This window comes from Streptomyces sp. IBSBF 3136 (genome assembly GCF_036815105.1).
Lineage (GTDB): Bacteria > Actinomycetota > Actinomycetes > Streptomycetales > Streptomycetaceae > Streptomyces.
This window is the reverse complement of sequence record NZ_JAJSZC010000022.1, coordinates 1-54,963: the sequence shown is the minus strand read 5'-3', so window position 1 is coordinate 54,963 and position 54,963 is coordinate 1. Positions and strand designations below refer to the sequence as shown.

At 72.0% G+C, this 54,963-nt stretch carries 49 protein-coding genes and 2 pseudogenes; 22 read left to right on the top strand and 29 right to left on the bottom strand.

What is annotated here, in order from left to right:
• Positions 1–37 precede the first annotated feature (37 nt).
• From V7E45_RS07625 to sbnA, 9 genes are all read right to left on the bottom strand, one after another.
• A complete protein-coding gene (locus tag V7E45_RS07625; RefSeq protein WP_333773317.1) occupies positions 38–262 on the bottom strand; it encodes an MbtH family protein in 225 nt (74 codons plus the stop codon).
• A 247-nt stretch (positions 263–509) separates the two neighbouring features.
• Positions 510–1,679, bottom strand: a complete 1,170-nt coding sequence (locus tag V7E45_RS07620) for an FAD-dependent monooxygenase (RefSeq protein WP_333773316.1) — start codon at positions 1,677–1,679, stop codon at positions 510–512.
• The gene (locus tag V7E45_RS07615) at positions 1,676–3,124 is read right to left on the bottom strand and encodes a condensation domain-containing protein (protein WP_333773315.1); all 1,449 of its coding nucleotides are present in this window, start codon (positions 3,122–3,124) and stop codon (positions 1,676–1,678) included. The genes V7E45_RS07620 and V7E45_RS07615 overlap by 4 nt, the downstream gene beginning before the upstream one ends.
• Entirely contained in the window at positions 3,121–3,825 is a 705-nt protein-coding gene (locus V7E45_RS07610) for a 2-hydroxychromene-2-carboxylate isomerase (RefSeq protein ID WP_333773314.1), read from the bottom strand. The genes V7E45_RS07615 and V7E45_RS07610 overlap by 4 nt, the downstream gene beginning before the upstream one ends.
• A 26-nt stretch (positions 3,826–3,851) precedes the next feature.
• Entirely contained in the window at positions 3,852–4,598 is a 747-nt protein-coding gene (gene fabG / locus V7E45_RS07605; protein ID WP_333773313.1) for a 3-oxoacyl-ACP reductase FabG, read from the bottom strand.
• A 41-nt stretch (positions 4,599–4,639) separates the two neighbouring features.
• Positions 4,640–5,734: a beta-ketoacyl synthase N-terminal-like domain-containing protein gene (locus V7E45_RS07600; protein ID WP_333773312.1), complete on the bottom strand. Its 1,095-nt coding sequence runs from the start codon at positions 5,732–5,734 to the stop codon at positions 4,640–4,642.
• Between the two features lie 57 nt (positions 5,735–5,791).
• Positions 5,792–7,018: a beta-ketoacyl-[acyl-carrier-protein] synthase family protein gene (locus V7E45_RS07595; RefSeq protein WP_333773311.1), complete on the bottom strand. Its 1,227-nt coding sequence runs from the start codon at positions 7,016–7,018 to the stop codon at positions 5,792–5,794.
• Positions 7,015–7,278 (bottom strand): acyl carrier protein, encoded by a 264-nt coding sequence (locus V7E45_RS07590; RefSeq protein WP_133920091.1) that lies wholly within the window; start codon positions 7,276–7,278, stop codon positions 7,015–7,017. Before V7E45_RS07590 ends, V7E45_RS07595 begins: the two co-directional genes overlap by 4 nt.
• Before the next feature lie 66 nt (positions 7,279–7,344).
• Entirely contained in the window at positions 7,345–8,361 is a 1,017-nt protein-coding gene (gene sbnA, locus V7E45_RS07585) for a 2,3-diaminopropionate biosynthesis protein SbnA (RefSeq protein ID WP_333773310.1), read from the bottom strand.
• Positions 8,362–8,672: 311 nt separating this feature from the next.
• Between sbnA and V7E45_RS07580 the strand changes: the two genes are divergently transcribed.
• The 3 genes from V7E45_RS07580 (at position 8,673) to V7E45_RS07570 (ending at position 12,244) form a co-directional block, all read left to right on the top strand.
• Positions 8,673–10,274, top strand: a complete 1,602-nt coding sequence (locus V7E45_RS07580; RefSeq protein ID WP_333773309.1) for a tryptophan halogenase family protein — start codon at positions 8,673–8,675, stop codon at positions 10,272–10,274.
• Between the two features lie 85 nt (positions 10,275–10,359).
• Positions 10,360–10,947, top strand: a complete 588-nt coding sequence (locus V7E45_RS07575; protein WP_333773308.1) for a flavin reductase family protein — start codon at positions 10,360–10,362, stop codon at positions 10,945–10,947.
• Positions 10,928–12,244 (top strand): cation:proton antiporter domain-containing protein, encoded by a 1,317-nt coding sequence (locus V7E45_RS07570; RefSeq protein WP_333773307.1) that lies wholly within the window; start codon positions 10,928–10,930, stop codon positions 12,242–12,244. The genes V7E45_RS07575 and V7E45_RS07570 overlap by 20 nt, the downstream gene beginning before the upstream one ends.
• Before the next feature lie 80 nt (positions 12,245–12,324).
• Here the strand turns inward: V7E45_RS07570 and trpD are convergent, their stop codons facing one another.
• The 6 genes and pseudogenes from trpD to V7E45_RS07540 all read right to left on the bottom strand — a co-directional run bounded on the left by trpD (position 12,325) and on the right by V7E45_RS07540 (position 20,301).
• Positions 12,325–13,401 carry an anthranilate phosphoribosyltransferase gene (gene trpD, locus V7E45_RS07565; RefSeq protein WP_333773306.1) on the bottom strand — a complete coding sequence of 359 codons (1,077 nt, stop codon included), beginning with the start codon at positions 13,399–13,401 and terminating at the stop codon, positions 12,325–12,327.
• A gap of 39 nt (positions 13,402–13,440) precedes the next feature.
• Complete coding sequence (locus V7E45_RS07560; RefSeq protein ID WP_333773305.1) at positions 13,441–13,662, bottom strand: hypothetical protein; 222 nt, start codon at positions 13,660–13,662, stop codon at positions 13,441–13,443.
• 239 nt (positions 13,663–13,901) lie between these two features.
• Positions 13,902–14,490: pseudogene (locus V7E45_RS07555) on the bottom strand (anthranilate synthase component II).
• Positions 14,487–16,001, bottom strand: coding sequence for an anthranilate synthase component I family protein (locus V7E45_RS07550; RefSeq protein WP_333773304.1), 1,515 nt, complete (start codon positions 15,999–16,001; stop codon positions 14,487–14,489). Before V7E45_RS07550 ends, V7E45_RS07555 begins: the two are co-directional and overlap by 4 nt.
• 42 nt (positions 16,002–16,043) lie before the next feature.
• Positions 16,044–17,081 (bottom strand): 2,3-diaminopropionate biosynthesis protein SbnB, encoded by a 1,038-nt coding sequence (gene sbnB / locus V7E45_RS07545; protein ID WP_333773303.1) that lies wholly within the window; start codon positions 17,079–17,081, stop codon positions 16,044–16,046.
• A 265-nt stretch (positions 17,082–17,346) separates the two neighbouring features.
• Entirely contained in the window at positions 17,347–20,301 is a 2,955-nt protein-coding gene (locus V7E45_RS07540) for a BTAD domain-containing putative transcriptional regulator (RefSeq protein ID WP_443055972.1), read from the bottom strand.
• A gap of 407 nt (positions 20,302–20,708) precedes the next feature.
• On the opposite strand from V7E45_RS07540, the pseudogene V7E45_RS07535 reads away from it, so the two are divergent.
• Positions 20,709–20,864, top strand: a pseudogene (locus tag V7E45_RS07535) (type II toxin-antitoxin system RelE family toxin); the annotation flags it as partial.
• A 76-nt stretch (positions 20,865–20,940) separates the two neighbouring features.
• On the opposite strand, the gene ychF reads toward V7E45_RS07535, so the two are convergent.
• Positions 20,941–22,029 carry a redox-regulated ATPase YchF gene (gene ychF, locus V7E45_RS07530; RefSeq protein WP_333773301.1) on the bottom strand — a complete coding sequence of 363 codons (1,089 nt, stop codon included), beginning with the start codon at positions 22,027–22,029 and terminating at the stop codon, positions 20,941–20,943.
• Positions 22,030–22,211: 182 nt separating this feature from the next.
• Here ychF and V7E45_RS07525 point away from each other — a divergent pair, with 182 nt between their 5' ends.
• A complete protein-coding gene (locus V7E45_RS07525) occupies positions 22,212–22,766 on the top strand; it encodes a DUF6542 domain-containing protein (RefSeq protein WP_333773300.1) in 555 nt (184 codons plus the stop codon).
• 11 nt (positions 22,767–22,777) lie between these two features.
• On the opposite strand, the gene ppgK is transcribed toward V7E45_RS07525, so the two are convergent.
• Together ppgK and V7E45_RS07515 are read right to left on the bottom strand one after the other, a co-directional pair.
• A complete protein-coding gene (ppgK, locus tag V7E45_RS07520; protein WP_333773299.1) occupies positions 22,778–23,530 on the bottom strand; it encodes a polyphosphate--glucose phosphotransferase in 753 nt (250 codons plus the stop codon).
• A 64-nt stretch (positions 23,531–23,594) separates the two neighbouring features.
• Positions 23,595–24,620 carry a 4-hydroxy-3-methylbut-2-enyl diphosphate reductase gene (locus V7E45_RS07515; RefSeq protein WP_333773298.1) on the bottom strand — a complete coding sequence of 342 codons (1,026 nt, stop codon included), beginning with the start codon at positions 24,618–24,620 and terminating at the stop codon, positions 23,595–23,597.
• A gap of 285 nt (positions 24,621–24,905) precedes the next feature.
• On the opposite strand from V7E45_RS07515, the gene xseA reads away from it, so the two are divergent.
• The 3 genes from xseA (at position 24,906) to V7E45_RS07500 (ending at position 27,056) form a co-directional block, all read left to right on the top strand.
• On the top strand, positions 24,906–26,123 hold the full coding sequence (gene xseA / locus V7E45_RS07510) for an exodeoxyribonuclease VII large subunit (RefSeq protein ID WP_333773297.1): 1,218 nt from the start codon (positions 24,906–24,908) through the stop codon (positions 26,121–26,123).
• Positions 26,124–26,132: 9 nt separating this feature from the next.
• Entirely contained in the window at positions 26,133–26,357 is a 225-nt protein-coding gene (locus tag V7E45_RS07505) for an exodeoxyribonuclease VII small subunit (RefSeq protein WP_333773296.1), read from the top strand.
• Between the two features lie 108 nt (positions 26,358–26,465).
• Positions 26,466–27,056, top strand: coding sequence for a malonic semialdehyde reductase (locus tag V7E45_RS07500; RefSeq protein ID WP_333773295.1), 591 nt, complete (start codon positions 26,466–26,468; stop codon positions 27,054–27,056).
• 129 nt (positions 27,057–27,185) lie between these two features.
• Here the strand turns inward: V7E45_RS07500 and V7E45_RS07495 are convergent, their stop codons facing one another.
• Positions 27,186–27,710 carry a DUF4245 domain-containing protein gene (locus V7E45_RS07495; RefSeq protein ID WP_333773294.1) on the bottom strand — a complete coding sequence of 175 codons (525 nt, stop codon included), beginning with the start codon at positions 27,708–27,710 and terminating at the stop codon, positions 27,186–27,188.
• Positions 27,711–27,837: 127 nt separating this feature from the next.
• Between V7E45_RS07495 and glpX the strand changes: the two genes are divergently transcribed.
• Positions 27,838–28,872 carry a class II fructose-bisphosphatase gene (gene glpX, locus V7E45_RS07490; RefSeq protein ID WP_317445151.1) on the top strand — a complete coding sequence of 345 codons (1,035 nt, stop codon included), beginning with the start codon at positions 27,838–27,840 and terminating at the stop codon, positions 28,870–28,872.
• A 98-nt stretch (positions 28,873–28,970) separates the two neighbouring features.
• Here glpX and V7E45_RS07485 read toward each other — a convergent pair whose 3' ends face one another.
• Complete coding sequence (locus tag V7E45_RS07485; protein ID WP_319147745.1) at positions 28,971–29,345, bottom strand: WhiB family transcriptional regulator; 375 nt, start codon at positions 29,343–29,345, stop codon at positions 28,971–28,973.
• 175 nt (positions 29,346–29,520) lie between these two features.
• Positions 29,521–30,222 (bottom strand): DUF1707 SHOCT-like domain-containing protein, encoded by a 702-nt coding sequence (locus V7E45_RS07480; RefSeq protein WP_333773293.1) that lies wholly within the window; start codon positions 30,220–30,222, stop codon positions 29,521–29,523.
• A 237-nt stretch (positions 30,223–30,459) separates the two neighbouring features.
• Here V7E45_RS07480 and V7E45_RS07475 point away from each other — a divergent pair, with 237 nt between their 5' ends.
• From V7E45_RS07475 to V7E45_RS07460, 4 genes are all read left to right on the top strand, one after another.
• Positions 30,460–32,130, top strand: coding sequence for a fumarate hydratase (locus V7E45_RS07475; RefSeq protein ID WP_333773292.1), 1,671 nt, complete (start codon positions 30,460–30,462; stop codon positions 32,128–32,130).
• 228 nt (positions 32,131–32,358) lie between these two features.
• On the top strand, positions 32,359–33,762 hold the full coding sequence (locus tag V7E45_RS07470; RefSeq protein WP_333773291.1) for a class II fumarate hydratase: 1,404 nt from the start codon (positions 32,359–32,361) through the stop codon (positions 33,760–33,762).
• Positions 33,763–33,830: 68 nt separating this feature from the next.
• On the top strand, positions 33,831–34,538 hold the full coding sequence (gene fomD / locus V7E45_RS07465) for a cytidylyl-2-hydroxypropylphosphonate hydrolase (protein WP_333773290.1): 708 nt from the start codon (positions 33,831–33,833) through the stop codon (positions 34,536–34,538).
• Between the two features lie 295 nt (positions 34,539–34,833).
• Complete coding sequence (locus tag V7E45_RS07460; protein ID WP_333773289.1) at positions 34,834–36,963, top strand: SpoIIE family protein phosphatase; 2,130 nt, start codon at positions 34,834–34,836, stop codon at positions 36,961–36,963.
• Positions 36,964–37,253: 290 nt separating this feature from the next.
• Here V7E45_RS07460 and V7E45_RS07455 read toward each other — a convergent pair whose 3' ends face one another.
• Positions 37,254–39,569 carry a transglycosylase domain-containing protein gene (locus V7E45_RS07455; RefSeq protein ID WP_333773288.1) on the bottom strand — a complete coding sequence of 772 codons (2,316 nt, stop codon included), beginning with the start codon at positions 39,567–39,569 and terminating at the stop codon, positions 37,254–37,256.
• A 217-nt stretch (positions 39,570–39,786) separates the two neighbouring features.
• On the opposite strand from V7E45_RS07455, the gene V7E45_RS07450 reads away from it, so the two are divergent.
• From V7E45_RS07450 to V7E45_RS07430, 5 genes are all read left to right on the top strand, one after another.
• The gene (locus V7E45_RS07450; protein ID WP_333773287.1) at positions 39,787–40,722 is read left to right on the top strand and encodes an SPFH domain-containing protein; all 936 of its coding nucleotides are present in this window, start codon (positions 39,787–39,789) and stop codon (positions 40,720–40,722) included.
• Positions 40,719–40,982 (top strand): hypothetical protein, encoded by a 264-nt coding sequence (locus V7E45_RS07445; RefSeq protein WP_333773286.1) that lies wholly within the window; start codon positions 40,719–40,721, stop codon positions 40,980–40,982. The genes V7E45_RS07450 and V7E45_RS07445 overlap by 4 nt, the downstream gene beginning before the upstream one ends.
• A 115-nt stretch (positions 40,983–41,097) precedes the next feature.
• The gene (locus V7E45_RS07440; protein ID WP_333773285.1) at positions 41,098–41,622 is read left to right on the top strand and encodes a PadR family transcriptional regulator; all 525 of its coding nucleotides are present in this window, start codon (positions 41,098–41,100) and stop codon (positions 41,620–41,622) included.
• Positions 41,619–42,308: an ABC transporter ATP-binding protein gene (locus tag V7E45_RS07435; RefSeq protein ID WP_319147734.1), complete on the top strand. Its 690-nt coding sequence runs from the start codon at positions 41,619–41,621 to the stop codon at positions 42,306–42,308. The genes V7E45_RS07440 and V7E45_RS07435 overlap by 4 nt, the downstream gene beginning before the upstream one ends.
• Complete coding sequence (locus tag V7E45_RS07430) at positions 42,305–44,653, top strand: FtsX-like permease family protein (protein WP_333773284.1); 2,349 nt, start codon at positions 42,305–42,307, stop codon at positions 44,651–44,653. The genes V7E45_RS07435 and V7E45_RS07430 overlap by 4 nt, the downstream gene beginning before the upstream one ends.
• Positions 44,654–44,745: 92 nt before the next feature.
• Here the strand turns inward: V7E45_RS07430 and V7E45_RS07425 are convergent, their stop codons facing one another.
• Positions 44,746–45,693 (bottom strand): LysR substrate-binding domain-containing protein, encoded by a 948-nt coding sequence (locus V7E45_RS07425; protein WP_443055971.1) that lies wholly within the window; start codon positions 45,691–45,693, stop codon positions 44,746–44,748.
• 140 nt (positions 45,694–45,833) lie between these two features.
• Here V7E45_RS07425 and V7E45_RS07420 point away from each other — a divergent pair, with 140 nt between their 5' ends.
• Positions 45,834–46,388 carry a peroxiredoxin gene (locus tag V7E45_RS07420; protein WP_333773282.1) on the top strand — a complete coding sequence of 185 codons (555 nt, stop codon included), beginning with the start codon at positions 45,834–45,836 and terminating at the stop codon, positions 46,386–46,388.
• 3 nt (positions 46,389–46,391) lie between these two features.
• Positions 46,392–46,925 (top strand): alkyl hydroperoxide reductase, encoded by a 534-nt coding sequence (locus V7E45_RS07415; protein WP_020941952.1) that lies wholly within the window; start codon positions 46,392–46,394, stop codon positions 46,923–46,925.
• 28 nt (positions 46,926–46,953) lie between these two features.
• Here the strand turns inward: V7E45_RS07415 and V7E45_RS07410 are convergent, their stop codons facing one another.
• From V7E45_RS07410 to V7E45_RS07390, 5 genes are all read right to left on the bottom strand, one after another.
• Positions 46,954–48,276 carry an AI-2E family transporter gene (locus V7E45_RS07410; RefSeq protein WP_333773281.1) on the bottom strand — a complete coding sequence of 441 codons (1,323 nt, stop codon included), beginning with the start codon at positions 48,274–48,276 and terminating at the stop codon, positions 46,954–46,956.
• 138 nt (positions 48,277–48,414) lie between these two features.
• A complete protein-coding gene (locus V7E45_RS07405; protein WP_333773280.1) occupies positions 48,415–49,128 on the bottom strand; it encodes a transglycosylase SLT domain-containing protein in 714 nt (237 codons plus the stop codon).
• Positions 49,129–49,531: 403 nt separating this feature from the next.
• Complete coding sequence (locus V7E45_RS07400; protein WP_333773279.1) at positions 49,532–50,857, bottom strand: PhoH family protein; 1,326 nt, start codon at positions 50,855–50,857, stop codon at positions 49,532–49,534.
• A 385-nt stretch (positions 50,858–51,242) separates the two neighbouring features.
• A complete protein-coding gene (locus V7E45_RS07395; protein ID WP_333773278.1) occupies positions 51,243–52,016 on the bottom strand; it encodes an isoprenyl transferase in 774 nt (257 codons plus the stop codon).
• A 623-nt stretch (positions 52,017–52,639) separates the two neighbouring features.
• Positions 52,640–53,425, bottom strand: a complete 786-nt coding sequence (locus V7E45_RS07390; RefSeq protein WP_333773277.1) for a class I SAM-dependent methyltransferase — start codon at positions 53,423–53,425, stop codon at positions 52,640–52,642.
• A gap of 51 nt (positions 53,426–53,476) precedes the next feature.
• On the opposite strand from V7E45_RS07390, the gene V7E45_RS07385 reads away from it, so the two are divergent.
• On the top strand, positions 53,477–54,046 hold the full coding sequence (locus V7E45_RS07385; RefSeq protein ID WP_333773276.1) for a DinB family protein: 570 nt from the start codon (positions 53,477–53,479) through the stop codon (positions 54,044–54,046).
• Here V7E45_RS07385 and V7E45_RS07380 read toward each other — a convergent pair.
• Entirely contained in the window at positions 54,036–54,524 is a 489-nt protein-coding gene (locus tag V7E45_RS07380; RefSeq protein WP_333773275.1) for a GNAT family N-acetyltransferase, read from the bottom strand. The two genes, V7E45_RS07385 and V7E45_RS07380, sit on opposite strands and share 11 nt — an antisense overlap.
• Before the next feature lie 99 nt (positions 54,525–54,623).
• Between V7E45_RS07380 and V7E45_RS07375 the strand changes: the two genes are divergently transcribed.
• On the top strand, positions 54,624–54,963 hold a 340-nt coding region (locus V7E45_RS07375; RefSeq protein ID WP_333773274.1), incomplete at its 3' end, for a DUF192 domain-containing protein.

Here is a 54,963-nt window from a genome sequence, read left to right as displayed (position 1 = left end):
GTGCGGTGTGCGGGGCGGAACGGGGGGTGCGGGCGGGTCAGGCCGCCGTGGGGCCGCTCTGCGCCATGCGCAGGCGCAGGCTCAGCGGGCGCATGTCGGTCCACACGGTGTCGATCCGGGCCAGGCAGTCCTCGCGGGAGCCCTCGGTGCCCTCGGCGTGCCAGCCGGCCGGCAGCGGACGGTCGGCCCACCAGATCGAGTACTGCTCCTCGTCGTTGAGCACCACGCGGTACACGGCTTCGTCGGTCGTCTGCTCGGCCATGGGACGTCCCTTCTGTGCGGTCAGGTGTGGCCCATGGTTGAACTCGGCGCTATCAGTGCCGTATCGGGCCTCTATACGCCCGCGCGCACGCCCCCTCGCGCGCCTCGGTCGCCCGGGTGCGGCGAAGGGCACGGCGGGCATGGTGAACGGCACGCCGGAGGGCAGGGCGAGGGCCCCCGAAGCCGGTGCGGCGTCGGGGGCCCGTGGGAACGCGGTGGGCGGGAAACCGGTGGGGCGGGGAACGCGGTCAGGCCGCGGTGTCTCCGGACACCTCCTCGTACAGGCTCCGTTCGACGTCGTGCGCGAGGATCCACGACACGTCGGCCGCCTGCTCCCGCACGCCCTTGCCGGGAGCCTTCCCGTCCCGTGAGCCGAGCTGCACCCGGGTGGTGTGCGGCCGGCGCACCGCCTCGTAGCGGTCCAGCGCGGCGGCGATCCCGTCACCGCCGGGCCCGGCCTCGGCGAGGCAGACGGCGAGCGCGACACCGTCCTCGACGGCCTGGTTGGCGCCCTGGCCGTGGTGCGGCAGCATCGGGTGGGCCGCGTCGCCCAGCAGCGTGGTGCGGGCGGTGCTCCAGCGCCGCAGCGGGACCCGGTCGTACAGCGCCCAGCGGCGTACCTCGCGGGCCGCCCCGACGAGCGCGCGCACCTGCGGCGCCCAGCCGCCGAGCGCGGCGTCCAGGTCGGCGACGTCGGCCGCGCTGGTCCAGGACTCGGCGAGCCCCTCGGGCGCCGGCGCGACCACGACGTAGGTGAACCGCCGTCCGCCGCTGACCGGGTACACCAGCACCCGGGCCGCCGGTCCGGCGAACATGTACATCACCGTCGGGTCCAGTTCGGGCACGTCGGCGGCGTCCACCAGGCCGCGCAGCGCGCTGTTGCCCGAGTAGACCGGCCGTTCGTCCCCGGCCGTCGAGCGCCGCACCACCGAGTGCACCCCGTCCGCGCCCACCAGCGCCGAGGCCCGGGTCGCGGTGCCGTCGGCGAAGCGCAGGGTGACGCCCTTGCGGCTCTCCTCGTACGCCGCCAGTTCCCGCCCGGTGTGCACCCGGGCGGCGGGCAGCAGGGAGGCCAGCATCCGGTGCAGGTCGCCGCGGTGCACGGTGAGGTAGGGCGCGCCGAACGCCCGTTCCCAGGCCGCGCCCATCTCCTGCCTCGTGACCAGCGAGCCGTCTTGGAAGGCCCGCACCTCCAGCGCCTCGGGCCGCACCGCGACCCGCTCCAGCTCCGCGGCCAGGCCGAGCCGGTGCAGCAACCGGGTGCCGTTGGGCCCCAGGTGCATGCCGACGCCCTGTTCGCGCAGGCTGTCGCCGCGCTCGTAGACGTGTACGTCGATGCCCCGCCGGTGCAGGGCCGCGGCGGCGGCCAGGCCGCCGATGCCGGCGCCGGTCACCGCGATCGTGTTGGTCGTCATCATCGGTGGTCCCAGGCGTTCTCGAAGGATTCGAAGGCGTCGTACGACTCGTCGGTGGCGAGGTCGGCGTACGTGCCGGAGTCGCCGAGCGCGAGGAGGGCGTCCAGGTCGGCGGCGCCGGCCAGTTCCACGTCCGCGACCCGCGTGTCCGGGTCCCGCACGGCGGCCGTGAGCAGCCGTTCGTAGCCGTCCGCGAACCGCTCCACGCTCTCGCGGTCCAGCACGTCGGTGTCGTAGGAGAAGACGGCGGTGACCCCGTCCAGGGTCTGCTCGACGCGCAGCAGCAGGTCGAGCTGGCCCTCCTGCTGGGGCACGTCGATCAGGGCGATGTCGAGCCCGGCGTAGGGGATGGACGGGCCGACGGCCGCGCCCGGCGGGACGTTGGGCACGGGCGGCCGCATCCGGTCCATCTGGACCAGGAACAGCGCGGCCCGGAACAGGACGGTGTCCGGGAAGGCGAGCCCGCAGGGGTGGCGCACCCCGAGCATGCCCCGCATGACCCGCTCACCGGCCTGCGCGGCCGCCGACCGGAAGGTGGTCTCGGAGCCGAACTCGGCCCGCACCGGCATGGTGTTGAGGAAGCAGCCGATCAGGTCCCGCTGCCCGCGCCCGGAGCGCGCGGAGGCGGGCACGCCGAGCAGGAAGTCGTCCTGTCCGCTCCAGCGGTGGGTGAGGGCCTGGAACACGGCCAGCAGATAGGCGAACGGGGTCACGCCCGCGGTGTGCGCGGCCGGACCGAGCCCGTCGGCCGACTCGGCCGCGAGCCGGCGTACGACCGTGGCGCCGCGCAGCGAACGCACCCGCGGCCGGGGCCGGTCCAGAGGCAGTTCGGCGGGGGCCGAGCCGCTCGTCGCGGCCCGCCACTCCTCGGCGGCCCGCCGGCCCTCGTCGGAGGCGGTGTAGCGCAGTTCCTCGGCCGCGTACTCGCTGTACGAGGAGGTCAGCGGGCGCCAGCCGGGCGCGGTGCCGGCGACGTGCCCGGCGTAGGCGTCCAGCACGTCGCGGACCAGCAGCCAGCGCGAGGTGAAGTCGCTGACGATGTGGTGGGCGGAGGTGACCAGCGCCCAGTCGTCGTCGGCGCGCCGCAGCAGGACGACCCGGAAGGTGCCCGCCTCGAGGCGGAACGGCCGCGCCCCGGCCTCCTCGGCGGCCCGGAACAGCCCGGTCTCGTCGGCGCCGTCGAGGTCACGGAACTCCAGCCGGACCTGCGGCTGTTCGCAGACCACCCGGACCGGGCGGCCGTCCTGCTCGGTGAAGACGGAGCGCAGCAGCTCCTGCCGCTCGCCGACCGAGGCGACGGCCGCGTCCATGGCGGCGGGGTCGACCCGGCCGCGCAGCCTGAGCGGCATGACGATGTTGTAGGCGGCGCTGTCCGGCGCGATGCGGTACGCCGTCCACATCGACTCCTGGATCGCGGTGAGCGGCAGCGCTCGTACGGCGGTGCTCATCCGCAGCCTCCCGCGTGGCTCAGGTCGAAGGCGCGGCCCGCGACGACGGACAGGTCGGCGGCGTCGGGGCCCGGGCCGTCGCCCGGGCCGTCGCCCGGCTCGTCGAAGGAGGCGACGAAGTCGGCCACCCGGTCCAGGCCCCAGTAGGGCTCGGAGCCGTTGATGAAGTACGGCACCCCGAACACGCCGTCGCGCACGACGTCCAGCAGTGCCCGGGCGCCCTGGGCGCGCAGTTCGGGGTCGTCGGTGTCGGCGGCCTCGAAGCCGAGTTCGGCGGCGAGTTCCGCGACGGTGGCCGGGTCGCACAGGTCGCGGCCCTCCAGCCAGCGGGCGCGGCCGGCCCGTTCCACCCAGGCCTGACCGAGCCCGTGCCGCTCGGCGACGAACCAGGTCAGGTGCGCCGGCTCCCACCAGGGCGTGGCGTCCACCGGCCAGGTCAGTTCCAGACCGCGGGCGGTGGCCAGCCGGCGCACGTCGCGCAGGATGTAGAACTGCTTGGCCCGGGACATGGGCGTGTACGGGAACTCGGCCCCGGCCTCGGCGAGCAGCTTGCCGCTGGTCTCGTCGGGCTCCCAAAAGGGCCGCCACTGGAGCCGGTCGAGCAGCTCGGGACGGTGGGCGCGCAGCGCGCGCAGGGCGAAGAAGTTGTAGGGGCTGCGCAGGTTGAAGTAGAACCGCGGCGGCCGGGCGGCGCGTGGCATGGCTGATTCCTTCCGTGGTGCCCTGGTCAGACGACCAGTCCGCCGTCGATGGCGAAGACCTGTCCGGTGATGTACGAGGCACGCGGGCCCGCGAGGAACGACACCAGTTCGGCGACCTCCTGGGGCTCGCCGAAGCGGCCCAGCGGGATGCGCCGGGTCATCTCCTTGACGTGCTTGTCGGAGAGCCCGCCGGTCATGTCGGTGCCGATGAAGCCGGGGGCGACCACGTTGGCGCGGATGCCGGCCCGGCCCGCCTCCTTGGCGAAGGCCTTGGTCAGGCCGATGATCCCGGCCTTGGACGCGGAGTAGTTGGTCTGGGTGGCGTGGCCCTCGGCCGCGACCGAGGACAGGGTGATCACGGTGCCGCGGCGCCGCTTCATCATGGGGAAGGCGAGCGCCTTGACGAAGTTGTAGGTGCCGTCGAGGTTGGTGCGCAGCACGGCGTCCCAGTCCTCGTCGGCCATCATCGCCAGATGGCCGTCCCGGACGATCCCGGCCGCGGTGACCAGCACCTCCACCGGGCCGAGTGTGTCCTCGGTCTCCCGCACGAAGCCCGCCACGGCGGCGCGGTCGGTGACGTCGACCCGCCGGGCGAGGGTCCGCGCGCCGTGCGCGGCGGCCGCCTTGGCGGCGATCTCGCCGGCCTGCTCGTTGGACTGGAAACACAGCGCCACGTCGTGACCGTCCCGGGCCAGCGTCTCCACGACGGCCCGCCCGATCCCGCGCGATCCGCCGGTGACGAGTGCCACCGGCCTCGGTGGTGTGTCGGACATGGACTTGCCTCTCTCCTAGGGCTGGGTACGGGGTACGGCGGTCAGGCCGGCCGCAGCAGCAGCGCGCCCGCCGTGCCGTCCCGGTCGACGGCGGTGACCAGGGTCAGCCGGTCCACCAGGCGCGGGTCGGCCTCCGCCTCGGCGAGGACGGCGGCGAGCTGGAAGGCGGCGGAGGCCGCGCCGGCGTCGCCGACCAGGGAGCGCACCGGCAGCCGGTTGCCGGTGAGTCCGTCGAGGGCGGACTCCTCCTGCTTGCCGAGCAGTCCGGGCGGAGTGCCGGGGGCGACCAGCTCCACGTCGTCCGGCGCGGCGCCGGCGGCGGCCAGCACGTCGGCGACGCAGCGCTCCAACGCGGTGCCGGCCCTGGCGGTGTCCTGGAAGGCGCGGAAGCGGGAGCCGAGGACGGTGGCGAGCACCGGGCGGCCGGACTCGCGGGCGTCGGCCGCGCCCTCCAGCAGGAACAGCGCGGCGCCCTCGCCGAGCGGCTGCGGCGCCGCCCCACCGTGGTCGGCGACCCGCTCCAGGCGGGCGCGCTGCACGGAGAACTCCTCCGCCGCGCCGGCCAGCAGCGCCCTGCCGTGCCCGCCGCGCAGCAGCCGGGAGGCGTACTGCAGGGAGAGCAGCGCGGTCGCCGCGCCGCCGGAGACGGTGACGTTGGGGCCCTTGAGGGTGTGCCGGATGGCGCTCTGCCCGGTGGGGCAGTTCATGACGGTGTTGGGGAAGCGCGCCGGGTCGACGAGGTAGGGCTTGTCGCCGGTGAGCGCGTCCCGGGTGAAGTCCATGATCGACTGCACGCTGCCGGAGGTGCCGAGGACCAGCCCGGTCGACTCCGCGTCGGCGGCGAGTCCGGCCCCGTACTCCTCCAGGAGCATCCCGACCGTGGCGGCCGCGATGCCGGTGACCCGGTCCATGGAGCGGGTGCCCTTGCGGCCGAGCACCGCCTTGATGTCGAAGCCGGGGATCAGCCCGGCCTCCTCGTACGGCACCGGCCAGTCGGCGCCGTCCAGCGGGGCGATCGCACGCCGTCCGGACGCGAGGCCCCCGGCGAAGGCGGTCCTGCCCAGTCCGTACGGTGAGGACACGGCCCAGCCCGATATCACCAGCTCCGCCGGCGGCGCGCCCGATTCGGCTGCCATGGCGTCCCACTCCCCTCTGTGACTCGTGTGTTCTCTACGTCGCGGGCCGCGGTGTCCTCAGGCCGCGATGTCCCACCGGCCGAGCACCAGCACGGCGTTGTTCCCGCCGAAGGCGAGGCCGTTGTTCTGCACGACCTTCAGCTCGGCCTCGACCGCCTCGTTGGGCACGCAGTCGACGGCGCACTCGGGGTCGGTGGTGCGGTGGTTGACGGTCGGCGGGATGAAGCCGTCCCGCAGGGCGAGCGCGCAGGCCGCCGAGGCGAGGGCGCTGGCGGCGCCCATGGTGTGCCCGATCATCGACTTGATCGACACGGTGCGCGGCAGCTGCTCGCCGAACACCTGCCGGATCGCGCCGACCTCGGTGACGTCGTTGGCCCTGGTGCCGGTGCCGTGCGCCGAGATGAAGTCGACGTCGGCCGCCTCGATCCCGGCGTTGCGGTGTGCCGCGGTGATGCAGCGGGCGATCGAGTCGCGGTCCGGGGCGACTGGGTGGCTCGCGTCGCAGGACAGCCCGTAGCCGAGCACCTCGGCGTAGATGCGGGCGCCGCGGGCCAGGGCCGACTCCAGCGACTCCATGAGCAGGATGCCGGCGCCCTCGCCGGTCAGGATGCCCTGCCGGTCGGCGTCGAAGGGACGGCACACGTCGGGTGCGATGGTGCCGAGCCGGTAGAACCCGGTGAAGGTCTTGCGGCACAGCGCGTCCGCGCCGCCGCACAGCGCCATCTCCACGTCGCCGGAGCTGATGGCGTCGTAGCCGTAGCCGACCGCGTAGTTGCCGGCCGCGCAGGCGGTGGGGACGGTGACCGTCTCGACGTCCTCCAGGGCGAGTTCGCGCACGATCCCCGCGGACAGCCGGCCCGGCCAGACCCTGCGGGCCACCACGGCGTCGAGCACGTCGTCGCCGCCGGAGACCTGGAGTCCGGTGAGGTGGTCCAGGTCGCGGGACTCCCCGTCGGTGGTGCCGACGGAGACCAGCGACCGGACCGCGCGCACCTGCTCCTCGGTGAGGCCGGCGTCGGCCACCGCCATCCGGCTCGCGGCCACCGCGAACTGGGCGGCCCGGCCGAGGTCGTCCGGGGACTGCCCGGTGATCCAGGCCTCGGGGTCGAAGTCGGTGATCTCGCAGGCGTTGGAGTAGGCGAAGCCGGTGGTGTCGAAGGCGGTGATCGGCTTCGCCCCGCTGCGCCCGGCCCTCAGGCCCGCGGCGAACGCGTCCACTCCGGTGCCGATGCTGGTCACCACCCCGAGGCCGGTGACGACCACCCGGTGCCGGGCGCCGGTCACTGGGCCTTGGCCTCGGCGACCACGGCGTAGACGCCGGCGAGGTTGACCATGCGGCTCAGCTCGGACTGCTTCAGGGTGATGCCGAAGGTGCGCTCCAGGGAGGCGAGGATCTCGATGGTGCGCAGCGAGTCGGCGTCGTGCTCCTCCTTGAACAGGCTGGTGTCGGAGACCTCGTCGAGCTCCAGCTCCAGGATGTCGCAGACGATGTCCTTGATCTGGGTGCGCGCGGCGTCGTCCAGGGCGGGGATCTGCGTGGTCATGGGGTGCCTCCGTGAAAAGGTCGGGTGGGGTTCCGTGGTCGATGCCGACCATGCTGGGCGGACTTGCTATCGATGGCCTATATCGGCCAACTCAGCGCTGTTCGAGGCTTGTTGGGGGAATCCGACGGCGTCGGTCTCCGCCCAGAGGTGGGCGACGGCACCGAAGTGCCGGCGGACCCAGGTGTCGTCGTAGACGGTGTCGAGGTAGCGGTCGCCGCCGTCGGGCAGGATCAGGACGACGTTGGCGCCGGGCTCGACCCCCGGCAGGACGCGGTCCAGCGCGGACACGACCGCTCCCGAGGAGCCGCCCGCGAGGATCGCCTCGCGCCGCACCAGCCGCCGGCAGCCCACCACGCAGTCCAGGTCGGTGACGTGGACGACGTGCGCGGCGTCCGCGGGACGCAGCAGCTTGGGCCGTACCGAGGCGCCGTGCCCGGGCACCAGCCGCTTGCAGCTCGCGGTCGGGCCGAACAGCACGCTGCCGACGGCGTCGACGGCGTGCACGGTGGTGTTCAGGCCGGCCTGCCGGATGTACTCGGCGCAGCCCCCGAGGGTGCCGCCGGTGCCGGCGGCCAGCACCAGATGGTCCACCCGGCCGTCCAGTTCCTCGGCGATCTCCCGCATGGTGGTCAGATGGGCCTGCCGGTTGAGCGGGTTGGCGTACTGGTCGGGCCAGTACGAGTCGGGTGTCGTGGCCAGCAGCTCGGCCACCCGGCGCAGCCGCGCGGGCAGCAGCTCACCGGTGACCGGGTCCGGTTCGCGGACCACCTCGACCTCGGCGCCGTAGGCGCGCAGGATCGCGATGTTCTGCTGGGTGGTGCGGGCGTCGACCACGCAGACGAGACGCAGTCCGAAGTACCCGCAGATCTGGGCGAGTCCGATGGCGAGGTTGCCGGAGCTGGACTCGACCACCGTGGAGCGGCCGGGCACGAGCTCACCGGAACGGATCCGGCCCAGCACCATGCCGAGCGCGGAGCGGTCCTTGACACTGCCGCCGGGGTTGAACCGTTCGACCTTGGCCAGCAGCCTGCCGGGGAATCCCGGGACGAGCCGTTCCAGCTCGATCAGCGGGGTTCCCCCCACCGCGGAAAGGATTCCCTTGAGTCCGGCCGGCGGAGTTCCGGGGAGTCCGCCCGGCCCCTGGACAACGGCATTCCCGTCTTCGTACGGCATCTGATGCAGCCATCCTCTGCTGGGAGTTGCGGGGCGGTTTTCCATGCGCCTCGACAATCGTCGGGGCGCCTATACCTCACCCATACAAGGCAGCTCAAGCCGAGATTCCAGCCATCTATAGAAACGGCATAGCCGGCCCTCCGAATCTGGCGTGGAATCGCTCGACAGCGTCGGGACGAATGTGCTCCCGACCCACCCGACCAGAAGAGAGAGCCCCGCACATGACCGACAACGACTCGCGTATCCGTAAGGTCGTCATTCTCGGCGGCGGTACGGCCGGCTGGATGACCGCCGCCTACCTCGGCAAGGCTCTTCAGGGCACCGTGGACATCCAGGTGCTGGAGGCCCCGGCCATTCCGAGAATCGGCGTGGGCGAGGCGACCGTGCCCAACCTGCACCGCGTGCTCTTCGACTACCTCGGGATACCCGAGGAGGAGTGGATGCGCGAGTGCAACGCCAGTTTCAAGATGGCGGTGCGTTTCGTCAACTGGCGCACGCCGGGCCGCGGTGAGCCGGACGCCCGCACGCTCGAGGACGGCCGGCCGGACCACTTCTACCACCCGTTCGGGATCCTGCCCGACCACGACAGCACCCCGCTGTCGCACTACTGGTTCAAGAACAAGCACGAGGGCCGCACGGACGTGCCGTTCGACTACGCGGTCTTCCGCGAGCCACCCGCGATGGACGCCAAGCTCTCCCCGAAGTGGATGGACGGCACCCCCTCCACCCGCTACGCCTGGCACTTCGACGCCGCGCTGGTCGCCGACTTCCTGCGCCGGTTCGCCGTGGAGAAGCAGGGCGTGGAGCACGTCCAGGACGAGATGGTGCGGGTCGAGCAGGACGAGCGCGGATACGTGACCGCGCTGCACTGCAAGTCGGGCCGGGTCATGGACGCGGACCTGTTCGTGGACTGCTCGGGTTTCCGCGGGCTGCTCATCAACAAGGCCCTGGGCGAGCCGTTCCTGGACATGAGCGACCACCTCATGTGCGACAGCGCGGTCGCCACCGCCGTCCCGCACGACGACGAGGCGAACGGCGTGGAGCCGTACACCTCGGCCATCGCGATGTCGTCCGGCTGGAGCTGGAAGATCCCGATGCCGGGCCGTTTCGGCTCCGGTTACGTCTACTCCAGCAAATTCACCACGCAGGAGGAGGCCACCGAGGAATTCTGCGCGCTGTGGAATCTGGACCCGAAGGAGACAAAGTTCAACCACGTCCGTTTCCGGGTCGGCCGCAACCGTCGCGCCTGGGTCAACAACGTAGTGAGCATCGGTCTCGCCTCCTGCTTCCTCGAGCCGCTGGAGTCGACCGGCATCTACTTCATCACGGCCGGCATCTACCAGCTCGCGAAGCATTTCCCGGACCGCTCCTTCAACCCGGCGCTCGTCGACGGCTTCAACAACGAGATCGAGGCGATGTTCGACGACACCCGCGACTTCATCCAGGCCCACTTCTACTACGCCCCGCGCAATGACAGCCCGTTCTGGCGGGCCCAGAAGGAACTGGTCCTCCCGGAGAACATCCAGAAGAAGATCGAGGCCTACAAGGCGGGCCTCCCGATCAATTCGCCGATCGCCGACGAGTCCACGTACTACGGCAACTTCGAGGCGGAGTTCCGCAACTTCTGGACCAACGGCAGCTACTACTGCATCTTCGCCGGCCTCGGTCTCGAACCGGACACTCCGCTGCCCGTGCTCGCCCACAAGCCGGAGTCCGTGGCGGGCGCCCAGCCGCTGTTCGAGCAGGTACGGCAGCAGCAGGAACACCTGCTGCAGACGCTGCCCAGCGCCCACGACTATCTGCGCCAACTGCACGGTAAGTAGGCCCAAGGCCCGGCACCGCACGGCGGTGCCCGCCGCTCCCCGCGGCGCGGCACCGCCGGCCTCTCACCGACAGGAGTCCTCCTGCATGAGCACATCCCTGAGCACGTCGTCCGACAACACCGACATACGCCCGCTGATGTCCTGCTTCCCGTCCGGGGTCTCCGTCGTGACCGCGCTCGGCACCGACTCCGTGCCGCGCGGGATGACCTGCAGCTCCCTGGCGAGCGTGGCCCTCGACCCGGCCACCCTGGTGGTCTGCCTGCGCACCGCGGGACCCACCCTGGGCGCGGCCCTGGACAGCGGCCGGTTCGCGGTCAACCTGCTGGACGAACGGGCCCGTGCCGTCTCGGACCTGTTCGCCTCCGGCGCCACCGACCGTTTCGAGCGCGCCGAGTGGCGGCTCCCGCTGGGCGCCGGCGGCCCCCACCTCACCGGGGCGGCGCTGGCCGTGGCGGACTGCGAGGTCACCCAGGCGGTCGAGGTCGGCGACCACACGGCCGTCTTCGGCCGGGTCACCGGCGTCACGCTGGCCGACGCGGGAGAGCCCCTGCTGTACGGCCGCCGGCGGTACGCCCGCTGGTCGGTGGCGACCAGCCCGCTGGCCGAGGCCGCCGCCGAAGTGCCCCTGCCCGCCGCACTCGAAGGAGACACGCGTGTCGGCTCCCGCCTTTGACCCGCTGCCGGACCTGCTGATCGCGGTACCGGTGGTGATCGCCGCCTGCCGCGCGGGCGCCGGCCTGTTCCGGCGGATGGGCCAGCCCCCGGTGATCGGCGAGATGACCCTGGGCATCCTGCTCGGCCCGTCCCTGCTGGGCTGGGTCTCGCCGGGGCTCCAGCACTGGCTGTTCCCGCCCGAGGTGCTGCCGTACATCGGGGCGCTGGGCAACCTGGGGCTGCTGGCCTTCATGTTCCTGGTCGGCCTGGAACTCGACCTGTCGGCGCTGCGCGGGCACAGCCGCACCGCGGTGGCCGTCTCTCAGGTCAGCATCGCGCTGCCACTGGCGCTCGGCTCGCTGCTCGCGCTCGGCATGTACGGCACGTTCGCCCCCGAGGGCGTGGGCCGGCTGCCGTTCGTCCTGTTCATCGCGGTGTCGATGAGCATCACCGCGTTCCCTGTGCTGGCCCGCATCCTCACCGACCGCGGCCTGTACACCACCCGGCTGGGCTCGCTGGCGATGGCCTGCGCGGCCGTCGACGACGTGACCGCCTGGTGCCTGCTCGCGGTGGTGGCGGCGGTCGGCGCGAGCGGCTCCCCGCAGGACGCGGCGCTCACGGCACTGTGGTCGGCGGTGTTCCTCGCGGTGATGGTGTGGGTGGTGCGGCCGCTGCTCGCCCGGGCCGCCGCACGGGCGGGGCGGGCGGTGGAGTCCACCGTGCTGGTGGCGCTGTTCTGCGGTCTGTGCGTGTCGGCCTTCGTCACCGACCGGATCGGCATCCACGCCCTGTTCGGCGCGTTCCTGTTCGGCGTGACGACCCCGCGCGGCTCCCGGACGGTCGAGATCTCCGCGGCCCGGCTGAGGGCGTTCACCGTGCCGGTGCTGCTGCCCCTGTTCTTCGTCACCACGGGCCTGAAGACGGACATCGGGCTGCTGGGCGGCGACCCCACGCAGTGGCTGTGGGCGGGCGCGGTACTGGCGGTGGCCGCCTTCGGCAAGTGGGGCGGCAGCACGGCGGTGGCCCGCCTGGCCGGCGAGTCCTGGCGGGAGGCGATGTCCATCGGCGCGCTGATGAACTGCCGCGGTCTGACCGAGCTGGTCGTCCTCAACCTCGGCCTCCAGCTGGGTGTGATCAACCAGTCGCTGTTCACCATCCTCGTCCTCATGGCCCTCGCCACGACCGCCGTCACCTCCCCCGCCCTCACCTGGTTCCGCCGGGAGCCGCTGTCCGCGTCCCCGGTCCCCGACGAACCACCGCAGGAGACGGCGAACGCCCTCCAGCGGTCTTCCGAACCCAGCCCGTCCGGCGTCTGAGGCCGGGGCCCGCGCGGGGCCGGCGGCGAGTACGGGGCCCGGCCCCCGGGGCGGATCACCTCCCCCGGGGGCCCGCTCGTTCAGGCGGCCGGTGCCAGTGCCCGCTCCGTGCTCACCCGTACCCACCGCTCCAGCGTCGCCCGGGCCGCTCCCGAGTCGACGGCCGCGGCGGCCCGGCCCAGCGCGGCACCGATCCGCTCGGTGACCGTGCGGCCACCGGAGCCCTCGGCGGCCAGGGCCGCCGCCGCCGACAGCAGCACCGCGTCGCGCACCGGGCCCCGCTCGCCGTCGAACACCCGGCGCGCCACCTCGGCGTTGTGCTCGGCGTCGCCGCCGCGCAGCGCCTCGACGGGCGCGAGGGCGACCCCGACGTCCCGCGGGTCGAAACTCTCCTGGCGGAGCTGGCCGCCGGCCACCGTGAACACGGTGGACGTCGTCGTCACGGTCAGCTCGTCGAGCCCGTCGTCGCCCCGGAACACCAGCGCGGTGGCCCCCCGCCGCGCCAGCACCCCGGCGACCAGCGGCAGCAGCCGCGGGTCGGAGACGCCCACCGCGTGGGCCGAGACAGCCGCCGGATTGGTCAGCGGTCCCAGGGCGTTGAACACGGTCGGGATACCCAGTGCTCGGCGCGCCCCCGCCGCGTGCCGCATCGCCGGGTGGAAGTCGGGTGCGAAGCAGAAGGTGATGCCGGCCTCCTCGGCCACCGCGGCGACCTGCCCCGGCGGAATCCTGAGGTTCACCCCGAGCCGCTCCAGCACGTCGGCCGAGCCCGAGGCCGAACTCGCCGCGCGGTTGCCGTGCTTGACGACCCGCGCTCCGGCGCCCGCCGCCACGACGGCGGCCATGGTGGAGATGTTGACGGTGTTCGCCCCGTCTCCTCCGGTGCCCACCACATCGACGGTCCTCCCCGGCACGTCGATGCGCACGGCGTGCGCCATCATTCCCCTGACCAGCCCCTCCAGTTCGCCGACGGTCTCCCCCTTGGCGCGCAGGGCGACCAGGAAGCCGGCGATCAGGGCGTCCGGGGCGTTGCCCCGCATCACCTGGTCCATGACCCACGCGGTGTCCGCACCGGAGAGGTCACGGCCGTTCAGTACGGAGCCGAGCAGTACGGGCCAGGAGCGCTCCGTCCGCTCCGTCTCGGTGCCTGTCTTCACAGGTGCTCTCCTTCGGTCCGTGGCCGGCCGCGTCGCGGCCTAGCTCCAGGGGTCGACACCGTCGGTGTCCAGCGTCACGGTCACTCCGCCGCCGGAGACCGCGACACCGGCCGGGACGGGCCCGTCGGCCACCGCGGCCGGCCGCGGGTGCGCCTCGGCGTGCTCGGCACCGGCCACGGCGGTGAACACGGCACCGGCGGTCAGGGTGGCGAGGACGAGGGCCTGGAGCTTGGTGCGGCGAGCGGTGCTGACGAGCTGCATTTTCGTCTCCCGTTGGCTTTTCGTTGCTGCGTTTCGTTCCGACAGCAAGAAATTTATGGGGGTGCCGCTTCGCTTTATTATCGCTCCAACTTCGCCCTGCGCCCACTCACGATAACGACGATATACTTGCAGCTCAGAGGGTGTTTTCGAGGATATGGACCACTGAATTCCGATATCCTCGGGAGGCGAATCGGCACCGGTACGGGTAATTCCGCACCCGGTGCCGTTAATTCCGCTCGTCAAGCGACCCGCTCCATCGCCGCCGCGCCGGTCAGGAAGTTCTCCAGCAGCCGCATGCCGCCCGCCGTGGTCACCGACTCGGGATGGAACTGGACGCCCTCCACGGCCAGTTCGCGGTGTCTGAGACCCATGACGTACCCGTCGTCCACGGCGCGCGCGGTCACGGCCAGCTCCGGGGGCAGCGGTTCGGCGACGATCAGCGAGTGGTAGCGGGTGGCCACCAGCTCGGTGCCGAGCCCGGCGAACACCCCGGTCCCGTCGTGCGTGACCGGGCTGGTCTTGCCGTGCTTGAGCCGCCCGGCGACGGCCACCTCGGCCCCGTGGGCGAGAGCGATGGCCTGGTGGCCCAGGCAGATGCCGAGCAGCGGCACGCGCCCGGCGAAGGCGTGCACCAGCTCCACGTGCCCGGAGTCGGCCGGGTGCCCGGGTCCCGGCCCGAGCACCACCGCGTCCGGCCCCCCCGGCCAGCAGCTGCCCGGGGGTCCGGGTGCCCGAGCGCACCACCTCGGTACGCGCTCCGAGGGTGCGCAGGTACTGGTCGATGATGTGGGTGAAACTGTCATAGGCGTCGACGAGCAGGACGTTCACGGCAGCAGCTCCTCACCGGTCAGCGCCCAGTAGGCGGCGCCCATCTTGTGCAGCGTCTCGCGCCACTCCGCGTGCGGGTCGGAGTCGGCGACGATGCCCGCGCACGCCTGGGTGGAGTACGTCGTCCCGTCGTGGGAGACGGTGCGGATGCACAGCGCGAGCCGGGACCAGCCGCGCATGTCCACCAGACCGACGGCACCGGCGTACATCCGGCGCGGTTCGCTCTCCAGCTCCTCGATGATCTCCATGGCGCGGATCTTCGGCGCGCCGGTGACGGTGCCGGCCGGGAAGGTGGCGCGCAGCGCGGACCAGGTGTCCTCGCCGGCCGCGAGCCGTCCCTCGACGGTGGAGACCAGGTGGAAGACGTGCGAGTACGTCTCGACGGTCATCAGCCGCTCGACCGCCAGCGTGCCCGGCCGGCACACCCGGCCGATGTCGTTGCGGCACAGGTCGACCAGCATCACGTGCTCGGCGCGCTCCTTGTCGCTGGCGCGCAGCGCCGCGATCCGGGGGCCGTCGACGGCCGCCTGCCCGCTGCGCGGGGTGGTGCCCGCGATGGGCCGCATCACGATCCGGTCCCCGTGGGTGGCGAACAGCACCTCGGGGCTGGCACCGATCAGGGTGGCCCCGGCACGCGGCACGAGGTACATGTGCGGCGAGGGGTTGCGGTGCCGCAGCCGGCGGTAGACGTCGAGCGGGGCGAGGTCCGTGCTGACGTCGATGCGGTGGCCGATCTGGATCTGGTAGATGTCGCCGACCCCGATGTGCCCGAGGCAGCGCTCGACGTGCCCGAGAAACGTTTCCTCGTCGGTGCGGTCGTGCACCGCCCGCGGCACCGGAGCCTCGGGCACGCCGCCGGGCGCCGGGCGCAGCCGGGCCACGGCCGCCGGGACCGTGCTCGCGTCGGCGGGCGGGAAGTCCGCGCTGTGCGCGGTGCGCAGCCGGACCGTGCCGGTGGCGCCGTCGTAGTGGACGACCTCGCGGAACAGACCGAGCACCAGGTCGGGGCCGCCGTCGGCGGTGCGCCGCGGCAGCCGCTCCATGTGCCAGGCGGCGCCGTAGCCGACGGTGGCCAGGAACCCGAAGGCGTAGGTGTCCGCGGGCACCTCGGTCTCCACGGAGAACGCCCGCTGCGCTGCGCGCAGCAGCTCCCACACCTGCTCGCCCGAGGTGAGCGCGCGCGCCCCGTCCGGCAGCACGGCCAGGCCCAGGGCGTCGGCGGCGGTGTGCAGCGCGGCCACGAGTGGCGCGACGCCCTCGACGGTGACCCGGTCGGCGTGCACCTGGAGTTCGGCGAGCCGGCCGTGGCCGACGAGGGAGTCACCGCCCTCGTGCTCGGGCGCCTCCAGGCTCTCCAGGAGGAACACCTCGCCGTCGCCGAGGCGCCGGCGCAGGGCGTCGTAGAGGGCGAGCGGGTCGTGCGGGGGCAGCGGGGTCTCGTCGACGCGGACGGAAACGGGCCGGCGTGGGGCGCCGGCCGCTGGGGGCGGTGGGTCGAGCAGGGTGGTCACGGGTGGGGCCCCTTCCTCGGGGTGGACCGGTCGGGTGTGCGCTCAGCCGTAGCGGCGCAGCTCGTGGAAGAAGTCGGGCCGGACGGCGAGTTCACCGGAGGCGCGCAGGGTGTCGTACACGTGCTTGCCGAGCGCGAGGTCCAGTACGCCGAGGCCGAACGGGGAGAAGAACACGGGCCGGTCGGCGGGCACCGCGCGGGCGCCGGTGAGGACGTCGTACAGCGTGCCGTCGATGAAGTCCCGGCCGCCGGTGAGCTGTTCGGCCAGGTGCGGGGAGGTGTCGGCCTTCAGGCAGTGCTCGATGTCGTCGACGAAATTGGCGCCGGTGAGGATCACCTCGGGTGCCAGGTCGCGCAGCGAGACGTGCAGTACGAGCGGGTGGTGCCCGAACCAGCCGGGGTCGGTGATGTGCGGGGTGCCGGCGATCGTGGCGAAGACGACGAGGTCGCTGCCGCGCACCAGGTCCTCGGCCTTCTCGTGCACCGTGACGCGCCCGCCGCCGCCCGCCCGCTCCAGGTAGCCGGCGAATCCCGCCGCGTGCTCGGCCGACAGGTCGTGCACGCCGGTCTCGTCGAACTCCCAGCCGGTCCCGGCCAGGTACTGGTGGACGTAGCGGGCGATGAGCCCGGTGCCGACGAACCCGATCCGGCGGGGCCGGTCCCCGCGCCGGCGGCTCAGCGTGTCCGCGGCCAGCGCCGCCGAGGCCGCCGTGCGGGCCGCGCTGATGATGGAGCTCTCCAGGCAGGCCAGCGGGTAGCCGGTGTCGTGGTCGTTGAGGATCAGCACGGCGGAGGCGCGCGGCAGTCCGGCGGCCACGTTCTCGGGGAAGCTGGAGATCCACTTCAGCCCGTCGACCCGGATGTCGCCGCCGGCGGACGCGGGCAGCGCGATGATGCGGGAGGAGGGACGGTCGGGGAAGCGCAGGAAGTAGGACGGGGGGTTGACGGTGTCGCCGGCGCCGTGGACGCGGTAGGCCCGCTCGATGAGGCCCACCACCTCCTGGTGCCGGCCGTCGAGTACCCGGTGGACCTGAGCCCCGGAAATCACCGCAAAGGAAGGCGCCTTGGGAACGGGCGGCATCTTGTACTCCACACTTCGGGCTGACGTTTGTCCCAGCCGAACGTAGGCATGTCCCTTATCGGCTGGGTATTGGGCGTCTACATCGCGTACTGCGGTACTGGACGTGCGGTGTGCGGGCGTACGAGGTGCGGGTCGTGCGGCGTACGGGCCGTGCGCGGTGCGGGCGTGCGCGGTGCGGGCGTGCGCGGTGCGGGGTCCCGCGGCGTACGGGGCGTGCGGCGTGCGGGAGGTGCGGCGTGCGGGAGGTGCCGGGTGGCCGCGGCGGTCAGCCGGAGGCGCCGGTGTGCGGGGACGGGCGGTCGTCGAGCCGGGACAGCAGGCCCTCGGCCTGCGCGCGCCACCGGGGCGAGCCCGTGCGCAGGAAGACCGCGTGGGCCGCGCTCGCCCGCTCGCGGGCGGAGTCGAGCCGGCCCTGGCGGCTGCGGGCCTCGCCGAGGACGAGGTTGATCTGGCCGTCGACCAGGGGGCTGTCGATGCGTTCGACGACGTCCAGGGCCTCCGTCAGGGTGGCCTCGGCGGCGTCCACGTCACCGGCGCCGAGCCGGGCCTCCCCCAGACCCAGCAGGGCGTAGGCGAGCCCGACCAGATCGGATTTGGCCTGGACCAGGTCGATCACCTGCAGAAACGCTTCCTCGGCCTTCGGGAAGTCGGACCGCGCCAGATGCACCCGGCCCAGCCGGTGGATGGTCTGCGCGACGCCCCGCTTGCTCCCGCGGTCGATCGACTCCATGACCTGCACGGCCTCGACGCCCAGCTTCATCGCCAGTTCGGTGTTGCCCCGCTCCAGCTCGATCTGGGCCATGTTGTCCAGGGCGTGCGCCTCGGAGGAGACGTCACCCACGGTGCGGAAGATCTCGCCCGCCCGCTCCAGCCGGGCCATGGCGAGGTCGAGGTCGCCGCTGAACCGCTCCAGGATGGACAGGTTGCGCAGGTTCAGCGCCAGCCCGTGCGGCTCACCGGCCCGCTCGAACAGCTCCATGGCCTCGCTGTACCGGGCGTGCGCCTCCGGCAGCCGCTGGTAGGACTGGGCGATCCCGCCGAGCTGGTGCAGCATGGCCGCCTGGCCGCGCAGGTTGCCGCTGCGCCGGGCCGCCTCGAGCGCGACCTCGGCGCACTCCCGCCAGTCCTCCAGGTAGTGCCGGGTCTCGAAGAGCACGGCCGCGGACACCGTCAGGTCCCACGCGAGGTCGTCCAGGCCCAGTTCGGCCGCCTGTGCCACGGCCGCCACCAGCGACAGCCGCTCGGCCTCAAGCCACTCCAGCGGCGAGGAGAGCAGTTCGTCGGTGTGGATGCGGTCCAGGGGGCGGCGGGGCGCGGAGCTGTGCACCACGCTGAAGTGGCCGCCGTACTCCCGCCGGTGGGACTCCTCGGCGAGGGACAGCCAGGTCCGCAGGGCCCGCTCCCGGGCGGCCCGCTGGTCCGGCTCCGGCTCCTCGGCCTGCGCGCGCTCGCGCGCGTAGAGCCGCATGAGGTTCTGCAGCCGGTAGCGCAGCCGGCCGGTCGCGTCGACGCCGACGACCTCCAGGAACTGCGCGTCGACGAGGTCCTCCATGAGCCGCTCGGCGTCCAGCACGTCGACGTCGAGCAGCGCGCCGCCCACCCAGGCGGCGAAGTCCGGCACGTCCAGCAGGCCGAGGCGCCGGTAGAGCCTGGCCGTGTCGTCCGGCAGATAGCGGTACGACAGCTCGAAGCTGGCCCGCACCTGCGCGGCGCCTTGGCTCAGCTCGTCGAGGCGACGCCGCTCGTCGCCCAGCCGGGTCACCAGGTGCCGCACCGTCCAGTGCGGCTTGGAGGCGAGCCGGGCGGCGGCGATCCGCAGCGCCAGCGGCAGCCGGTCGCACAGATCGGCGAGGCGGCGGGTGTCGGCGCGGGCGGAGTCGATGCGCTCCTCGCCGACGATCCGCCCGAGCAGTTCCACGGCGTCGGCGCCGGGCAGCACTCCGAGGTGCACCCGGGCGTCCTGCGGCCAGGTGACCAGCTCCTCCAGCTGCTCCCGGCTGGTGACCAGCACGGCGCAGCCGCCGCTGCCGGGCAGCAGGGGGTGGATCTGGGCGAAGGAGCGGACGTTGTCCAGGACCAGCAGCACCCGCCGCTCCGCGAGCACGCTGCGGTAGAGCGCGACCAGGTCCTCGGTCTGGGTGGGGATCTGGTCGCTGGAGACCCCGAGCGAGCGCAGGAACCGGCTCATCGCCTCCCAGGCCGGGGTGGGCTCGTGGTGCTCGTCGTATCCGCGCAGATCGGCGAAGAGACGGCCGTCGGGGAAGTGCTGGGCGGCCCGGTGCGACCAGCGCACCGCGAGACCGGTCTTGCCGACCCCGGCGATACCGGTGATGAGCCCGATGGCGGGCCCGTGCTGCCGGTCGCGGTTCGCGACCAGCGTGTCCAGTAACGCGAGTTCCGGCGCACGGCCGGTGAATCCGGGCACGTCCGGCGGGAGTTCGGAGGGTACGACGGGGGTGTCCGCCCGCGGGGCGTCGGTGGCGGGCACCGCCGGGGCGGGGGCCAGCGAGGGGTCGTCGCGCAGGATCGCGTCGTGCAGTCCCTGCAGGTCCGGGCCCGGCTCCATGCCCAGTTCCTCGATGAACTGGGTGCGTGCCTCGCGGAAGGTGGCCATCGCCTCGGCTCGCCGGCCCGACCGGTACTGGGCGAGCATCAGATGGTGCCGGGTCCGCTCCCGCAGCGGGTGCTCGCGGACCACGGAGACGAGCTCGGGCACCAGGTCGTGGTGGTTGCCCAGTTCCAACTGGACGGCGGTGGCGTCGTCGTAGGCGTTGAGCCGGTGGCCCTCCAGCCGGGCCGCCTCGTCCTCGACCAGGGCACTGGAGATCCCTGCGAAGGCGGGGCCTCGCCACAGGGCGAGGGCCTGGGTGTAGGCACCGGCCGCCTCGGGGAGCCGGGCCTGCTGCACGGCGGTCTCGGCGGTCTTCACCAGGCGGGTGAACTCCAGGACGTCCACCGAGTGGCCGTCGGGTCTGAGCACATAGCCGGGGTGGGCGGTGAGGATGATGTCCTCGGCCGCGCCCTGGCTCTTGAACGTCTTGCGCAGCGCGGCGATCACGATGGCGATCTGGGTGCGAGCGGTGGCCGGCGGCCGGTCGTTCCACACGGCGTCGACGAGGGTGTCGACCGGGACGATCCGGCCCGAGTTGAGCAGCAGCAGAGCGAGCACCGTTCGCTGACGCGCACCGCCGACCGGAAGACCTCGGCCCTGCGACGTCACCGTCACGGGCCCGAGTACCTCGAACCTGAGCCGCTCGCCCACGGATGTTCCCCCAGAACTTCCATCCCCATGTCCCGCCAGGTGGCCCAACGGATGACAATACCCGAGAAAGCCAACTTGCCCCCTACGGATTTCCGACGCCGGAGTGTTTCCCGGAGCGCGTCCATTGCGAAATCCGCGATTCCCCTTTTAGATGCGCTGAGCAGTGATTTCTTGAATGCGAATTCGCACGCTCTCGCCTCCCCCGTTTCGATTCCCACCCGCCCCACTCGGCTCGCATTGTCAGAACGTGCGTATCCCGCTCGCGAGTTCCCCCGTGCCACCCCTTGACCCGCCGGACGTTGTCGTACAGGCGTTCACTTACGCACAGCAGTGCGGCACGGAGTGCCCGATGACGTCCACGCGACGACCCGATGGGGCTCGGCACCACCGCCCTCGTCTCCCAGCCCGATCGCCGCCGCCTGCGGGTGGGCGACTACCGCGTGATCTACACGCTCGACAACGGCGAGCTGGTGGTGTGGGTGGTGCACCCAGGACACCGCTCCACCGTCTACGACACCTGAAAGCGGCATGAACCGACGAAGGGGCCTGGCTCGGCCGAGCCAGGCCCCTCGGTCGCGCGGCCGATCGCGCGTCCGGTCAGACGTTGAAGCGGAACTCCACCACGTCGCCGTCCTGCATCACGTAGTCCTTGCCTTCCATGCGGGCCTTGCCCTTGGCGCGGGCCTCGGTGACCGAGCCCGTCTCGACCAGGTCGCCGAAGGAGATGACCTCGGCCTTGATGAAGCCCTTCTGGAAGTCGGTGTGGATCACACCGGCCGCCTCGGGGGCCGTGGCGCCCTTCTTGATCGTCCAGGCGCGGGACTCCTTGGGGCCTGCCGTCAGGTAGGTCTGCAGGCCCAGGGTGTCGAAGCCGACACGGGCCAGCGTGGCCAATCCCGGCTCGTGCTGCCCGACGGACTCCAGCAGCTCCAGCGCCTCCTCCTCGTCCAGCTCGGCGAGGTCCTGCTCCAGCTTGGCGTTGAGGAAGATCGCCTCGGCCGGGGCGACCAGGGCGCGCTGCTCGTTCTTGAACTCCTCGTCGACCAGCTCGTCCTCGTCGACGTTGAAGACGTAGAGGAACGGCTTGGTGGTGAGCAGGTGCAGGTCGTGCAGCAGTTCGTTGCGCTCGGTGCCCTGGACGATGCCGTGGGCGAAGAGCGTGTCGCCCTTCTCCAGGATCTCCTTGGCCTCCTCGACGGCCTTGACCTTGGGCGCGATGTCCTTCTTGATCCGCGACTCCTTCTGCAGGCGCGGCAGGACCTTCTCGATCGTCTGGAGGTCGGCGAGGATCAACTCGGTGTTGATCGTCTCGATGTCGTCCTTGGGCGAGACCTTGCCGTCCACGTGGACGACGTTCTCGTCCTTGAAGGCCCGGATGACCTGGCAGATCGCGTCGGACTCACGGATGTTCGCGAGGAACTTGTTGCCCAGGCCCTCACCCTCGGACGCGCCGCGCACGATGCCCGCGATGTCCACGAAGTCCACCGTGGCCGGGAGGATGCGCTCGGAGCTGAAGATCGAGGCGAGCTTGGCCAGCCGGCCGTCGGGAACACCGACCACGCCGACGTTCGGCTCGATCGTGGCGAACGGGTAGTTGGCCGCCAGCACGTCGTTCTTGGTCAGGGCGTTGAACAGGGTCGACTTGCCGACATTCGGCAGGCCGACGATTCCGATCGTGAGCGACACGTTGCGACTTCCCGTAGATGAGAGGGGCCAGGGGCTGCCAGGGGGCCAGAGACACTGGCCGATCCACCAGTCTACGGCGTCGGCGGCGGCCGGGTCCCGGGAGCGTCGAACGGCCGGTCGAGCCGTGTTCACCGGCGTGTCTGAGGGCCGATTCGACACATAAACAGACCTAAGTTGGCCCAATGGAGCAACACAGGAGGCGACCCCCGCACGACGCACGGCGACGCCGCGACCGGTACGCGTCGCTGCCGGCGCAGGCACGGTGGCGGGCGGGCGAGGGCGGGGACGCCAGAGACGCCAGGGGCGCCGAGGGTGCCGCACGGCCGGCGCGCGGCACCCGGCCGGTGCCCCGGGACGGGGCGCCCGGCCCCCGGCTGACCGGGCTCGGCGGGGGACTGTTCTGCGCGGCCGCGATGCTGCTGCTCGGCTTCGTGGACCAGATGCTGTTCGGCGCGTCCCTGACGCTGTACGGCGTGCTGTTCCTGCCGGTGTGCGTGCTGACCGCCCTGTGGGTGCGCGGCGGCGACCTGCTCACCGCGCCCGTCGTCGTGCCGATCGCCTTCCTGGCGGGCCTCCTCCCCGTCGCCGACGGCCGGGGCGGTCTGACCGGACGGATGATGGGGCTGGTGACCGGGCTCGCCACCCAGGCGGGCTGGCTCTACGGGGGGACGCTGGTCGCGGGGGTGATCGTGCTCGCGCGCCGGGTGCGGTGGGTACGCGCCCGGCGCCGCGCCTGAGCCGGGCTCCGCTACGCCTCGCGGGTCTGCGCGGCCCGCATCGCCGCTCCGACGATCCCCGCGTTGTTCTGCAGCTGGGCCGGCACTATCTCGGCCCGGACGCCGTCGATCAGGTGGAGGAACTTGTCGGCCTTGCGGCTGACCCCGCCGCCGACGATGAACAGCTCGGGCGAGAAGAGCATCTCGACGTGGGCGAGGTACCTCTCGACCCGCCGGGCCCAGCGCTCCCAGCTCAGCTCGTGGTCCTCCTTGGCCTTGCTGGAGGCCCGCTTCTCCGCGTCGTGGCCGCCCAGTTCCAGGTGGCCCAGCTCGGTGTTGGGCACCAGGACGCCGTCCATGAACACGGCGCTGCCGATGCCGGTGCCGAAGGTGAGCAGGATGACCGTGCCCCGGCGGCCCCGCCCGGCGCCGAACTGCATCTCGGCGACGCCCGCCGCGTCCGCGTCGTTGACCACGGTCACCGGCAGGCCGCCCAGCCGGCCGCTGAACAGGGCGCCCGCGTCCGTGTCGATCCAGCTCTTGTCGACATTGGCCGCCGTACGGACCGTGCTGCCGCCGGTGACCACACCCGGGAAGGTCAGGCCCACCGGACCCGACCAGCCGAAATGGTCCACGACCTGCTTCACGCCGTCGGCCACGCCGTCGGGCGTCGCCGGGTGCGGGGTGAGCACCTTGCACCGCTCCTGGGCCAGGTCGCCCTTGTCCAGGTCCACAGGGGCGCCCTTGATCCCGGATCCACCGATGTCCACGCCGAAGATCTGCATGGCCCCACGTTACGACGGAGGACTGACGGTCACTACGGCGTACGGGGGCCCGGGCGCCCGACGGTCACCCGGCGGCGGTGTCCGAGGGGCCGGAACCGCCGCGCTCGGCGACCAGGGCGGTGGCCTCGTCGCGCAGGTCGCGGCGGAGCTCCTTGGGCAGCGAGAAGGTGATGGACTCCTCGGCCGCCTTGACGATCTCGACGTCGCCGTAGCCGCGCTCGGTGAGCCACTGAAGGACCTGCTCGACCAGGACCTCGGGGACGGAGGCGCCGGAGGTGACACCGACCGTGGTGACGCCCTCGAGCCAGGCCTCGTCGATCTCGTCGGCGAAGTCCACCAGGTAGGCCGCGCGGGCGCCGGCGAGCTTGGCGACCTCGACCAGCCGCTTGGAGTTCGACGAGTTGCGCGAGCCGACCACGATCACCAGCTCGGCCTCGGCGCCCATCTGCTTGACGGCGAGCTGGCGGTTCTGGGTGGCGTAGCAGATGTCGTCGCTGGGCGGGGAGACGAGGCCGGGGAACTTCGTCTTCAGGGCGTCGACGGTCTCCATGGTCTCGTCCACGGAGAGGGTGGTCTGGGACAGCCAGACGACCTTCGAGGGGTCGCGCACCTCGACCTTGGCGACGTCCTCGGGGCCGTCCACGAGCTGGATGTGGTCGGGGGCCTCGCCGGAGGTGCCGATGACCTCCTCGTGGCCCTCGTGCCCGATCAGGAGGATGTCGTAGTCGTCGTTGGCGTACCGGACGGCTTCCTTGTGGACCTTGGTGACCAGCGGGCAGGTGGCGTCGATGGTGGCGAGCCGGCCCACCCGGGCCTCCTCATGCACCACCGGCGCGACGCCGTGCGCCGAGAACATCACGATGTTCCCGGGCGGCACCTCCTCGGTCCGCTCGACGAAGACGGCGCCCTTCTTCTCCAGGGTCTGCACGACGTACTTGTTGTGGACGATCTCGTGCCGGACGTAGATCGGGGCCCCGTACTGCTCCAGGGCCTTCTCGACGGCGATCACGGCGCGGTCCACACCGGCGCAGTAGCCACGGGGGGCGGCGAGCAGGACACGGCGGCCAGACGAAGCGGTCATGCCACCCATCGTAAGGGTGCGTGCGCGGGCTCCGGATCGCGTGCCCCCGCGGTGGTGGGAGACCGGTGCGCATGTCCGGCACCGGCACGCAGGCGCACGCAGGCGCTCCCCCCGGGGACCGGCACCGGCCGCGCGGCGGCCTCGGCCCGCGGGACCCGGTGGTCCGCGGGCTGCTGTGCGACGCGCCCCGGTTCGGACGCCGGGCTGGTGGTGCCCGCGGCTGCGCGGACGCCCGGCCCCGTCGGGCGGCTGGGGTCACCGGCGTTTGTCGGTACCGCCCACTACGCTCGCGGCATGGCTGTGAACACGTCGCCCGAAACGCCTCTGCCCGTCGGTGAGGTATCCCGGCTGATCGGGAGCTGGATCGACCGGCTCGGCGCGGTGTGGGTCGAGGGGCAGATCACGCAGTTGTCGCGGCGGCCGGGCGCGGGGGTGGTGTTCCTGACCCTGCGGGACCCCTCGCGCGACGTGTCCGTCGGCGTGACCTGCTACCGGCAGGTGTTCGACGCCGTGGCCGACGTCGTCGGCGAGGGTGCCCGGGTCGTGGTGCTGGCGAAACCGGAGTGGTACGCCCCGCGCGGGCAGCTGTCGCTGCGGGCCGCGGAGATACGGCCGGTGGGCGTCGGCGAGCTGCTGGCCCGTCTGGAGCAGCTGAAGAAGGCGCTGGCGGCCGAGGGGCTGTTCGCGCCGGAACGCAAGAAGCCGCTGCCGTTCCTGCCGCAGCTGGTCGGGCTGGTGTGCGGCCGTGCCTCCGCCGCGGAGCGGGACGTGCTGGAGAACGCCCGGCACCGCTGGCCCGCCGTCCGCTTCGAGGTGCGCAACGTCGCCGTGCAGGGCGTGCACGCCGTCCCGCAGGTCGTCCAGGCGGTCAAGGAGCTGGACGCGATGGAGGACGTGGACGTCATCGTCGTCGCCCGGGGCGGCGGCAGCGTGGAGGATCTGCTGCCCTTCTCCGACGAGCAGCTGGTGCGGGCCGTGGCGCAGTGCCGTACGCCGGTGGTCTCCGCGATCGGGCACGAGCCGGACAACCCGTTGCTGGACCACGTCGCCGACCTGCGCGCTTCCACGCCGACCGACGCGGCCAAGAAGGTGGTGCCGGACGTGGGCGAGGAGTTCGAGCGGGTGCGGCTGCTCCGGGACCGGGCCCGGCGGTGTGTGCACGCGGCCGTGGAGCGGGAGGAGCGGGGTCTGGCGCACGCGCTGGCCCGGCCGTCGATGGAGGATCCGCACCGGATGCTCGACGAGCGCGGGGACCACGTGGCCTCGCTGCTGGCCCGCGGCCGGCGCACCCTCGGGCACCTGCTGGACCGCGCCGACTCGGAGCTGACCCACACGCACGCGCGCGTGGTCGCCCTCTCCCCCGCCGCCACGCTGCGGCGCGGCTACGCGGTGCTGCAGAAGGCGGACGGGCACGTGGTGCGCGACCCGGCCGAGGTGGAGGACGGCGAGACGCTGCGCGCGCGGGTCGCCGAGGGCGAGTTCCCTGTCCGTGTCGATGTCGTCGATGTCTAGGGTGAGTGGATGACCAGCAAGGTGGATGAGGCGCTCTCGTACGAGCAGGCGCGGGACGAGTTGATCGAGGTCGTGCGGCGGCTGGAGGCCGGCGGTACGACGCTGGAGGAGTCCCTGGCCCTGTGGGAGCGCGGCGAGGAGCTGGCGAAGGTGTGCCGGCGGTGGCTGGAGGGTGCCCGGGCCCGGCTGGACGCGGCCCTCGCCGAGGAGGAGTCCGGCGAGAAGGAGGAGTGAGCCGTCACACAGAGCGTTTGTTGAAGGTTGAACATCTTTGGTGTAAGCTCCTCGCCGTAAGCCGGTCCGGCGCTGCCCGGACCGGACGCGCGTACGAGGAAGTCCCGCATGTCTCTCGTTCTTGACCCCACCGCCCAGGACCTGCTGTTCCGCGAGGCCCGCACCGCGAACACCTTCACCGACGAGCCGGTGACCGAGGAGCAGGTCCGGGCGATCTACGACCTGGTCAAGTACGGCCCGACCGCCTTCAACCAGTCGCCGCTGCGCATCACCCTGGTCCGGTCCGCCGAGGCCCGCGAGCGCCTGGTGCGGCACATGGCCGAGGGCAACCGGCCGAAGACCGCCACCGCCCCGCTGGTCGCGATCCTCTCCGCGGACAACGAGTTCCACGAGGAGCTGCCGACCCTGTTCCCGCACTTCCCGGCCGCCAAGGACCTCTTCTTCTCCGAGCGTCCGGTCCGCGAGAGCGCCGCCGGCATGAACGCCGCCCTCCAGGCCGCGTACTTCATCATCGGCGTCCGCGCCGCCGGCCTGGCCGCCGGACCCATGACCGGCCTCGACTTCGCCGGCGTCCAGAAGGAGTTCCTGGACGACGACCACACCCCGCTGATGGTCGTCAACATCGGCCGCCCGGGCCCGGACGCCTGGCACCCGCGCTCCCCGCGCCTGGCCTACGACGACGTCGTCACGACCGTCTGAGCCGCCCCGCGCACGCGAAGAGGCCCCCGGCACCGCCGGGGGCCTCTTCGCGTCGTCCGCGTGCGCCGGGCCCGCTTCCCCCCCGCCCGGGTCCGCCCGGGTCCGCCCGGGTCCGCCCGCGCGAGCGGTTCAGCCCATCTTCAGCGCCGCCGCCATCTTCGTCAGCCGGTCGAAGGAGGCGGTGCCGGCCACCACCGTCGTGGAGCCCGGGGTGCCCTCCAGGACCAGCGCGTCATAGCGGCCGCCGGTGTAGCGGGTCCAGGTGCGGCCGCCGATCCGCTCGGTCCGCTCGGTGGCCGAGCCGCCCTGGCTGGCCTGGTCGATGAAGTCGGACCGCTTCTGAGCGGACTGCTCGACCTGCACGTACTGGCCCTCGGGATCCTGGAAGCCCAGGTGCCAGCGGTCGGACTCCTCGCCCTGGAAGCGTACGGAGGTCGCTTTCCAGGTACTCGGCAGACCTTCCGGTGCCGCCACCGGATAACTCGCGGCACGCCGTGCCGTGAGCAGCTCGACCCGGTAGTCGACCCGCTTGATGTCGGGAGCGTGATCGTCGTGCGGGACGAGGAGATAGATGAACCCCGCCGCCAACCCGATGAGGCCCAGGGAGAGGATCATGTCCCGGACCGTCTTCTGCCTACCGTTCGAACCTGCCACGCCCTCTATGGTCGCAGGTGTCCAGAGCGCTCATCCGTGGGGTCCCCTGCTCATTTTGTCTGCCCAACGATAGAGTCGGCCTCAAGACCCTCATCCGGCCGTCGTCGTATCAGAAAGGTGCGCTCCGATGACCGAGCATCATCACTTGCCGTCCGAGCTTGACGTCCCCTCCGAGGCCCCCGATCGCAACCTCGCTCTGGAACTCGTCCGGGTGACCGAAGCCGCCGCGATGGCCGCGGGCCGCTGGGTCGGGCGCGGCGACAAGAACGGCGCCGACGGCGCCGCCGTGCGCGCCATGCGAACCCTCGTCTCCACCGTCTCGATGAACGGCGTCGTCGTCATCGGCGAGGGCGAGAAGGACGAGGCCCCGATGCTCTTCAACGGAGAGCAGGTCGGCGACGGCACCGGGCCCGAGGTGGACATCGCCGTCGACCCGATCGACGGCACCACCCTGACGGCCAAGGGCATGCCCAACGCCATCGCCGTCCTGGCCGCCGCCGAGCGCGGCGCCATGTTCGACCCGTCCGCCGTGTTCTACATGGACAAACTGGTCACCGGCCCCGAGGCCGCGGACTTCGTCGACATCAACGCGCCCGTGTCGGTCAACATCCGCCGGGTCGCCAAGGCCAAGCGCCGCACGCCCGAGGACGTCACGGTCGTCATCCTCGACCGGCCCCGGCACGAAGGCATCATCAAGGAGATCCGGGAGACCGGCGCCCGCATCAAGCTGATCTCCGACGGTGACGTCGCCGGCTCCATCCTGGCGCTGCGCGAGGGCACCGGCATCGACCTGCTGCTCGGGATCGGCGGCACCCCCGAGGGCATCATCTCGGCCTGCGCGGTCAAGTGCCTGGGCGGCACCATCCAGGGCAAGCTGTGGCCGAAGGACGAGGAGGAGCGGGCCCGGGCCGTCGACGCCGGGCACGACCTGGACAAGGTGCTCACCACGGAGGACCTGGTCACCGGCGAGAACGTGTTCTTCGTCGCCACCGGCATCACGGACGGCGAGCTGATGCGCGGCGTCCGGTACCGGTCCGAGACCGCCACCACCGACTCGATCGTGATGCGCTCGAAGTCCGGCACGGTACGGCGGATCGACTCCGAGCACCGGCTGAGCAAGCTGCGGGCCTACAGCGCGATCGACTTCGACCGGGCGAAGTAGCACCCGGATCCGGTTCCGGGCCGGGCCCGGGAAGACCGATGGGCGCCCTCCGTGCGGGGAGGGCGCCCATCGTCGTGTCCAAGGGCCTGTTGGGGCCCTTACCCCGCTATGCGGTTCGCCGTCGCCCGTGCCGCCTTCTTCAGCTCCACCTCGCGCCTGCGCCGCCGCGCCAGGACCACCCGGCGCTCCGCCGCCGTCAGGCCGCCCCAGACGCCGTAGGGCTCGGGCTGCAGCAGGGCGTGCTCGCGGCACTCGACCATGACGGGACAGCGCGCGCAGACGCGCTTGGCCGCCTCCTCACGGGACAGGCGGGCTGCCGTCGGCTCCTTCGACGGAGCGAAGAACAGGCCGGCCTCGTCACGCCGGCACACCGCCTCGGTGTGCCAGGGCGCGTCTTGGTCCCGGTCGCGCGCTGGCACCCGCTGGGCCGGAACGGCAGCTACCTGCAGGGACGAATGCGGCGGTTGCAGCACGGGTCTACTCCTGACGACGGCTTCGCGAGTGAGCGACGATGCAGCAAGGCCTACCCGCTGTGCGCGCGCCTATGCACTGCGTTCCCGACCGCAGGCGCGCGGCGGCTTGTTCGCGCCCCCGCGCGCTCGCGACCGCCGGGCGCGGCCCGCGCGGCCACCGGCGGATTCACGAGCGTCAACGACCGAGGTGTTTGCGCAGCTTCCTGTCGACCTTGTCCTGGACACGGTCGAGGATGTCCGCCACCCGCTTGCCGCGCCGGGGGCGTGCCTCGACGTTGCCCAGCACGGCCCACCCGTCGACGTAGACCACCGGAGCGTCGGACTCGACCGAGTCCAGCGTGTCCACTTCGAAGTTGCCCAGCACGCCGCCGCCGGTGCCGCGCAGCGACACGTTCTCCGGAACCCGGATCTGCACGTCCCCGAAGACCGAGACCGCCTTGATCACCACCTGCTGGTACTCGAAGATCGCCTCGCTGAGGTCGATCTCGACGCTGCCGAACACCGCGTAGGCGTGCAGCCGGCGCCCCGCGCGCCAGCGGCCCCTGCGGGAGGCGGCACTGAGCACGGCCACCACGTTCGCGTCGGCCTCGGCCGGGACGGCGCCGGGCGTGGGCCGGGACGGCACCGGGGTGTAGGCGGGGGCGGCGGCCCGCTGGTGGGCCGCGGGCAGATCGCGGATGAAGACCTCGAGCTCGCCGACCGTCTTGGCGTGCAGCACCGCCTCGACCCGCTCGGCGTGCTCGTCGGCGGTCAGCCGGCCCTCGGCCAGGGCCTCGCGGAGGATGTCGGCGACGCGGTCACGGTCGGCGTCCGAGGCGCGCAGCTCGGCGAGACGCGGGGCCGTGTCCTGGGCAGGGGCGTGCTTCTGAAGGTCCACGACGGCAGCGTACCGAAACGCGATAGATCGCGACTAGGGGTCCGGGCGACCCGCGTGTCCCCACCACGCGTTTCCGCCACGCGCCCCCGCCCCGTCCCTGCCCCGCACGCCCCGGGTTCCCGATGCGTCCGGAACTGAGCCTTACCTCACAGGTTCCGCGCGGACGGCAGGTTCTAGGCTGGTGAGGCCCGCCGACGTCGACGGGCAGCCGTCCGTCACAGTGAGGAATGGGCTGAGATGCCTGAGTTCGCGTACACCGATCTGCTCCCCCAGGGCGAGGACACCACCCCCTACCGGCTGGTGACCTCGGAGGGCGTGTCCACCGTCGAGGGACCGGACGGCCGGACGTTCCTCAAGGTGGAGCCGGAGGCGCTGCGCAAGCTGGCCGAGGAGGCCGTCCACGACATCCAGCACTACCTGCGCCCGGCCCACCTGGCGCAGCTGCGCCGCATCATCGACGACCCCGAGGCGTCGGCCAACGACAAGTTCGTCGCCCTGGACCTGCTGAAGAACGCGAACATCGCGGCCGCCGGCGTGCTCCCCATGTGCCAGGACACCGGCACCGCGATCGTGATGGGCAAGCGCGGCCAGAACGTGCTGACCGAGGGCGGCGACGAGGCGGCGCTGAGCCGCGGCATCTACGACGCGTACCTGAACCTCAACCTGCGCTACTCGCAGATGGCTCCGCTCACCATGTGGGAGGAGAAGAACACCGGCTCCAACCTGCCGGCCCAGATCGAGCTGTACGCGACCGACGGCGGCGCCTACAAGTTCCTGTTCATGGCCAAGGGCGGCGGCTCGGCCAACAAGTCCTTCCTGTACCAGGAGACGAAGGCCGTCCTGAACGAGGCCTCCATGATGAAGTTCCTGGAGGAGAAGATCCGTTCGCTGGGCACGGCCGCCTGCCCGCCCTACCACCTGGCGATCGTCGTCGGCGGCACGAGCGCCGAGTTCGCGCTGAAGACCGCGAAGTACGCCTCCGCGCACTACCTGGACGAGATCCCGGCGGAGGGTTCGGAACTCGGCCACGGCTTCCGGGACAAGGAGCTGGAGGAGAAGGTCTTCGAGCTGACCCAGAGGATCGGCATCGGCGCCCAGTTCGGCGGCAAGTACTTCTGCCACGACGTCCGCGTGGTCCGCCTCCCCCGGCACGGCGCCTCCTGCCCGGTCGCCATCGCCGTCTCCTGCTCGGCCGACCGCCAGGCCGTCGCGAAGATCACGGCCGAGGGTGTCTTCCTGGAGCAACTGGAGACCGACCCGGCGCGCTTCCTGCCGGAGACCACGGACGAGCACCTGGACGAGTCGTCCGACGTGGTGCGGATCGACCTGAACCAGCCGATGGACACGATCCTGGCCGAGCTGACGAAGTACCCGGTCAAGACCCGCCTGTCGCTGACCGGCCCGCTGGTCGTGGCCCGCGACATCGCGCACGCCAAGATCAAGGAGCGGCTGGACGCGGGCGAGGAGATGCCGCAGTACCTGAAGGACCACCCCGTGTACTACGCGGGCCCGGCGAAGACCCCCGAGGGCTACGCCTCCGGTTCCTTCGGCCCGACGACGGCCGGCCGCATGGACTCCTACGTGGAGCAGTTCCAGGCGGCGGGCGGCTCGAAGGTGATGCTCGCCAAGGGCAACCGCTCCAAGCAGGTCACCGACGCGTGCGACGCGCACGGCGGCTTCTACCTCGGCTCCATCGGCGGCCCGGCCGCCCGCCTCGCCCAGGACTGCATCAAGAAGGTCGAGGTCGTCGAGTACGAGGAGCTCGGCATGGAGGCGGTCTGGAAGATCGAGGTCGAGGACTTCCCGGCGTTCATCGTCGTCGACGACAAGGGAAACGACTTCTTCCAGGATCCCGCCCCTCAGCCGACCTTCACCACGATCCCGGTACGGGGCCCGGGTCTGGGCTGACTCCGGTGACGGCCGCCGCCCCGTGCCCCCCGGCGACCGGCCGGGGCCACGGGGCGGCGGGCGTCCGTCCTGAGCGGCCGCCGAACCGTCTCGCGCGGCCGCGAACCGCCCCGGGCCGCCGCCGAGGTGACCGGGCGTCAGGCCCCCCGCGCACCCGACTCGCGCAGCCCGCCTGCCGCGGGAACACCCGGGGCCTCGGCGATGCTGTCCTTCAGGGAGGTGTCGCAGATGACAGACGACCAGACCGGCGCCGGGTACCGGATCGAGCACGACTCCATGGGCGAGGTGCGGGTGCCCGCCCATGCCAAGTGGCGGGCGCAGACACAGCGTGCCGTCGAGAACTTCCCGGTGTCCGGGCAGCGGCTGGAGCGGGCCCACATCGAGGCCCTCGCCCGGATCAAGGCGGCCGCCGCGAAGGTGAACGCCGAGCTGGGGGTGCTGGACAAGGACGTCGCGGAGGCGATCCAGGAGGCGGCCGGGGAGGTCGCCGAGGGCCGGTGGGACGAGCACTTCCCGGTGGACGTGTTCCAGACCGGGTCCGGGACCTCGTCCAACATGAACACCAACGAGGTCGTCGCGACCCTCGCCGGTGAGCGGCTCGGCCGGGACGTGCACCCCAACGACCACGTCAACGCCTCGCAGTCGTCCAACGACGTCTTCCCGTCGTCCATCCACATCGCCGCGACCGCCGCCGTCACCCACGACCTGATCCCGGCGCTCGAGCACCTCGCCGCCTCCCTCGGCCGCAAGGCGGAGGAGTTCGCGGACGTGGTGAAGTCAGGGCGGACGCACCTGATGGACGCCACCCCGGTGACGCTGGGGCAGGAGTTCGGCGGGTACGCGGCCCAGGTGCGCCACGGCGTCGAGCGGCTGCGCGCCTCGCTGCCCCGGCTGGCCGAGCTGCCGCTGGGCGGGACGGCCGTGGGGACGGGGATCAACACGCCGCCCGGGTTCTCGGCCGCGGTGATCCGGGAGGTCGCGCGGACCACCGGGCTGCCGCTCACCGAGGCCCGGGACCACTTCGAGGCCCAGGGCGCCCGGGACGGCATCGTGGAGACCAGCGGGCAGCTCAGGACCATCGCGGTGGGCCTGACGAAGATCGCCAACGACCTGCGGTGGATGGCGTCGGGGCCGCGCACCGGGCTGGCCGAGATCCGGCTGCCCGACCTCCAGCCGGGTTCGTCCATCATGCCGGGCAAGGTCAACCCGGTGATCCCCGAGGCGGTGCTCATGGTGGCCGCCCAGGTGATCGGCAACGACGCCACCATCGCCACCGCCGGCGCCTCCGGGAACTTCGAGCTGAACGTCATGCTGCCGGTCATCGCCAAGAACGTGCTGGAGTCCGTGCGGCTGCTCGCCTCCGTCTCCCGGCTGCTGGCCGACCGGACCGTCGACGGCATCACCGCCGACCGCGAACGGGCCCGCGAGTACGCCGAGTCCTCGCCCTCGGTGGTGACCCCGCTGAACAAGTACATCGGCTACGAGGAAGCGGCCAAGGTCGCCAAGCGGTCGCTGGCCGAGCGCAGGACGATCCGCGAAGTGGTCCTGGAGGGCGGGTACGTGGAGCGCGGGGACCTCACCCTGGAGCAGCTCGACGAGGCGCTGGACGTCCTGCGGATGACCCACCCCTGACGACGGCTCGGCCGCGGACCGTGACGGGCGCCGCAGCGTCGTGTGCCTACGGCACCTAATATCTGTCCATGGCGGACGACGGAGCGACGAGACGAGCGGCACGGGTGCCGGCACCAGCACCGGCACCCCCGGCGTACTGGACCCCCGGGACCGGGATCCTGTGGCGGTACCGGGCGAACGGCTCGGCGCGCTTCCACATCGCCCGGCCCGTCACCGTCGTCCGGGACGACGCGGAACTGCTCGCGGTGTGGATGGCGCCCGGCACCGAGTGCGTGAAGCCGGTGCTGGCCGACGGCAGGGCCGTGCACCTGGAGCCGCTGGAGACCCGCTACACCACGCCGCGCACGGTGCAGCGGGACCGGTGGTTCGGCACCGGGGTGCTGAAACTGGCCAGGCCCGGCCGGCCCTGGTCGGTGTGGCTGTTCTGGGACCCGGGCTGGCGGTTCAAGAACTGGTACGTCAACCTTGAGCAGCCGTTGTCCCGTTGGGAGGGTGGCGTGGACTCCGAGGACTACTTCCTGGACATCGCGGTCCATCCGGACCGCCGCTGGAACTGGCTGGACGAGGACGAGTTCGCGCAGGCCCAGCGGGACGGGCTGATGGACGAGCGGACCGCCGGGCGGGTGCGGGCGGCGGGCCGGAACGCGGTGGAGGTGATCGACGCGTGGGGCACGCCGTTCTCGGACGGCTGGGAGGACTGGCGCCCCGACCCCTCCTGGGGGGTACCGTCACTCCCTGAGGACTGGGACCGTACACCCGCTCACATGTCCTCATGAGACCCTTGATGCGCCCCCGGTCCACAACCGTAGGATCGTCCTCCGCAAGGGCGCTTCAGTACAACTACCGGAGCATGTGCCGGGTCTGACCATACGTCACCGAGGGGCGGCAGGACGTGAGCGAGGGGTACGAGGGCAACACCACCGCGGGACCGCACGGGATCGCCGGTGGCACAGGCACGACCTCTGACCGCGCGGGAATTCCGTTCCTGGGGCACGTATTCCGGGTATCGGCATTTCGGCGGGACTATCTGCGCGCCCGGCGCGCAGCCCCGGACGGACGGATTCGACACGCGTGACGGAGCAGCCCACCTCCTCCTACGAGCGCCCGCAGCCGGGCGTCGACCCCGCGGAAGCCCGCGGGGCGCTGCTGCGTACCCCGGCACCGCTCGGCAACCCGGCCTTACCCGCCCAGGCGGCGCGCGCGGACGGCACACCCACCGGTCCGGGGACGAGCGCTCCCCGCGGCAAGGGGAACAAGGGGAAGGAGCCCCCAGTCAACGGCCCGGAGCACTCCCAGCCCGCCACCGCCGAGACGATGGGCACGGCTCCCGCGCGAGCGAGTTCGAGCGTGGGGGAGCACCGTCCTCGTCCCGTGCCGGAGGCCATCCCGGCGCAGCCCGCCTCCGAGCAGGAGCGGACGCCGGGCGGTCAGGAACGCCGTACCGGGCGGGGTCTGCCGCCGGGGCGGCCGATGCCGATGCGGCGCGACGGCGACCGGCTCAGGTTCGTGGGCGCCGCCACCCGGCGGATCGCCCGCGGCATCGACCTGGACGAGATCGTGATGGGTCTGTGCCGGGCCACGGTGCCGACGTTCTCGGACGCGATCCTGGTCTATCTGCGCGACCCGCTGCCGGTCGGTGACGAGCGGCCCACCGGTCCGGTGGTGCTGCGGCTGCGCCGGACCGACCGGATACCGGACGAACGGGACACCGAGGGTCTGTCGCTGCCGCCGTTCCCGGAACCGGAGCCGGACTCCTCGGCGCTCTCGGAGCTGTCGTCGCTGACGACCGAGCTGTGCGAGGTGCGGCCCGGCGGCGCGCTGAACGAGGTGCTGCGCGGGGTGCGGCCGGTGTTCGCCGACGCGCCCGCCGCCCGGGCCGCGCTGCCCGAGCTGCTCGGCGAGGGCGGTGAGGCGGTCGTACCGGGCGGGCAGCACGCGATCCTCGCGCCGCTGCGCGGCCGGCGCCGGGTGATCGGCGCGGCGCTGTTCCTGCGCCGTCCGGAGCGGCTCGCCTTCGAGGCGGACGACCTGCTGGTGGCCGCCCAGCTCGCCACGCACAGCGCGCTCGGCATCGACAAGGCGGTGCTGTACGGCCGGGAGGCCTACATCGCCGACGAGCTGCAGCGCACGATGCTGCCGGAGACCCTGCCCCGTCCGACCGGGGTGCGGCTGGCCTCGCGCTATCTTCCGGCGGCGGAGACCGCGCGGGTGGGCGGCGACTGGTACGACGCGATCCCGCTGCCCGGCAGCCGGGTGGCGCTGGTGGTCGGTGACGTCATGGGGCACTCCATGACCTCGGCGGCGATCATGGGCCAGCTGCGCACGACGGCCCAGACGCTCGCCGGGCTCGACCTGCCGCCGCAGGAGGTGCTGCACCACCTCGACGAGCAGGCGCAGCGGCTGGGCACCGACCGCATGGCGACCTGTCTGTACGCGGTCTACGACCCGGTCACGCACCGCATCACGATCGCCAACGCGGGTCATCCGCCGCCCGTCCTGCTGCACCTGGGCGGTCGGGCGGAGGTGCTGCGGGTGCCGCCGGGCGCGCCGATCGGTGTGGGCGGGGTCGACTTCGAGGCGGTGGAGCTGGACGCGCCGGCCGGGGCCACCCTGCTGCTGTACACCGACGGCCTGGTGGAGTCCCGGCTGCGGGACGTGTGGACCGGGATAGAGCAGCTGCGCGAGCGGCTCGCGGCCACCGCCCAGTTGACCGGCCCCGACCACCCGCCGCCGCTGGAGGCGCTGTGCGACGAGGTGCTGGACATGCTCGGTCCGGGCGACCGGGACGACGACATCGCGCTGCTCGCGGCCCGCTTCCACGGGATCGCGCCGAGCGATGTGGCGTACTGGACCCTGGAGCCGGAGGTCTCGGCCCCGGGTCAGGCCCGCCGGCTGGCCCGGCGCGCGCTGGCCCGCTGGGACATGGAGGACCTGACGGACTCGGTGGAGCTGCTGGTCAGTGAGGTGGTGACGAACGCCGTGCGGTACGCGTCGCGGCCGGTCACGCTGCGGCTGCTGCGGACCGACGTGCTGCGCTGCGAGGTCGGTGACGATGTGCCGCAGCTGCCGCGGCTGCGGCAGGCGCGGGCCACGGACGAGGGCGGCCGCGGGCTGTACCTGGTCAACAAGCTGGCCCGGCGCTGGGGTGCGACGCGGCTGAGCACCGGCAAGGTGGTCTGGTTCGAGCTGAACCGGGGCTGAGCGCGGGAAAGGGGGGGGCCGCGGGGGGGGGGCCCCCGCCCCGGGGGGGGGGGGGCCCCGCGCGCGCGGCGCGGGGGCCGCCGGGGGGGGGGGGTGGGGGGGGGCGGGGGGGCGCCCCCCCCCCCCCCCCCCCTTTCGCTCGTGGTCCGCCGGCCGAGGTCGCCGGCGCCGTCGGGATCGAGCGGGCCGTCCGTGACGCCGTCCGTCGGCTGTCCCTGCCGGCGACGCCATGGGGAAGGGCGCCCGGCGGACCGGGCGCCCTTCCCCGTGCGCTGCTCCTGTCCGGGCTGCTACCCGGCCGCCGGGTCGAGCGGGTTCTGCGGCGAGATGTCCGCGGTCGGTGGCTCCGAACTCGGGGTCTGGGACGGTGTCTGGCTGGACGGTGACTGGCTCGGCGTCCGGCTCGGCGTCTGACTGGGCGTCCGGCTCGGCGACTGGGACGCCGACGGCGAGCTGGAGGACGGCGTGCTGGACGGCGTCTCGGACGGGCTCCGGGTGGGGCTCGGCGTGTCCGTCGGCTGGACGGCCGCGCCCTGGGTGGTGTCCAGGTCGAAGGTGGCCCTGTGGGTGACGCCGAAGGTGTACGCCGCCCAGATCTGCGCCGGGTAGCCGCCGCCGTTGATGCGGCCGGGCGGTGGGAGCAGACCGGTCGCGCCCTGGAGGGACTCGTGGGCGTGGGGGGGCTTGGGATTCTCACCGAACAGGCCCACCGAGGTGACCAGGTCGGGGGTGTAGCCGGTGAACCAGGCGGACCGGTTCTTGTCGGAGGTACCGGTCTTGCCCGCCACCTGCTGGCCGTCGCGCAGCGGGTTCGCGGCCACGGACACCCTGGCCGTACCGTCGTCGACCACGCCGGTCAGTACGGAGGTCACCGTGTCGGCGGCCGTGCGGCTGAGGACCTGCTCGCCGATCGGGTCGGGCATCCGGACCGAGCGGTCCTTCTGCTCGGCCGTCTTCACGACGGACGGGGTGACCTTGCGGCCGTGGTGGTCGAACGTGGCGTAGATCCCGGCCATCTCCAGGGGGCTGGCGCCCATCGAGCCGAGGGTCTGCGCGGGCACCGCCTGCATGCCCTCGGTGTCCATGCCGAGCTGCTTGGCCGTGTCCATCACCTTGGTCATGCCGACGTCGACGCCCATCTGCGCGAAGACGGAGTTGACGGACTTGTTCATGGCCTGCTGGACGGTGATGGGGCCGTAGTCGACGTGGTCCTCGTTGGGCGGGCCGAAGCCGACCTTGCTGCCGTGGTCGAGGACCTGGCGGCCGCTGGTGCCGTCGTAGACGGTCCCGGCGTTGATGGGCTTGCCGGTCTGCGTCGTGGCGTTCTGCTCCAGCGCGGCGGCGAGGATCACCGGCTTGAAGGTGGAGGCGGGCTGGTAGTCGCGGCGGGTGGCGTTGTTGTAGTAGTGCTTGAAGTAGTCCTGGCCGCCGTAGAGGGCGACGATGTGGCCCGTCTTCGGGTCCACCGACACGGCGCCGGCCTGGACGTTGCCGTCGACCTTGCGCTTCTTCGGGGCGAGCTTGCTGGTGAGCTGCGACTTGATCGCCTGCTCCAGCGCCTTCTGCCGCTTCTTGTCGATGTTCAGGGTGATGGTCCAGCCGCGGTCCACCACGGCGGCCTCGGCCTGGGACCGGGACATGCCCTCGTCGCTCATCAGCCGCTGTTCGAGCTGCTGGTTGGCGAGCTGGACCAGGTAGCCCTTCTGTCCTTCTTCACCCGGCGTGCCCTTGGGGTCTTCGGGGATGGCGTCGGCGAACTTCATGTTCTGGCGCTCGGTGGGGTCCAGCCACTTCTGCTTGACCATGTTGTCCAGGACGTAGTTCCAGCGCTCCTGCACCAGCCGCTTGCCCACGGGTCCGGCGACCGTCCAGTCGTACTGGCTGGGTGCCTGGAGCAGGGCGGCGAGGTAGGCGCCCTTCTGGACGGTGAGCTTGCTCGCGTCGGTGCGGTAGTAGGCCTGCGCGGCGGCCTGGATGCCGTAGGCGTTGCGGCCGTAGTAGCTGGTGTTGATGTAGCCCGCGAGGATCTGCTCCTTGGTCAGACGGCGGTCCACCTTCAGGGAGATGACCATCTCCTTGAGCTTGCGGGTGACCGTCTGGTCCTGGTTGAGGTAGTAGTTCTTGACGTACTGCTGGGTGATCGTCGAGCCGCCCTGGGTGCCGTGGCCGCTGACCGTGTTGAACAGGCCCCGGGCCAGGCCCTTCACGTCGATTCCGGAGTCGTGGTAGAAGGTCTTGTTCTCCGCCGCGACGAAGGTGTGCTGGACCGGCTTGGGCACCTTGGCGAGGTCGACACTCTCGCGGTTGACCGTGCCGACGCGGGCCAGGACCGAGCCGTCGCTGTACTTGTAGATGTTGCTCTGCTGCCGGGCGGCGGCGTTGCCCTTGGGCACGTCGACGAGCATGTACAGCACGACGAAGCCGCCGATGCCGAGCAGGCACAGCCCCAGGAACGTGCCGAGCATCTTCTTCCAGGTGAACAGCCTGCGTATTCGGCCCTTGGCGGGCCTGGCGCCGGCCGTGGGCGCGGCGACGGACTGGGAACGCCTGGGTGCCGCGCGGTGGCCCCCGCGCTGTCGCGCACGTCTCTCTTCCGCTCGTCCCATGAGTCCCTACGCTCCGCTTCCGTCGTGAGGTCAGCTCCGAAAGCTAACACCCGTCTATATGACAAAGGGCGTCCGATCCGCTCTTTTGCGGACGTGACAATCAGCACCCGACCCCAAGGGAACCGACGGCTGGGGAGGGCACTGGGTTGCTTGACAAGCAAAAGTGATATCACTTAGCTAGAAGCACGATAGACGTTCCGAGACGGGGGGACCCATCATGTCCGCACACGACGCGTCCGCGACGGCCGACGTACCCGAGATGCCCGCACCCCGCGTGCGGGAGTTCCCGGCGCACAGCATCGGCGGCGGGCTCGCCCTGCTGCTCGGCCTGCTGGGGCTCGGCGTCGCCGCCGCCCTGTTCGCCGCCGGGTCCTCGGCCGACACCGGGGGCGCCGAGGGCGGGTTCGTCGCCGGCGGCTTCCTGGTCTTCCTCGCCGCGGTCATCGCGATGCGCGGCCTGAACACGGTCGCGCCCGGGGAGGCGCGTGTGGTCCAGCTGTTCGGCCGGTACCGGGGCACGATCCGGCAGGACGGCCTGCGCTGGGTGAACCCCTTCACCTCGCGCACCCGCGTCTCCACCCGGGTGCGCAACCACGAGACCGCGGTGCTGAAGGTCAACGACGCCTACGGCAACCCGATCGAGCTGGCCGCGGTCGTGGTGTGGAAGGTCCAGGACACCGCGCAGGCCACCTTCGAGGTGGACGACTTCGCCGAGTTCGTCGCCACCCAGACCGAGACCGCGGTCCGGCACATCGCCATCGAGTACCCCTACGACGCCCACGAGGAGGACGGCCTCTCGCTGCGCGGCAACGCCGAGGAGATCACCGAGAAGCTGGCCGTGGAACTCCAGGCGCGCGTGGAGGCGGCCGGGGTGAGCGTCATCGAGTCGCGGTTCACGCATCTCGCGTACGCTCCCGAGATCGCCTCGGCGATGCTCCAGCGCCAGCAGGCCGGCGCGGTCGTAGCGGCCCGGCGGCAGATCGTGGACGGCGCGGTCGGCATGGTGGAGGCCGCGCTCGCCCGGATCGCGGAGCGGGACATCGTGGAGCTGGACGACGAACGGAAGGCGGCGATGGTGTCCAACCTGATGGTGGTGCTGTGCGGCGACCGGGCCCCGCAGCCCGTGCTGAACACCGGGACGCTCTACCAGTGACGACTCCCCCCGAGGGCCCGGTCGAGGGCGCCCCCGCCAGCCCGGCCCCGCGGCGCCGGCCTCAGCAGCGCAAGCAGGTGCTGCTGAGGCTCGACCCGCAGGTGTACGAGGCCCTGGCGCGCTGGGCCGGGGACGAGCTGCGGTCGGCCAACGCCCAGATCGAGTTCCTGCTGCGCAAGGCGCTGGCCGACGCCGGGCGGCTGCCGAAGGACACCGGTCCGCTGCCGCGGCGGGGCCGGCCGCCTGTCGCAGAACCGTGACAATCGCGCCCCACCTGCACCGTCGTACCGGCCACACTCCCCGCGCACACCCCACGCCACGGGCTACACACTCCGCGTATACATAGTGCGTATACACCGTGTGTAGAGTGCTGCCATGTCCATCGGTCACACCCTCCTGGGGCTCCTTGAGTCCGGCCCGCGCCACGGCTACGACCTGAAGCGGGCCTTTGACGAGAAGTTCGGTCACGACCGGCCGCTGCACTACGGCCAGGTCTACTCGACGATGTCCCGGCTGCTGAAGAACGGACTCGTCCAAGTCGACGGGATCGAGGCCGGCGGCGGCCCCGAGCGCAAGCGGTACGCCATCACGGACGCCGGCGTCACCGACGTGGCGCGCTGGCTCGCGACCCCGGAGAAGCCGGAGGAGTACCTCCAGTCGACCCTCTACACCAAGGTCGTCCTCGCGCTGCTCACCCACCGGGACGCGGCCGACATCCTCGACACCCAGCGCGCCGAACACCTGCGCAGCATGCGCGTCCTGACGGACCGCAAGCGCAAGGGCGATCTCGCGGACCAGCTGATCTGCGACCACGCCCTGTTCCACCTGGAAGCCGACCTGCGCTGGCTGGAACTGACCGCAGCCCGGCTGGACAAGCTCCGCGCGGAGGTGACCCGATGACCCCTCCCCCCGGTTCCCTGCTCGTCGCCGAGGACCTGCGCAAGGCGTACGGCCCCACGCTCGCCCTCGACGGCGCCGGGTTCTCCATCCACCCCGGCGAGGTCGTCGCCGTCATGGGACCCTCCGGGTCCGGCAAGTCGACACTGCTGCACTGCCTCGCCGGGATCGTCCGGCCCGACTCCGGCTCGATCACCTACGCGGGCCGCGAGCTGGCCACCATGAGCGACGCCGAGCGCAGCGCGCTCAGGCGCAGCGACTTCGGGTTCGTCTTCCAGTTCGGACAGCTCGTCCCCGAGCTGACCTGCGTGGAGAACGTGGCGCTTCCGCTGCGGCTGAACGGCACCTCCCGCAAGGCGGCCGAGAAGGCGGCGCTGGGCTGGATGGAGCGCCTGGAGGTCGACGACCTCAAGGGCAAGCGGCCCGGTGAGGTCTCCGGCGGTCAGGGACAGCGGGTCGCGGTGGCGCGCAGCCTGGTCACCGGGCCCCGGGTGCTGTTCGCCGACGAACCCACCGGCGCGCTGGACTCGCTCAACGGCGAGCGGGTCATGGAGCTGCTCACCGACGCGGCCCGGTCCACCGACGCGGCCGTCGTCCTCGTCACGCACGAGGCACGGGTCGCGGCCTACTCGGACCGCGAGATCGTCGTGCGCGACGGCAGGTCCCGGGACATGGAGCGGGCCATATGAGGGTGCGGCAGTGGTCCAGGGACCTGGCCCTGGGGGCCCGGTTCGCCTTCACCGGCGGCCGCGAGGGCTGGGCCCGGGTGCTGCTCACGGCCATCGGCGTGGGGCTCGGCGTCGCGCTGCTGCTGCTGACGACCGCCCTGCCCAGCGCCCTGGCGGTCCGGCACGACCGCGACCAGGCCCGTCTGGACTACACCTACGGCCGGGAGCACACGGCCAGGGCGGACAACACCCTGGTGATCGCGGACGCCGATTCGACGTACCACGGAGCCGACGTCCGCGGCCGCCTGGTGGAGCCCGAGGGGCCGCGGGCACCGATCGCCCCCGGTCTGACCCGCTACCCGGCGCCGGGCGACATGGTCGTCTCCCCGGCCCTGAAGCGACTGCTCGGCTCGGCCGACGGCAGGCTGCTGCGCGAGCGGCTGCCCTACCGGGTGACCGGCACCATCGGGGAGTCCGGACTCATCGGCTCCCACGAACTGGCCTACTACGCCGGTGCGAAGGACCTGGCACCCCGCATCAACGGCTGGCAGACCGCCCGGATCACCTCGTTCGGCAACCCGAACGCGGCACCGTCGCACACCGACCCGGTGCTGATCCTGCTGGTGCTCGTCGTGTTCGTGGTGCTGCTGATGCCGGTCGCCGTGTTCATCGCCGCGGCCGTGCGGTTCGGCGGCGAGCGGCGCGACCGCAGGCTGGCGGCGCTGCGGCTGGTCGGTTCCGACAGCCGGATGACCCGCCGGATCGCCGCCGGCGAGGCCCTCGCGGGCTCGCTGGTCGGGCTGGTGTTCGGCACCGTCTTCTTCCTGATCGGCCGCCGGCTCGCCGGCTCGGCGGAGATCCTCGGCATCAGCGTCTTCCCCAGCTACCTCAACCCCACGCCCGCGCTGGCCGCGCTGGTCGCGGTCACGGTCCCGGCCGCCGCGGTGCTGGTCACCCTGCTCGCCCTGCGCGGCGTGGTCATCGAACCGCTGGGCGTGGTCCGTACGGCCAGGCCCGCCAAGCGCCGGCTGTGGTGGCGGCTGCTGCTGCCGCTGGGCGGACTGGCGATGCTCGCCCCGATGATCGGCCAGGGCCGGTCGAACGGCTCCTTCAACCAGTACCTGGTGATCGGCGGCGTGCTGCTGCTGCTCGTCGGGGTCACCGCGCTGCTGCCGTGGGTCGTGGAGGCCGTGGTCGGCCGGCTCGGACCGGGCGGCATCGCCTGGCAACTCGCCGTACGCAGGCTTCAGTTGAGCAGCGGCACGGCGGCCAGGCTGGTGAACGGCATCGCGGTGGCGGTGGCCGGCGCGATCGCCCTGCAGATGCTGTTCGCGGGCGTCGAGGGCGACTACACCAAGGACACGGGGCAGGACGTCGACCGCATCCAGATGCAGGTCCAGCTCCCCCGGGGCACCGCGCTCGGCTCCGCCGACCGGGACTTCACCGCCACCCGGGGCGTACGGAAGGCCATCGCGCTGGGCGACCTCCAGGTGGCCGACGGCGCCTGGAACACCGAGAACGGGCCGCACACCTCGTCGAGCGCCACCGTCGGCGACTGCGCCGCGCTGCGCGAGGTGGCGAAGCTGCCCTCCTGCCACGACGGTGACGTCTTCGTGGCCACGGGCGGGGACAAGCAGATGGACAGCGACACGAGGAAGCTCGCCGTGCCGGGCCGCAGGCTCCATGTCGAGACCGGCAACGGCCTGATCCCGGGACGGGACCTCATCTGGTCCGTGCCGGGCGGTCTGAAGCACGCCCGCGCGGTCGACGGCCCGACCGGGAACGTCACGAGCGGCCTGCTGCTGACCCCGGCCGCGACGCCCGGGCGGCTGGCCGGGGCCATGCGCACCCAGGTCTACCTGGCGCTCGACGAGTCGGTGCCCGACGTGCGCGAGTACGTCCGCAACACGGCGGCCGGGGTGGACCCGCTGGCGGACGCGATGGAGTGGTCGTCCACCGAGCAGTCCAGGAAGTTCACCTCCATCCGCACCGGTCTGCTGGTGGGCGCCACCTGCGTGCTGGCGCTGATCGGCGCGAGCCTGCTGGTCTCCCAGCTGGAGCAGCTGCGCGAGCGCAAGAAGCTGCTGTCGGCGCTGGTCGCCTTCGGCACCCGCCGGCGCACGCTGAGCCTGTCGGTGCTGTGGCAGACGGCCATCCCGATCGCGCTCGGCCTGCTGCTCGCGGCGGCCGTGGGGCTGACGCTCGGCGCGGTGCTGCTGAAGATGGTCGGTGCGACGGTGGGCGTCGACTGGCCGGGCGTGCTGACGATGACCGGCATCGGCGCCGCGGTCGTCGTCGCGGTCACCCTGCTCAGCCTGCCTCCGCTGCTGCGCCTGATGCGCCCGGACGGCCTGCGCACCGAGTAGCCCCCGCCCCGTCGCCGACCGCCGCATGGGCCCTCCCGCCGGGGGCCCATGCGGCGTCGTCGTCCTCGGCACTTCTTACGGCGCCCGGGTGCTCAGCCGTCGGTGCCGAGGACCCGGACGGGCAGCGGGCACATGGCCTCGCGCAGCGCCTCGGCGAGTTGCCCGTACTCCGCGCCGCGGGCGGAGCCGGTGCGCATGGCGAGGGCGATCCGGCGGCTCGGGGCGGGTTCGGCGAAGTACCCGGTGAGCAGCTGGCTGCTGCGGGTGGTCTCCACCTTGACGGCGGTGCGCGGGAGCAGGGTGCAGCCGAGGCCGCCCGCCACCAGCTGCACCAGGGTGGAGAGCCCGGCGGCGGTGGTGGTGACCGGGGCGTCCTCCCGCCCGGCCTCGCGGCAGATGTCCAGCGCCTGGTCGCGCAGGCAGTGGCCCTCGTCCAGGAGCAGCAGGTTCAGCTCCCTCAGGGCCTCGCGCGGGATGCCCTCCCGGCCGCCGAGCCAGTGGTCCATCGGGGTGACCAGCACGAAGTCCTCGTCGAACAGCGGGAGTTCGGTGACGCCGGGGACACCGAGCGGGACGGCGAGCAGCAGCAGGTCGAGGCGGCCGGAGTTCAGGCCCTCGACGAGGTTCGCGGTCTGTTCCTCGTGCACCTGGAGGTCGAGGTGCGGGTACCGTTCGTGCACCAGCCGCAGCACGGTGGGCAGCAGATAGGGCGCGACGGTCGGGATCACCCCGAGCCGCAGCACACCGGTGAACGGCGCGCGGACCGCCTCTGCCTCCTCCAGCAGCGCCGCGACCTCGTCCAGCACGGCCTTGGCGCGCACCGCGAGCCGCTCGCCGGCGGGCGAGAGCAGCACCTTGCGCGTCGTACGCTCGAGGAGGGTCACGCCCAGGGTCTCCTCCAGCGCCGAGACCGCGCCGGACAGGGCGGGCTGGCTCATCCCGATGGCGGCCGCCGCGTCCCGGAAGTGCAGGTGCTCGGCCACGGCGGCGAAGGCGCGCAGCTGCGCGAGGCTCGGCTGCCTCCGCTTCCCGCTACTGATGGTCACTGATAGATACCTCCGATCAACTCGACCGAGTGTAGCTATTTCACTAATCAATGCACCCTGTGCCAACATCGACAACGTCCAACCCAAAGGGAAAATCCCCCAAAAAGGGTGTTTCCTAGCTGCAAGGAGAGCAAGTGCTCACTGTCGGTGACAAGTTCCCCGAGTTCGAACTGACCGCCTGCGTCTCGCTGGAGAAGGGCAAGGAGTTCGAGACGATCAACCACAAGACCTACGAGGGCAAGTGGAAGATCGTGTTCGCCTGGCCCAAGGACTTCACCTTCGTGTGCCCGACCGAGATCGCCGCGTTCGGCAAGCTGAACGACGAGTTCGCCGACCGCGACGCGCAGATCCTCGGCTTCTCCGGTGACTCCGAGTTCGTCCACCACGCCTGGCGCAAGGACCACGACGACCTGCGTGACCTGCCGTTCCCGATGATGGCCGACTCCAAGCACGAGCTGATGCGCGACCTGGGCATCGAGGGCGAGGACGGCTTCGCCAAGCGCGCCGTCTTCATCGTCGACCAGAACAACGAGATCCAGTTCACCATGGTGACCGCCGGCTCCGTCGGCCGTAACCCCAAGGAGGTCCTGCGGGTCCTGGACGCCCTGCAGACCGACGAGCTCTGCCCGTGCAACTGGAGCAAGGGCGACGAGACCCTCGACCCGGTCGCGCTGCTGGCTGGTGAGTGACCCATGTCGCTCGACTCGCTGAAGTCCCTCGTCCCGGACTACGCCAAGGACCTGAAGCTCAACCTGGGCTCGGTCATCGGCAACTCCGACCTGCCGGCGCAGCAGTTGTGGGGCACCGTGCTGGCGACCGCCATCGCCTCCCGCTCCCCGATCGTGCTGCGTGAGCTGGAGCCGGAGGCCAAGGCGAACCTGTCGCCGGAGGCGTACACCGCCGCCAAGGCCGCGGCCGCCGTCATGGCGATGAACAACGTCTTCTACCGCACCCGCCACCTGCTGTCGGACCACGAGTACGGCACCCTGCGCGCGGGTCTGCGGATGAACGTCATCGGCAACCCCGGTGTCGAGAAGGTCGACTTCGAGCTGTGGTCCTTCGCGGTCTCCGCGATCAACGGCTGCGGCATGTGCCTGGACTCGCACGAGCAGGTGCTGCGCAAGGCCGGCGTCGAGCGCGAGGTGGTCCAGGAGGCGTTCAAGATCGCTTCCGTGGTCCAGGCGGTCGGCGTCACCCTGGACGCCGAGGCCGTTCTCGCCGAGTAGTACGGCAGTGGTTCCCCCGGGACCCCGCTCACACCTCGTGGGCGGGGTCCTGCGCGTTCTCCTCCTCGACGGCGACGGGTACCTCGTCGGCCGGCTCGGGCGGTGACTGCGGTTGCTGGGCCTCCAGCGAGTACTGCCGCAGATAGCCCACCACCGTGTTCGTCACCGCCACCAGCGGTACGGCCACCACCGCGCCGCCGATGCCGGCCACCATGCCGCCGGCCGCCACCGTGAGGACCACGGCCAGGGGGTGGACGCGCACCGCGCGGCCGAGGATGAACGGCTGCAGCACGTGGCCCTCGATCTGCTGGACGGCGAGCACCACGACCAGCGTCATCAGGGCCGTGAAGACACCCTGGGTCACCAGCGCCACGATCACCGCCAGCGCACCGGAGGCGACCGCGCCGACCAGGGGGATGAAGGAGAACAGGAAGATGAAGACGGCCAGCGGGACGGCCATCGGCACGTCGAGGAAGTAGATGCCGATGCCGATGAAGATGGCGTCGATGAGGGCGACCAGGACCGTGCCCCGGACGTAGGCCGTCAGGGTGCGCCAGGCCCGCGGGCCGGCCCCGGCCACGCCAGGCCGGGCCGCGGCGGGCACCAGCTTCAGGAACCACTGCCAGATGCGCTCGCCGTCGTAGAGCAGGAACAGCGTCGAGAAGAACACCAGCAGGATGCCGGTCAGCGCCTCGACGACGACCTGGACTCCCTCCAGACCCGCGGACGTTATCTGGTCGGTGTTCGCGCCGATGGCCTCGCGCAGGTTCTTGGCGATCTGGTTGATCTGCTTGTCGGTGACGTGGAAGGGACTCTTCAGCAGCCAGTTGCGCAGATCGTCGATGCCGTTCTGGATCTGGTTGGAGAGCGTGTCGATGTTCTCCATGACCTGCCAGGTCACGAACCAGCCCATCAGGCCGATGACGACGAAGCCGAGGATGGCGGTCAGCGCGGTGGCCGGACCGCGCGGCACCCCGCGCCGGGTGAGCCGGGCGACCGTCGGCTGGAGCAGCGCGGTGACCAGCAGGGCGATGACGAAGGCGAAGACCACCAGCTGCACGGCGCTGATGACCCGCATGAGGACCCACACGGTCCCGGCCAGGACCAGCAGCCGCCAGCCGGCCTCGGCGGCGACCCGCACACCCCAGGGCACCGCCTGGGCGGGGTCGGGGCGGGGCCCGGACGGCGCGGCCGGCCGGGGTGCGGGCACCACCGGATCGGCGGCCCGGCGGGCGGGGGCCGATACCTGCCCGTCGTCCTGGTCCACCTCGGCGCGGCGCTCGTCAAGGCGCTCGCTCATCTCGGTCAGACCGGCTCCGAGCCGGCCGAGCCACCCTGGCACTCGCGACATGCTTCGTCCTCTTCCCCCGCGTCCCCGGGTGTACGCCACACCAGCCCCTGGAGTCGTTCGCATACGACCGTACAGGGCGAAAGCCCCTCCCCCTGGGACGGGGAGGGGCTCTGCGAGGTCGGGTTGTGACCGGGCGGCCTAGTACCAGTGGTTGGCCTGCCAGAACGACCACGCCTGACAAGGGCTGCCGTACCGGCTGTTCATGTAGTTGAGGCCCCACTTGATCTGGGTGGCCGGGTTGGTCTGCCAGTCGGCACCGACGGAGGACATCTTGGAGCCGGGCAGGGCCTGGAAGAGTCCATAGGCGCCGGAGGAGGCGTTGACGGCACGGTAGTTCCAGCTGGACTCGTGGTCCACGATGTTGCTGAAGCACTGGAACTGGCCGGCGCCCACCATCTGGCTGGCCATCGCCTGGATCTGCGCGACGGTGTAGCTGCCCTGGACGGGGAAGCTGGAGGTGTCACGGGTGGAGCGGGTGGCCGCGGTCTTCGCCTCGGCGCGCTCCTTCGCCTCCTTGGCGGCCTTCTGCTGCGCGGCCTCCTTCTTGGCGATGGCGGTTTCGGCGGCTGCCTTGCGGGCGGCGGCCTCGGCATCCTTCTTGGCGCTCGCGTCCGCGGCGATGGCCTGCGCGTCGGCCTGCTGCGTCAGGGACGCGGTCTGGACCTGCGCCTGCTCACCTACGGGTATGTCCGCGAGGAGCGTGGTGTCGGCTGCCGTCGCCTCGGCGTCGTTGGGCTGCGCGGTGCTGCCCGAGGCAACACCGACGACGCTTCCGACAGCGGTGACCGCGGTGGCCGAAGCCACTGCCAGTCCCCGGACCGAAATCCGGCTCACACGGTTTCCTTCCAGCATCGCCCGCTTCGGTGACCCTGGCGGACGCAATCGTGCCCCCTGACACTGGCCTCCCAACTGCGGGGTCACGGGAGGCGCGGGCCCGGTGGGCAACTCCCCTGAAGGGAGCGCCGCATGGTGCTCGGGCGGCATACGACGACGCTATGGAGTTGAAGGCGATGCCTCGGTGGTGCCGTACCGCTGGGGGTACAGGTGTGTCGTATGCGGGGCCTGACAGGAATGAGACTCTGCCGTAACCCGGCACCGGGTGGCAATTCTGTGTTGCGTGTGAAAGCTCACACCTCGTTTGCCGCCAGGGATTTCTGGAAACCGCCACACGCGAAGGCGCCGCCCGGCTAGGCTCTTGGCCTTTGCCGGACGGCGCCAACGAACGTCACCCGGACGCCAGATGGGCGTCACCGCATCAGATGTGGCCGTCCTCCAGCATTTCGGTCACAAGCGCCGCAATCTGGGACCTCTCGGAACGCGTCAGCGTGACGTGCGCGAAAAGGGGATGCCCCTTCAGCTTCTCCACGACGGCGACCACACCGTCGTAGCGCCCCACCCGCAGATTGTCCCGCTGTGCCACGTCATGGGTGAGAACGACACGGGAGTTCGCGCCGATCCGGGACAGAACGGTCAGCAGGACGTTCCGTTCCAGGGACTGGGCCTCGTCGACGATGACGAACGCGTCGTGCAGGGAGCGGCCCCGGATGTGGGTGAGCGGCAGGACCTCCAGCATGCCGCGCGCGGTGACCTCCTCGATGACCTCGCGGCTGGTGACCGCGGACAGCGTGTCGAAGACGGCCTGCGCCCAGGGGCTCATCTTCTCCGCCTCGGAACCCGGCAGATAGCCCAGTTCCTGGCCGCCCACCGCGTACAGCGGCCGGAAGACCATCACCTTCTGGTGCTGGCGGCGCTCCAGGACCGCCTCCAGGCCCGCGCAGAGCGCGAGCGCCGACTTGCCGGTGCCGGCCCGGCCGCCCATCGAGACGATGCCGACGTCCGGGTCGAGCAGCAGGTCGAGCGCGATGCGCTGCTCGGCGCTGCGGCCCTTGATGCCGAACGCCTCCCGGTCGCCGCGCACCAGCCGGACGCTGCCCTCGGCGGTGACCCGGCCGAGTGCCTTGCCGCGTTCGGACTGGATGGTCAGGCCGGTGTGCACGGGGAGGTCCGAGGCCTCCGGGACGTACACGCGACCCTCGTCGAAGAGGATGTCCACCTGCTCGCCGGGGAGCGTCAGTTCGGACATTCCGGTCCAGCCGGAGTTCTCCGTGATGGCGAGTTCGGCGCGGTACTCCTCGGCCAGCAGGCCGACGGAGGACGCCTTGATCCGCAGGGGCAGGTCCTTCGAGACGACGGTGACGTCGAACCCCTCCGCCTGCAGGTTGCGGGCCACCGCGAGGATGCGGGAGTCGTTGTCCCCCAGGCGGTAGCCGCTGGGCAGCACGCTGGGGTCCGAGTGGTTGAGCTCGACACGGACGGTCCCGCCCAGCTCCCCGATCGGGATGGGGGCGTCGAGGCGGCCGTTCCGCACCCGGTAGTCGTCCAGTAGGCGCAGGGCCTGGCGGGCGAAGTAGCCGAGTTCGGGATGGTGCCGCTTGGCCTCCAGTTCCGTGACCACGACGATGGGGAGCACGACCTCGTGCTCGTCGAAGCGGGTCAGGGCGTTCGGGTCGGCCAGCAGGACGCTGGTGTCGAGAACATAGGTGCGCCGGTCTGGCATGCGGCGCTTTGCGCTGGTCACCACGGAAGGACGTACCCCCTCGGATGAGGTCGGGGAGCGACGAGACGGAAACCGGGCCGGGAGAGCGGGAGCATCGCGACCGGTACCCGGCTCCCGCGCGAGGCGGGCCGGACACCGGGCCTCCGCGGCTGCTTCCGTGCGGTGAGCGCACGGTCGGGCTGGTGCAAAGGGCCTCCCGGGCGGGACGGCCCCGTGCCGCCCGCTGAGATCCGACACCCGTGGTTCGGGCGTCGACCTGGTTGCCTTATGCCCTCGAACACGCGCCACCATGCAGAAGTGGCCAACAGCGCGACGGTGAACTCGTCGTTACTTCCGCCCCAACCGGGGTATACGGAACGCCCCGCCGCACGGTCGGCGGCGGGGCGTCCGGTGTGTCCGGGTGCGGCTGTCAGCCGCCGTAACGGCGGTGGCGTGCGGCGTAGTCGCGCAGCGCGCGCAGGAAGTCCACCTTGCGGAAGGCCGGCCAGAAGACCTCGCAGAAGTAGTACTCGGAGTGCGCCGTCTGCCAGAGCATGAATCCGGACAGCCGCTGCTCGCCGCTGGTGCGGATGACCAGGTCCGGGTCGGGCTGGGCGCCGGTGTAGAGGTGACGGCCGATCATGTCGATGTCGACGGAGTCGGCGAGGTCGTCCAGGGAGACGCCCTTGTCCCGGGCGTCGAGGAGCATGGAGCGCACGGCGTCGGCGATCTCCTGGCGGCCGCCGTAGCCGATGGCCACGTTCACCACTATTCCCTCGACGTGGGCGGTGGTCTCCTCGGCCTCCTTGAGGGTGCGCTGCATCCCGGCGGGCAGCAGGTCGGGGGTGCCGACGTGGTGCACCCGCCAGCGGCCGTCGGCGGCGAGGGTGCGCACGACGTCCTCGATGATGCCGAGCAGGGGGCCCAGTTCCTCCTGCGCGCGGTCGAAGTTGTCCGTGGACAGCAGCCACAGGGTGACGACCTCGACGTCGGTCTCGGAGCACCAGCCGAGGAACTCCTCGATCTTGTCGGCACCGGCCCGGTGGCCGTGGACCGTGGTGGAGCCCGCGGCCTTGGCCCAGCGGCGGTTGCCGTCCATGATCACGCCGATGTGCTTCGGCACCTGAGCGTGGTCCAGGTGACCCTCGACCCGGCGTGCGTAGAGCCTGACGAGCAGGCCGCGCAGCTTGTCGCGCAGGTTCACGGTGAGCCCCTCCATATGGCGCGGTTGTGGTCCCCCCGCAGGGCTTGAGGTTACTCCGGCGAGGCTCCGGCGCCTTCGCAGGGTGCGACGAGGAAGAAAAAACGGGCCGGTCCGTGGGGGGGAGACGGACCGGCCCGAGGGGGGGTTTCCACCATAACCCTTCGTGAGGGCCGGCGCGCGCATCGGCGTGGCACAACTACTCTCCGGAGTCGACCGGCGACGCCCGGAGGGGCCCGGAATGGTGTATTCAGGGGCGTCTCATGGCTGGTTCACAGTGGATTCCCAGGCGATCCGGCCCTATACGGAGTGATGTACAGGGTTTGGGCCGTCTTGGGGACACCTCGGCGAGTTGTCCGGGGATCCCTCCGACGGGCTACCCGGTCAGCGAACGGTGACTTGACGGTTCCGCTACGGGCTTCCGGGGCATCGCGGCACCGCGCAGCCCCCTCCACTGCGCGGTACCGCCCGCGCGGTTTTGCTGGCGCGAATTACCTTGGCCTGAACCTATGTGACGCGTGGGGCGCGTGTGAGTCGTCGCCGATAACGATGTGGAAACCCCGGGGAGACTTCGGATGAACCCCGGGTGAACCGGGCGGTGCCCGTCCCGGTGTCCTGTCGGCCCGTCAGCGGGTCGGTTTTCGGACGTCGAACAGATGCCGGGCGCTGTGCGCCACGAAGGGGCCCTCCCGCTCGATCCGCTCGTGCAGCGCGCGCAGCCGCGGTTCGTACGCCTCGGCCGTGAAGCCCGGCACCATCCAGACCACCTTGCGCAGGAAGTACACGACGGCGGCGATGTCGCGGAACTCCATCCGCAGCCGCTCCGCCCTCAGGTCCACCACCCGCAGGCCGGCCGCCTCCGCCGCGGCCCGCTCGCCCTCGGGGTCGCGGGCGCCGCGCACGTGCGCGGGCTGGGGTCCCAGGAAGAACTCGACGAGCTCGAACACACTGGCGGGCCCGACGTGCTGGGCGAAGTAGGTGCCGCCGGGCCGCAGCACCCGGGCGATCTCGTCCCAGTGGGGACGCACCGGGTGCCGGCTCAGGAGCAGGTCGAAGGCCCCGTCGGCGAACGGCAGCGGCTCGTCGTCGGCCGCGGCGACGACCACCACACCGCGCGGCCGCAGCAGTGCGGTGGCCCTGGCGACGTTCGGCGGCCAGCCCTCGGTGGCGGCGACCAGCGACGGCCGGTCCGGCTCGGCCCGGCCCAGGGCGAAGTCCAGCACCTCGCCGCCCCCGGTCTGGATGTCGAGCGCGGCCTCGGCGCGGGCCAGCCGCTCCCCCGCCGAACGGGCGTACCCCCAGGACGGCCGCGCCTCGGTGGCCCGCCCCTCGAACCAGGAGAAGTCCCATCCCTCGGTGGGCGCCGCGGCCCCCTCGGCGACGAGATCCGCGAAGGAACGCTGCTCTGCCATGTCCGCCATGATCGCAGCGCGCTGTCACCGGGTCCTGCTAATTTCCGCCGCATGACGACGACCGCCTCCGACGGCGCCTGCGAGGGCACTCCCGACGACACCGCTGATGGCGCCACGGGTGACGCCACGGACGAGAAGCGCATCCTGCACGCGAGCCTGGACCGGCACCGGGACGCCGTGCTCTGGAAGCTGGAGGGACTCGACGACGAGCAGTTGCGCCGGCCGATGACGCCCACCGGTACGACCCTGCTCGGCCTGGTCAAGCACCTGGCCTCGGTCGAGTACGGCTGGTTCGTGGAGACGTTCGGACGCGAGGCCGAACCGCTGTGGTTCGACCCGTACCAGGACGAGGACACGCGCATCGCCCCCGGCGAGACGACGGAGCAGATCGTCTCCTTCTACGGCCGCGCCCGCGCCGCCGCCGACCGCACGATCACCGAACTGCCCCTGGACGCGCCGGGCCGGCCGGCCTGGCGGGACCGGTCCGTGTCCCTGCGCTGGACGCTGGTCCACATGATCGAGGAGACGGCACGGCACGCCGGCCACATGGACATCCTGCGCGAGCTGATCGACGGCGCGACCGGCGACCACCGTCCGGCCGGGGACCCGATCAGCAACTGACCTGTCCGGCCGGGGAGCCGCCGAGGACGAGCAGGACGTGCTCGTCCTCGCCGTGCCGGACCGTGCCGGCCCGCTCGAAGCCGTGTTTCTCCAGCAGGCGGACGGAGGCCGTGTTGCCGGCGAACGGGTCGGCGTACAGCGGCCGCGCCCGGTCCAGCTCCAGGAAGAGTCCGAGCGCCCGGGAGCCCACGCCCCGGCCCCAGTACGGCCGCCCCAGCCAGTAGCCGACGAACCGCCGCTCGCCCTCCGTCCACGAGACGACGTGCCCGGCCGGCTCCCCGTCCGCGACCACGGTCCGCACCAGGCAGTCGGGATCGCCGAGCACCCGCTCCCGCCAGTGCCGCAGGAAGGCCTCCCGCGGCCGGGGAGCGAACCGCGACCGCCGGACCGCCTCGGGGTCGTGCTCCTGGACGAGGAAGACGTGGAGGTCCTCCTCCGTGACAGCCCTCAGCCGGACTTCGGGACGCTCGCCGCTCATGCCGTGCAGTCTGGCAGCGACCACTGACAACGCCCCTGGCCGTCCGCTCCTTTACGCCCGGCGTGCCGTGGGTACGGTCACCGCGGAGGTGACGGGTACATGGCGCGCTGGCGGGACGGTCACGGGAGTCTGCTGATCCATCCGGACGAGGGCGGGGCCCCGCTCACCGTGCCGCTGGAGATCGCGGCCTCCTACCGGGCGCGGACCAGGGGCCTGTTGGGCCGCGACACGGTCGAGGGGGCCATGCTCCTCTCCCCCGCCGGCAGCGTGCACACCTTCGGCATGCGCGTCCCCATCGACGTCGCCTACCTCGACCGCCGGCTGAGGGTCATCACCGTGCGCACGATGCCTCCGGGCCGCCTGGGCCTGCCCCGGCCGCGCTCCCGACACGTACTGGAGGCGGCCGCCGGGGCGATGGCGGGGTGGGGGATGCGCGCGG

Excerpts from the sequence above, each read along its gene's own strand:
- xseA (WP_333773297.1), top strand. The coding sequence starts at position 24,906 with ATGGCTGTGAACACGTCGCCCGAAACGCCTCTGCCCGTCGGTGAGGTA.
- V7E45_RS07430 (WP_333773284.1), top strand. The coding sequence starts at position 42,305 with ATGAGGGTGCGGCAGTGGTCCAGGGACCTGGCCCTGGGGGCCCGGTTC.
- V7E45_RS07415 (WP_020941952.1), top strand. The coding sequence starts at position 46,392 with ATGTCGCTCGACTCGCTGAAGTCCCTCGTCCCGGACTACGCCAAGGAC.
- glpX (WP_317445151.1), top strand. The coding sequence starts at position 27,838 with ATGACCGAGCATCATCACTTGCCGTCCGAGCTTGACGTCCCCTCCGAG.
- V7E45_RS07385 (WP_333773276.1), top strand. The coding sequence starts at position 53,477 with ATGACGACGACCGCCTCCGACGGCGCCTGCGAGGGCACTCCCGACGAC.
- V7E45_RS07505 (WP_333773296.1), top strand. The coding sequence starts at position 26,133 with ATGACCAGCAAGGTGGATGAGGCGCTCTCGTACGAGCAGGCGCGGGAC.
- V7E45_RS07580 (WP_333773309.1), top strand. The coding sequence starts at position 8,673 with ATGACCGACAACGACTCGCGTATCCGTAAGGTCGTCATTCTCGGCGGC.
- V7E45_RS07470 (WP_333773291.1), top strand. The coding sequence starts at position 32,359 with ATGACAGACGACCAGACCGGCGCCGGGTACCGGATCGAGCACGACTCC.
- V7E45_RS07575 (WP_333773308.1), top strand. The coding sequence starts at position 10,360 with ATGAGCACATCCCTGAGCACGTCGTCCGACAACACCGACATACGCCCG.
- sbnB (WP_333773303.1), bottom strand. The coding sequence starts at position 17,081 with ATGCCGCCCGTTCCCAAGGCGCCTTCCTTTGCGGTGATTTCCGGGGCT.
- V7E45_RS07435 (WP_319147734.1), top strand. The coding sequence starts at position 41,619 with ATGACCCCTCCCCCCGGTTCCCTGCTCGTCGCCGAGGACCTGCGCAAG.
- V7E45_RS07615 (WP_333773315.1), bottom strand. The coding sequence starts at position 3,124 with ATGAGCACCGCCGTACGAGCGCTGCCGCTCACCGCGATCCAGGAGTCG.
- V7E45_RS07620 (WP_333773316.1), bottom strand. The coding sequence starts at position 1,679 with ATGATGACGACCAACACGATCGCGGTGACCGGCGCCGGCATCGGCGGC.
- V7E45_RS07600 (WP_333773312.1), bottom strand. The coding sequence starts at position 5,734 with ATGGCAGCCGAATCGGGCGCGCCGCCGGCGGAGCTGGTGATATCGGGC.
- fabG (WP_333773313.1), bottom strand. The coding sequence starts at position 4,598 with ATGTCCGACACACCACCGAGGCCGGTGGCACTCGTCACCGGCGGATCG.
- V7E45_RS07455 (WP_333773288.1), bottom strand. The coding sequence starts at position 39,569 with ATGGGACGAGCGGAAGAGAGACGTGCGCGACAGCGCGGGGGCCACCGC.
- V7E45_RS07405 (WP_333773280.1), bottom strand. The coding sequence starts at position 49,128 with ATGCTGGAAGGAAACCGTGTGAGCCGGATTTCGGTCCGGGGACTGGCA.
- V7E45_RS07625 (WP_333773317.1), bottom strand. The coding sequence starts at position 262 with ATGGCCGAGCAGACGACCGACGAAGCCGTGTACCGCGTGGTGCTCAAC.
- V7E45_RS07450 (WP_333773287.1), top strand. The coding sequence starts at position 39,787 with ATGTCCGCACACGACGCGTCCGCGACGGCCGACGTACCCGAGATGCCC.
- V7E45_RS07500 (WP_333773295.1), top strand. The coding sequence starts at position 26,466 with ATGTCTCTCGTTCTTGACCCCACCGCCCAGGACCTGCTGTTCCGCGAG.
- V7E45_RS07590 (WP_133920091.1), bottom strand. The coding sequence starts at position 7,278 with ATGACCACGCAGATCCCCGCCCTGGACGACGCCGCGCGCACCCAGATC.
- V7E45_RS07515 (WP_333773298.1), bottom strand. The coding sequence starts at position 24,620 with ATGGGTGGCATGACCGCTTCGTCTGGCCGCCGTGTCCTGCTCGCCGCC.
- V7E45_RS07380 (WP_333773275.1), bottom strand. The coding sequence starts at position 54,524 with ATGAGCGGCGAGCGTCCCGAAGTCCGGCTGAGGGCTGTCACGGAGGAG.
- V7E45_RS07475 (WP_333773292.1), top strand. The coding sequence starts at position 30,460 with ATGCCTGAGTTCGCGTACACCGATCTGCTCCCCCAGGGCGAGGACACC.
- ppgK (WP_333773299.1), bottom strand. The coding sequence starts at position 23,530 with ATGCAGATCTTCGGCGTGGACATCGGTGGATCCGGGATCAAGGGCGCC.
- V7E45_RS07390 (WP_333773277.1), bottom strand. The coding sequence starts at position 53,425 with ATGGCAGAGCAGCGTTCCTTCGCGGATCTCGTCGCCGAGGGGGCCGCG.
- V7E45_RS07410 (WP_333773281.1), bottom strand. The coding sequence starts at position 48,276 with ATGTCGCGAGTGCCAGGGTGGCTCGGCCGGCTCGGAGCCGGTCTGACC.
- fomD (WP_333773290.1), top strand. The coding sequence starts at position 33,831 with ATGGCGGACGACGGAGCGACGAGACGAGCGGCACGGGTGCCGGCACCA.
- V7E45_RS07440 (WP_333773285.1), top strand. The coding sequence starts at position 41,098 with ATGTCCATCGGTCACACCCTCCTGGGGCTCCTTGAGTCCGGCCCGCGC.
- V7E45_RS07525 (WP_333773300.1), top strand. The coding sequence starts at position 22,212 with ATGGAGCAACACAGGAGGCGACCCCCGCACGACGCACGGCGACGCCGC.
- V7E45_RS07560 (WP_333773305.1), bottom strand. The coding sequence starts at position 13,662 with ATGCAGCTCGTCAGCACCGCTCGCCGCACCAAGCTCCAGGCCCTCGTC.
- V7E45_RS07610 (WP_333773314.1), bottom strand. The coding sequence starts at position 3,825 with ATGCCACGCGCCGCCCGGCCGCCGCGGTTCTACTTCAACCTGCGCAGC.